Here is a 55712-nt window from a genome sequence, read left to right on the forward strand (position 1 = left end):
GGTGCCGCCACGCCGGCATCGGGCGGCAGGGCCGTCGGTCCGACCGGACGGGCGTTCCAGGGGGCGCGCCGCGCTTCGGCCCGCGCCCGGTCGCGCTGGGCGCCGACGGTGCGCGATTCGCCAGGCACCGGCGCAACGGTTGACCGCAGTCCGGCGGCTTCGGCATCGCTCGGGGGAGCGGAGAGCGGGTTCGGCGCCGCGGGCTCGATAGGGCCGAGGCCCTGCCAGCCGGCGTCGCGACCGGCATCGTCCGTGCTGGTCGGCGGGGTCGCGGTCTGCAGGCGCTGGGCAAAGGCCGGCGAGCCCGTCCCGGCGAGGACAAGCGCCAGGGCGCTGACACCCAAGAGCAGGCGGGCAATGTGACCCAAGACGCGATTCTTCCCCGCGGATTTCCTCAACAAGTCGTAAAGAGCCGTGGTTAACGCGGGGTTGATGGCCCATGGCTCTCCCTCGCAGAGGGTGCGCCCGGCCAAGCATCATGCTAAGGGTCCGGCCTTCCGCCAGCCCCGTCGGCGCCGGTGTCCCGCCGGATGGTCCGGCCATCGAACTGAGCCATGGCCCATCACGCGTCCTCGTCCGAGCCCCGGTCCACCGCCCTCGCCTCGGCGCTCCGCACCCTGTCGGTCGAGGCCTCCGGCCTCGCCGCGCTCGAGGCTGCGCTGTCCAACGGTCTCGGCGAGCCCTTCGCGGCGGCCGTTGCGCTGCTCAAGGACGTCAAGGGCCGGGTGATTGTCACCGGCATGGGCAAGTCCGGCCATGTCGGGCGCAAGATCGCCGCGACGCTGGCCTCGACGGGGACGCCGGCCTTCTTCGTCCATCCCGGCGAGGCAAGCCACGGCGATCTCGGCATGGTGACCGCCGACGATGCCATCCTCGCCCTCTCCTGGTCGGGCGAGACGGTTGAGCTGCGCGATCTCGTCGCCTTTTCCCGCCGCTTCGGTGTCGGTCTCGTGGCCATCACCTCGGCGGGCGAATCGGCGCTCGGCAAGGCCGCCGACGTCGTCCTCGGCCTGCCGCGGGCCGAGGAGGCCTGCCCGAACGGGCTGGCGCCGACGACCTCGACGCTGATGCAACTCGCCATCGGTGATGCGCTGGCCATCGCGCTGCTGGAGGAACGCGGCTTCACCGCCGCGGATTTCCGCACCTTCCACCCCGGCGGCAAGCTCGGCGCCGTTCTCGCCCAGGTCCGCGACGTGATGCATCAGGGCGCATCCCTGCCGCTGAAGCCACTCGGCACGCCGATGAGCGAGGTGCTGATCGAGATGACCGCCAAGGGTTTCGGCTGCTGCGGCATCGTCGATGCGGTCGGCGCGCTGGCCGGAATCGTCACCGACGGCGACCTGCGGCGCCACATGCAATCCGATCTTCTGGCCATGCCGGTCGAGGCGGTGATGACCCGCGCGCCCAAGACCGCCCGGCCCGACCAGTTCGCGAGCGAGATCCTCGACCTCCTCAACCGCACCAAGATCACCGCGCTCTTCGCGGTCGAAGCGGGGCGGCCCGTGGGCATCCTGCACGTCCACGATCTCCTGCGTGCGGGCGTGGCGTGAACGGCCCGGAGGAGGCCCGCAAGCTGCGCATCGGCATGGCGCTGATGACGCTCGGCATGCTGCTGTTCGCCACCAACGATGCCATCGTCAAGGCCTATATGGGATCGCTGACGGTGGCCCAGTCGCTCGGCGTGCGGGGCCTTTTCGCAACCCTCGGTGTCGCCGCCTGGCTCGCCGTGTCGGGATCGCGGTTCTCGCTGCGCGGCTTCTGGCACCCGCTGGTCGTCGGCCGGTCGCTGGCGGAAGGCCTCGCGGTGTTCTTCCTGTTCCAGGCGCTCTGGCGCATGCCGATCGGCGATGTCACGGCGGTGTCCCAGTCGATGCCGATGTTCCTGCTGCCGATCGCCGTGCTGGTGCTCGGCGAGAAGGTCAGCCCGCTCCAGTGGCTGGTGGTGATCTGCGGCTTCGTCGGCATCGTGCTCATCGCCCGCCCCTTCTCCTCGGGCTTCGATCCGGCGATCGGTCTGGTGCTCGCCACCACGGTCTGTTTCGTATTCCGCGACATCACCGTGAAATTCCTGCCCGCCCACATCGCCTCGGGCACGGTGACCTTTTCCACGGTCAGCGTCGTCATGGTCGCTGCCCTCGCCCTGGCCACGGTGCAGGGTCTCGCCCCCATGGGCATCGAGCAGACGCTGATGATCGGCCTCGCCGGACTTCTGCTGGCCGGCGGTCAGGCCGCCATCATCCAGGCCTTCCGGATGGCACCGGTCTCGCAGGTCGGACCGTTCAACTACACCAAGACCGCCTTCGCGCTGGTCATCGGCATGGTGTTCTTCGGCGAGCGGCCCGATGTCGTGACCTTCGCCGGGATCGGGCTCATCGTCGCATCGGGCATCGCCATCGCGGCGGGGCTGGGACGACCGAAGGCTTAGGCCGCACGCTCACCCCGCCAGCAGGCGCAGGGCGACGATGGCGGCGACGCCGGTGGCAATGACCCCGAGCAGCGGCAGGCGAAGCGCGGCGAGGATGGTGACGGCGCCCGCCAGCGTCTCCGGCCAGCCGGTGGCGAAGAGCGTCGGGGCGATGACGGCGGTCAGCACGGCCGGCGGAATGGCGTCGAGGGCGGCCTTGGCGCGGCCGGCCAGTGCCAGGCGCGCGCCGACCAGGAGGCCGGTCAGCCGGCAGGCATAGGTGGCGAGGGCCATGCCGAGAATGGCGAGGAGGGTCGTGACGTCGAGGCTCATGGTGCGGCCTCCGGCGCGGGGACCCAGACCAGAACGGCCATGCCCATGCCGGCAAAGGCGCCGGCGAGCACGTGCCAGGGCGAGCCGAGCGTCCAGTGGGTGAGGGTCGCCGCCGCGGCGCTGGCGACGACCACGGCGATGTGGCGGCGCGTTGTCACGAAGCTCGCGACAAGGCCGATGAAAATGGCGGTGAAGGCGAAATCGGCGCCGAAGCGGCGGGGGTCGCCGATAATGGGACCGAGGATGGCACCTGCCCAGGAGAAGGCCACCCAGTTGAGCCAGAACACCGCCCCGGCGCGGAGGAAATAGGGGAGGGTCAGCCGGCGCATCGCCGCGCGTCGCTCTGCCAGCGCCCAGTTCTCGTCGGCGAGGACATGGAAACCGAGAAGGCGTGCCCAGAGCGGCATGTGGGCGACCTTGGGGGCCAGGGAGGCGGCCATCAGCACGTAGCGCGCATTGATGAGCAGGGTGGACAGGACGATGGCCGCGACAGGCACGGGGCTCGTCCACATCTCGATCGCCGCGAGTTGGGCGCCGCCGGCGAAGACCAGCCCCGATGACAGCGCGACCGCGAAGGGCGAGAGCCCCTTGCTCGCGGCAATGGCGCCATAGAGCAGGGCCAGCGGCATGGCCGCGATCATGGCGGGGGCGAGTTCGGCGATGCCCTCGCGCCATTCGGACAGGGGGCTGGGGGAGGAATCGGGGGGTGAACCGGTCATGGTCTCTGCATGCCAGAGATGAGGGCCGGCTTCTTGAGCGAAATCGCCGTTCTGTCGCGACGTCTAGGCCGCGGCGGCCTCGTCGCGCACGGCCCTACGGTAAGCCCCGGGCGGCACGCCGATCCGGGCCTTGAAGGCGCGGGTGAGATGGGCCTGGTCGGCAAAGCCGGTCGCGACCGCGGTCGTGGCCAGGCCCGCGCCGGCGCGCAGGCGCATCTGCGCGCGCCGCACCCTGACATCGATGAGATAGGCGTGCGGGGTGAGGCCGACCTGGCGACGAAAGGCGCGGATCAGGTGATGGCGGGACCAGCCCACCGCCGCCGCGAGTTCCGCCAGGGACAGGTCCTCCTGATGGCGGGCCTCGATCATCTCGCGGATGCGGTTGACCGGGACGGCCTCCTCGCCCTCCGGCGCAGGCGCCATGCCGGCATGGAGGACGAGGGTCCGCGCATAGGCGCGCAGCAGAAGCTCCTCGCCGGCCAGGCCCTCGCCGCCCGCCTCGAGCGCGTGATGCGCCGCCGCGAAGAGGCGCGCGCCTTCGGGGTCGTGGACGACGGGATCGCGGAAGAACGGTGCCGCGGCCACGGGACGCCGGGTCACGGCCTCCGCGAGGTCGCGGAGGAAGTCCTGCCCCGGATAGGTCATGCGGTAGGAATAGCCTCCCTCGGCTGGCGCACCGTCATGGACGTCCTGCGGCATGACAAAGACGAGATCGCCCGGCCCTGCGTGACCCTTCCTGCCGAGCGCCGAGACCTTCTCCCAGCCACTCTCGATGGTGCCGATGACGTAGGTGTCGTGCATGTGCGGGGCATAGACATGGGTGCGGAAGGTGGCGCTGAGGCAGTCCATGCCGTCGAGCCTGTGGGCCGCGAAGAAACGCGCCGTCTCGCCGGCCGAGAGCGGCCCGAGGCTCATCAGGTCACTGGTGTCGCCGGCAGGGATCATCCGCGACCTCTTACCACGGGGGACCAGGGGTTCTTGAACAAAAGCGGCCTTCCCGGCAGCTTTTGGCTTTCCGTAACGGCCATCCGTCGTCCGGCCGAGCCGGGTATAGCCTTTGGTCCCCTTGATTTCGGCGAAGGTGCGTTCAACTATCCGCTCCACTTCGCTTCGGTTCCCGATCTAACGGGGTCCTGTGGCGATGCAGAGCCCGAAAACGGGCCTTAGAGGGAATCGCGTTGCATCCGACGGGTGCAACGCTGATGGAAACAGGGAGGACGCCGGCCGTGGCTCACCACGCCGACGCGCGCGCCGTCACCGGTGCTCACGACACATTTCCGAAGCTGCTGGAGCTGAATGCTGTCCGCTTCGCTGCGCGACCGGCCATGCGCCACAAGGATCTCGGAATCTGGCGGACCTGGACCTGGGCCGAGGTGGCCCGCGAGGTGCGCGACTTCGCGCTCGGTCTCGGCGAACTCGGTCTGAAACGCGGCGACAAGGTCGCCATCGTCGGGCGCAACAGGCCGAAGCTCTACTGGTCCATGGCCGCCATCCAGTCCTGGGGCGGGGTTCCGGTGCCGGTCTATTCGGATTCGGTCGCCGACGAGATGGCCTATGTGCTCGAACATGCCGAAGCCTCGATGGCCGTGGTCGAGGACCAGGAACAGGTCGACAAGCTGCTTTCGGTGTCCGAGCGGCTGCCGCACCTCGCGCATGTCATCTACGACGAGCCGCGTGGCCTGAGAGACTATGACCATTCGCGCATGCATGCCTTCGAGGAGGTGCAGGAGATCGGTCGCAAGGCCGCCGGCGATCCCGCCAAGGTGAAGGCGCTGGACGAGGCCATCGCGCTGGGCAAGGGCGCTGACCTCGCGATCATGCTGTACACGTCGGGAACGACGGGGCGGCCGAAGGGCGTGATGCTGTCCAATGACAATGTCATCGTCTCGGCGAAGAACGGCGGATTGTTCGACGGGCTCACCGAGACCGAGGAGACCATCGCCTATCTGCCGCTCGCCTGGGTCGGCGACAACATCTTCTCCTATGCCCAGTCCTATGTGCTCGGCTTCTGCGTGAACTGTCCGGAGAGCGCCGAGACCGTGATGGAGGACCGCCGCGAGATCGGCACCTCCTATGCCTTCGCGCCGCCGCGCGTCTACGAGAACCTGCTCACCCAGACCATGGTGCGCATGGAGGATGCCGGCCCCCTGCAGAAGAAGATGTTCGACTATTTCATCGGCGTCGCCAAGGAATGGGGCGAGAAGATCCTCAACAAGGAGCCGGTACCGCTCGGCGCCAGGCTGCAATATGCGGTGGGCGAGATGCTGGTCTACGGCCCGCTGAAGAACCGCTTCGGCCTCACCAATATCCGCGTCGGCTACACGGCGGGCGAGGCGATCGGGCCGGAGATCTTCAAGTTCTTCCGCTCGCTCGGCATCAACCTCAAGCAGCTCTACGGCCAGACGGAAGCCAGCGTCTACATCACTGCCCAGCCCGACGGCGAGATCTATGCCGACACGGTCGGCAAGCCGAATATCGATGTCGAACTGAAGATCGACGACAACGGCGAGGTTCTTTACCGCTCGCCCGGCGTTTTCCTCGGCTATTACAAGGATCCCGAGAAGACGGCCGAGACCAAGACCGCCGACGGCTGGGTGCGCTCCGGTGATGCCGGTTTCTTCGATCCGAAGACCGGCCACCTGAAGATCATCGACCGGGCCAAGGATGTCGGTAAGCTGCGCTCGGGCGCGCTGTTCGCGCCGAAATATATCGAGAACAAGCTCAAATTCTATCCGAACATCAAGGAAGTCGTGGCCTTCGGTCAGGATCGCGATTTCGTCACCTGCTTCCTCAATATCGACCTGACCGCGGTCGGCTCCTGGGCCGAGCGCAACAATGTCTCCTACGGGTCCTACCAGGAGCTCGCCGGGCATCGGGACGTGCTGAAGACGCTGACCGCTCATGTCGACGCGGTGAACCGGTCCCTCGCCGAGGAGCCGCTGATGGGCGGGGCCCAGATCCGGCGCTTCCTCGTCCTGCACAAGGAACTCGATGCCGATGACGGCGAACTGACGCGCACCCAGAAGGTGCGCCGCGGGTTCATCGCCGAGCGCTACATGCCGCTGGTCGAAGCGCTCTATGACGGGTCGAAGCGTGGCCGGATCCGCACCGAGGTGACCTTCGAGGACGGACGCAAGGGCATCATCGAGGGCGATGTGGAGATCATCGACATGACCGTCCATCCGGTCACCGGCAGCGCGTTCAAGGAGGCCGCGGAATGAGAGCGCCGTCTGCCACCGACATCGCCGCAGGCGAGGTCATCCTCGCCGTCGACAACGTCTCGCTCAGCTTCGGCGGCGTGAAGGCGCTGACCGACGTCTCCTTCGACATCAAGAAGGGCGAAGTGCGCGCCATCATCGGCCCCAACGGCGCCGGCAAGACCTCGATGCTCAATTGCATCAACGGCTTCTACCACCCGACCGAAGGCCGGATCACCTTCAAGGGCGAGACCCGTCCGAAGATGCGCCCGCACGAGGCGGCTGCCGGCGGCATCGCCCGCACCTTCCAGAACGTGGCACTGTTCAAGGGCATGTCGACGCTGGACAACATCATGGCCGGCCGCACCCTGAAGATGAACCGCAGCTTCTTCTGGCACATCCTGCGCTACGGCCCGGCCATGGACGAGGAGATTGCCCATCGCCGCTTCGTCGAGGAGATCATCGACTTTCTCGAGATCCAGCACATCCGCAAGACGCCGGTCGGCAAGCTGCCCTATGGCCTGCAGAAGCGTGTCGAGCTCGGCCGGGCGCTGGCCATGGAGCCGGAGGTGCTGCTGCTCGACGAGCCGATGGCCGGCATGAACCTCGAGGAGAAGGAGGACATGTGCCGCTTCATCATCGACGTGTCGAACCAGTACGGGACGACGATCGCCCTGATCGAGCATGACATGGGGGTGGTGATGGACCTGTCGGACCGTGTGGTGGTTCTCGAATACGGCCGCAAGATCGCCGACGGAACGCCGGACGAGGTCAAGCGCGACCAGCGCGTCATCGATGCCTATCTCGGCGTCGGGCATTGAGGAACGGGTCATGACGGATGCCACCCTGACGACACGCAAGCCGTTCCTCGGCGAGAGCCAGCGCAACGGGCTGATCGCCGGAGGCGTGCTCGCCCTGTTCATCGCCGCGCTGGTGGTGGCGACACAGACCGGCACGATCACGCGCAACGACTGGACCTACAAGATCTTCGTCGACCCCTTCGTGTCGATGGTCGACATGCCGGATCTCCTCGTCCAGACGGTCTGGGAGGGCTTCGTCGCCGGCGTGCTTTATTCGCTCATCGCCCTGGGCTTCGTGCTGATCTTCAAGGCCTCTGGGGTCTTCAACTTCGCCCAGGGCATCATGGTGGTCTTCGCTGCCCTGTCGCTGGTCGGCTTCTACGAGTTCCTGACGCTGACGCTCGGCATGCCGGCGGGCTTCGTCGCCGCCATCGTGGCGATGGCCGGCGCGATCGGAATCATGTTCGTCCTCGCCGTCGCGGTGGAGCGCATCGTGCTGCGCCCGCTGGTCAACCAGCCCGACATCATCATGCTGATGGCGACCGTCGGCCTGACCTATTTCCTCATCGGCTTCGGCGAGTATATCTTCGGCGGCAGCCCGAAGGTGATGATCACCTCGCAACTGGGCCTGCCCACCGGCTCGACCATGCTCGATTTCGCCGGCGGGCGCGTCAATATCCAGCACCTCGATCTGGCTGCGGCGATCATCGCCGCGGTGATGATCGCCGTGCTCGGCTTCTTCTTCCAATACACGCGCATCGGGCGGGCGCTGAGGGCCGTCGCCGACAGCCACAAGGCGGCGCTGTCGGTCGGCATCTCGCTCAACCAGATCTGGGTGATCGTCTGGTTCACCGCCGGCATCGTGGCGCTGCTCACCGGCATCATGTGGGGCGCGCGCTCCGACGTGTCCTTCGCGCTGGAGATCATCGCCCTGAAGGCGCTGCCGGTTCTCATCGTCGGCGGCTTCACCTCGATTCCCGGCGCCATTGTCGGCGGCCTGATCATCGGCGTCGGCGAGAAGATCGGCGAGTTCTACTGGGGCCCGCTGCTCGGCGGCGGCATCGAGAGCTGGCTCGCCTATATCATCGCTCTGATGTTCCTCATGTTCAGGCCGCAGGGCCTGTTCGGCGACAAGATCATCGAGCGGATCTGACCGGAGCGTCCCATGTTCTATCGCGAGGCCGGCCAGTACAAGACGACCTACCAGTCCGATATGGCGATCTTCCCGCTGCGGCAGGATCGCATCGGCATCCTCATCATCCTGGCGCTGGCCTATGTGGCGGTGCCGCTGATGGCGAGCGACTTCATCCTCAAGACCATCATGCTGCCGTTCCTGGCACTGGTCCTGGCGGTGATCGGCCTCAACATCCTCACCGGCTATACCGGCCTCATCTCGCTCGGGACGGCCGGTTTCATGGGGGTCGGGGCCTATGCCTGCTACAAGCTGACGACGCTGTTTCCCGAGGTGAACATCCTCGTCTGGATCCTCGTCTCCGGCTTCTTCTCGGCGGGCATCGGGGTGGTTTTCGGACTGCCCAGCCTGCGCATCAAGGGCCTCTATCTCGCCGTTGCGACCCTTGCCGCCCAGTTCTTCCTGCAATGGGCCTTCGTGCGCATTCCCTGGCTCTACAACTACAATCCCTCGGGGGCCATCGAGGTGCCGCTGCGCACCGTGTTCGGCGTGGCGATCACCGGGCCGACCGCCGCCATCGAGGTCAAATATCTGATCGCCCTGACCTTCGTCGTGGTCCTGACCTGGGTCGCCTCGAACATCGTCCATGGCCGCATCGGCCGTTCCTGGATGGCGGTGCGCGACATGGACATCGCCGCCCAGCTCATGGGCATCAAGCTGCTGGAGACCAAGCTCCTCGCCTTCGCAGTGTCGTCGTTCTATTGCGGCGTTTCCGGTGCGCTCTTCGTGTTCATCTATCTCGGCGGGGCCGAGGCCGGCACCGAGTTCGGCATCCGCCTGTCCTTCATCATCCTCTTCGCCGTGATCATCGGCGGGCTCGGTTCGATGATCGGCTCCTTCTTCGGGGCCGGCTTCATCGTCGCCCTGCCGACCATCCTGAAATTCGGCCTGCCTGCCATCGGCATCGCCATCACCGGCGCGATCGCCGAGAAGATCGTCGTCATGGTGATCGGTGCGCTGACCATCTACCTGCTCATCGTCGAACCGCACGGCCTCGCCCGGCTCTGGCAAATCGCCAAGCAGAAGCTCAGGGTCTGGCCGTTCCCATACTGACACCCATCCACAACGATCGGGCGCCATACGCCCGGCAGCCTTCGATAAAAACCGTTCCAGGGGAACGTTCCAAAGGGAGAACGCCATGAAGACCACCAGATTGGCCCTCGGGCTCGGGCTTGGCCTCGTCGCCGGGTTCGCCGCGGTGTCGCCGGTCGGCGCACAGGAATCGATCAATTTCGTGCACAACACCTACCGGACCGGCGCCTTCTCCGGCTCCGGCATTCCGGTGGCCGATGGTGTGCGCGACTATTTCACCATGCTGAACAACCGCGATGGCGGCATCGGCGGCGTGCGCATCAACTTCGAGGAATGCGAGACCCAGTACGATACCCGTCGCTCCGTCGAGTGCTGGGAACAGGCCAAGGCGAAGAACTCGGTCGTCTACGTGCCCTGGTCCACGGGCGCTGCGCTCGCCACCATCCCGCGCGCGCATATCGACAAGATGCCGATCTTCTCGATGGCCTACGGTCTCTCGGCCGCGGCTGTCGGCAGCACCTTCCCCTGGGTGTTCAATCCGCCGCTGACCTATTGGGACGGCGCCTCCGTCTGGATCCAGTACATCGCCCAGCGCGAAGGCGGCCTCGCCAATCTGCGTGGCAAGACGATCGGGCTCATCCTGCTTGACGCGCCTTTCGGTCGCGAGCCGATCCCGGTTCTCGAGGCTCTCGCCCGCGAGCATGGCTTCACCCTCAAGACCTATCCGATCCCGCCGGCCGAGATGCAGAACCAGTCGTCGACATGGCTCGCCATCCGGCGCGACCGCACCGACTGGGTGCTCGTCCAGGGCTGGGGCGCGATGAACCCCACCGCCGTGCGCGAGGCCGGCCGTACCGGCTTCCCGCGTGACAAGGTCATCGGCATCTGGTGGGCCGGTGGCGACGACGACGCCCGTCCGGCGGGCCCCGACGCCCGCGGCTACCTCGCCCTGTCCTGGCACCAGGTGGGAACGAACTTCCCCGTCATCCAGGACATCATCCGCCATGTGGTCGATCGCGGCCAGTCCAACACGGCCCGCGAGAAGATCGGCGAGAACCTCTACAACCGCGGTGTCTACCAGGGCATTCTCATCGCCGAGGCGATCCGCAACGCCCAGCGCCTCACCGGCAAGCGCGTCGTGACGGGCGAGGATGTCCGCCGCGGCTTCGAGGTGCTCAACATCAGCGCGGCCCGCTGGACCGAACTCGGCGCTCCCGACTTCGCGGCGCCGGTGGCGCTGACCTGCGCCGACCATAACGGCCATCACGCGGCCTTCGTGATCCAGTGGGACGGCACCAAGTGGAACCGCGCCTCCGACTGGATCCGCCCGGACCGTGCCCGCATCCGCCCGATGCTGGAAGAGGCGGCGCGCGCCTATGCGACGTCCAATGCCGGCTGGCCGGCGCGCAGCGAGACCTGCGACCAGCCGTCCTGACACCTGACGGCGGGAGCCGCGGTTCGCCGCGGCTCCCGTCACGCTCGCCTGCCAAGACGTCATGCCCGGGCGTGTCCGGGTCATTCACGACTGATCACCGTCCGTCGGATCGTCGTCGCGGCCCGGAACGCCCCCGGGCCTGACGAGCGGCGGGTATGAGGACCTCCATGACCGCCCAGCCCCATGCGACGCCCGCCCCCGCCCAGGACCTGATCCTGAACGTCAGCAATATCGAGGTCATCTACGACCACGTCATCCTCGTGCTGAAGGGTGTCTCGCTGGTGGTGCCGCGCGGCGGCATCGTCGCCATTCTCGGGGCCAACGGCGCCGGCAAGACAACGACATTGAAGGCGATCTCCAACCTGCTCCATGCCGAGCGCGGCGAGGTCACCAAGGGCTCCATCGTCTTCGAGGGCGAGGAGGTGCAGGCGCGCTCGCCGAACGAACTCGTCCGCCGCGGCTGCATCCAGGTGATGGAGGGGCGGCACTGTTTCGGCCACCTGACCATCGAGGAGAACCTCCTCACCGGGGCCTTCACCCGCCGCGACGGCAAGGCCGCCATCCGCGACGACATGGACAAGATCTACGCCTATTTCCCGCGTCTGAAGGAGCGCCGGCATGCGATGTCCGGCTACACGTCGGGCGGCGAGCAGCAGATGTGCGCCATCGGCCGGGCGCTGATGAGCCGGCCGAAGATGGTCCTTCTCGACGAGCCCTCCATGGGGCTGGCGCCGCAGATCGTCGAGCAGATCTTCGAGATCGTCCGCGACATCAACGCGCGCGAGGGCGTCTCCTTCCTCGTCGCCGAGCAGAACACCAACATGGCGCTGCGCTACGCCACCTTCGGCTACATCATGGAGACCGGCCGCATCGTCATGGACGGCGATGCCAAGGCGTTGCGCGAGAACGAGGACGTCAAGGAGTTCTATCTCGGCGTCTCCGAGGGCGACAAGAAGAGCTTCCGCGACGTGAAGAGCTACAAGCGGCGCAAGCGCTGGTTGGCGTGAGACTGGGGCCATGGGTCGCGGCGTGTCTGCCGCCCCTTGCGCTTTGCAACCGGGCATGACGACTTAAGACGCCATGCCCTTTCTCATCCTCCTCGGCGTCGTCGCCCTGCTCGCCCTGATCTTCGGCCCGCAATGGTGGGTGAAGCGGGAAATGCGCCGCCACGGCGTCGCGCGCGAGGATTTTCCCGGCACCGGCGGCGAACTCGCCGTCCACCTCCTGGAACAGGCCGGGCTTGCCGACGTCACGGTCGAACTGACCGATGCGGGTGATCACTACGACCCGATCGACCGGGTGATCCGTCTGTCCCCGGAGGTCCATGACGGCCGCTCGGTGACGGCCGTGGCGGTCGCCGCCCACGAGGTCGGCCATGCCATCCAGCACCGCGACGGCGACCGCCTGTTCCTCTGGCGCATCCGCATGGCCCAGGCGGCGCAGAAGCTGGAGATCGGGGCCGCCATCCTCTTCGCGACGGCGCCGCTTGTGCTCGCCTTCGTCCGGTCGCCGGTCATCGCCGTCGTCCAGGTCGGCGTCGCCATTCTTCTCCTCGGGTCGCGGCTGGCCATCCATCTCGTCACGCTGCCGATGGAATTCGACGCCAGCTTCGGCAAGGCGCTGCCGGTGCTGTCGGGCGGCGGCTACCTGCAGGAGCAGGACGTGCCCGCGGCGCGCTCGGTGCTGAGGGCGGCCGCCTTCACCTATGTCGCCTCGGCCCTCGTCACGCTCCTCGATTTCACCCGCCTCATCCGCGTCTTGCGCTGAGGGCGCGAGGCCGGCATTTAGAGAGCATGAGCCAAGCTGTTCTCGACCGTTGGTATGCCGCCCTGAAGGCGGGCGATGCGAGCGCCCTCGCCGCCGTGACCACCGACGATGTCATGGTGCGCTGGAACGGCCCGCCGGGCATCGTCCCCTGGGCGGGCGTCTGGGAAGGGCGCACCAAGGTGCTGACCTTCTTCAAGCGCGTCGCCGAGCACCTGGAGATCCTGTCGATCGAGACCGTCGCCCGGATCGAGGGGGACGAGGGCGTGGCCATCGTCCTGGCAGGGCACTGGCGGGTGCGCGCCAGCGGCGAGGAACTGAACGTCCGGGCCGTCAACCTCTTCCGCTTCGCAGGCGACCGCGTCGCGGCCTACGAGGTCTATCCCGACAGCTATGCCTTCGCGAAGGCGCTGGCGAAGGCGTGAGGCGGCGAGGAGGCAGGCACCGCGGGAGTAGTGGTTCCAGGGCCCGATTCCAATGCCCCACCCCCACCCTCCCCGCTGCGCGGGGAGGGTGGGGGTGGGGCATTGACTGCCCTGCCGCCCGCACCCACGAAAAAGGCCGGGCGCGAGCCCGGCCTTCCAACAGCGTCACCGATGCTGCGACTCAGTCCTTGGCGCGCTCGGAATAGGAGCCGTCCTCGGTCATGACGACGATGCGGGTGCCGACGCCGATATGGGGCGGAACCAGCGTGCGCACGCCGTTCGACAGGATGGCGGGCTTGTAGGAGGAGGAGGCGGTCTGGCCCTTGGTGACCGGCTCGGTCTCCATCACCTCGAGCGTCACGCGCTGCGGCAGTTCGATGCCGACGGCATTGCCCTCATAGACCGACAGCTTCACTTCCATCTCGCTCTGGAGATAGGCCTTGGCGTCGCCGAGGATGTCGTCGGGAACGGCGATCTGCTCGTAGGTTTCCTTGTTCATGAAGTGGTTGCCGTCGCCATCGGAGTAGAGATAAGTGTGCGGCCTGTCCTCGACATAGGCGCGCTCGACCATCTCGGTGGTGCGCCAGCGCTCGGAGACCTTCACGCCGTCGGAGAGGCGGCGCATGTCGACCTGGGTCACCGGCGTGCCCTTGCCCGGATGAATGTTCTGGGCGGTGACGATCAGGTAGAGCTTGCCGTCGACTTCGAGAATGTTGCCCTTGCGGACGGAGGAGGCGATGACCTTCGGCACGGGTTTGGTCCTTGGGATGGGCGAGGCTCGACCCCGCGTGATCTGTCGGGCCGTCGCATAGACGAAGTCGCGGCAAAGCGCCACCCCCGCGCGCTAGTCGCGGAACCAGACGACCTGCGTGGTGGTGGCGAGGAGCTTGCCCGCCGTCGACCAGATCTCGGCCTGCTGGTCGTGGAACTGGTCACCGAAACGGATGGAATCGGCGCGGGCCAGCACCGGCCTGCTGCCCTGCCCGGCGAGTTCGCCGGCATCGGCATGGAAATAGGATGTCATCGACACGGTGGCGGCGGGCGTGCGCAGGCCGCGGACCTGGAAGACCCTGACGATGAAGATGTCGCAGAGCGAGGCCAGCGCCACATGGTCGAGCGGACGCGGCGGCTGGTCGGCAACCCAGAGCAGCGACTGGGCACTCTGCGGCGTCGCATGGGCCTCATTGCCCATGATCGGCAGGCCCGAGACATAGCGGAACTCGTAGGCGTTCAGCCAGGCGAGCGGCGGCTTGCGGCCGAGAACCGGCACCGCTTCCGGCGGCGGCGCCACCGGCATGGCGGAGGCGTGGTGGCGCCAGGTTTCGCTGCGGCGGGCGAAGACCATGGTGGCGTTGGCGGCGATGGTCTCGCCCTGGACCAGTTCGGCATAGAGATGCTGGACGGAGCGGCCGGAACGGACCTCCTTCACCCGGATTACGAAGGCCCCCTCGGCGATGGGGGCGCAGAAATTCACCGTCTGGGCCACCGGCTCGCCGATGCAGGCGGGATGGTCCATGGCCGCCTTCAGAAGCTGCGCCGCGGTGATGCCGCCGAAAGGGCCGACCATGTTCCAGTAGGCCGGCGACGTCGTGCCGGCGAGCGAACCGTCGGACCCCGCCGTGAAGGTCGTCGCGGCATCGAAGGGGTGGAGGGCGGCGGTATCGGACATGCGGGCTCGCTCGGGTGTGCGAAGGGGGCGGGTTGCCTTGATCGCGGCGGAGCCTATGAGGGGAGGGCCGCGCTCCGCAACGACGTCGAAGGAACGACGACGGGTGGGAGGCGCGCCGGAGAGCCGTCCATGACCCCGTCCCCTTCGCCCTGGTGGGATGCCGACCGCCACGCCGACCGCCGGCCCTTTCTCGTCGCGCGCGGGCGTATCAAGGCGGCGCTGCGCCACTGGTTCGTGGGCCATGACTTCACCGAGGTGGAGGCGGGCATCCTGCAGGTCTCGCCGGGCAATGAGACGCATCTTCATGGCTTCGCCACTGCGGCGGTGACGATCGACGGAAGGCGGGCGCCGCTCTTCCTGCACACCTCGCCGGAATTCGCCGCCAAGAAGCTCATCGCTGCCGGCGAGACGCGGATCGTCGATTTCGCCCGCGTCTTCCGCAACCGCGAGCGCGGGCCGCTGCACCATCCTGAATTCACCATGGTCGAATGGTATCGCGTCGGCGAACCCTACGAGCAGTTGATGGACGACTGTGCCGAACTCCTGAGGCTCGCCTGTGCCGCGGCGGGGCGGGACAGCCTGGTCTGGCGGGACGGGTCCTGCGATCCGGCGCTCGCACCGGAGCGGCTGACGCTGGCGGAGGCCTTCCGCCGCCATGCGGACATGGACCTTCTTGCGACGGTCGGGGCCGCGGGAGAGACCGACCGCCAGGCGCTGGCGGCCGAAGCGCGCCGCGCCGGCGTCAGGGTTTCGGACGACGACGGCTGGGCCGACATCTTCTCCAAGGTGCTGGTGGAGCGCATCGAGCCGCGCCTCGGCTTCGGGCGGGCGACGATCCTGTGCGAATACCCGGTCAGCGAGGCGGCGCTGGCCCGCCCCAAGCCCGGTGATCCGCGTGTCGCCGAGCGGTTCGAGCTCTATGCCTGCGGCGTCGAACTCGCCAATGCCTTCGGCGAGCTGACCGATCCGAAAGAGCAGCGCCGGCGGTTTGAGTCGGCGATGGCGGAGAAGCAGCGCGTCTATGGCGAGACCTATCCCATCGACGAGGACCTGCTCGCCGCCCTCGCCCGGATGCCGCCGACGGCGGGCATCGCGCTGGGCTTCGAGCGGCTGGTGATGCTGGCGAGCGGCGCGCGATCCATCGAGGATGTCGTCTGGACGCCGGTGCCGGACGTCTTCAGATGAGGGGAATGCGCGGCGCCGCCTCGCGCGGGATGACACCGGAGAGCCGCGGGTCATCCATCACCTCGATGGCGCGCTTGTGGGGCGCGAAGCCGCAGCGCCGGTAGAAGGTAAGGGCGCCGGGATGGTCAAGCGTGCAGGTGTGCAGCCAGACACGCCGCGTGTCCGGCTGCCAGGCCTCGGCAAGGGCGGCCGCCATCATACGGGGGCCGAGACCCTGGCCCGTCGCGCCCGGCATCAGTCCGAAAAAGGCAATCTCCACATCCTCGGGGTTTCGCCTGTCGATCTCGACGATGCCGATCTCGCCCGCCGCACCGTCCGCCACGAAGAGCGCATTGCCGGGATGGTGGAGGATGGCACCGAGAGCCGCGTCGTCCATGAGCAGGCGCGATGTCCACAGCCAGTCGAGGCCGATGTCCGCATAGAAGGTGCGGTACCAGGCGAGGTCCGGCCGGGCCACCGGGCGGAGCGGGAGCGGCTCGGCGACAGGAGCGGCGGGCCGTGCGCGCATGTCGAGATAGGTCACCACCGCAGCGATCTTGCCAGCGGGCAATTCCGTATAGCCGTCGAGGTTGAGTTGGGTCATGCGGCTGTCTGCTCCACGGGGCTCGACGGCGCCACGCGCGTCGGTCATGGTCGCGGCCGGACCATAGACCAGAGGGTGTCTGCGATGAAACTCAGTGCACGCAACATGCTGAAGGGAAAAGTCGTCTCCATCACCAGGGGCGCCACCACGGCCCATGTCAGACTCGAGGTCGCCGGCACCATGGTCACCTCGGCCATCACCAATGAAGCGGTTGACGAACTCGGGCTGGTCGTCGGCCAGAGTGCCTATGCCGTGGTGAAGGCCTCCGACGTGATGATTGCGATCGACTGACATGCCGCCGCGGGTGAGCTGGAAAGTCGACAGGCGAATCGTTCTCGGCGGGCTGGGGGCCAGCCTCGCCGCCCCGGCGCTCGGCCGGACGCCCTTCGTGATCGATGGCGCGGGCCGGCAGGTGCCGATCCCGGCCCGCGTCGGCCGGGTCTTTCCCGCGGGGCCGCCGGCGGCAATCATGCTCTACACCCTCGCCCCCGATCTTCTCATCGGCTGGCCGCGGGCGAACCGGCCGGACGAGCGCGAGTTCCTGCTGCCCGACATCGGGTCACGGCCGGAGGTCGGCCGCATCACCGGACGCGGCAACACGGCCAATCTGGAGCTTGTCCTGGCGCTGAGCCCGGACCTGATCCTCGACGTCGGTTCGACCCGGCGCACCTTCGCCGAACTCGCTGACCGGGTGCAGGGCCAGACCGGTATTCCCTATGCGCTGCTCGACGGGCGTTTCGACGCGACCGCCGGCAGCTTCATCACCCTCGGTCAGTTGACCGGTCGGGAGGACAGGGCGCGCCGTCTCGCCGCCTGGTGCGACGAGACGATGAAGACCCTCCTCACCCGGATCGAGACCGTTCCGTCGGAGCGGCGCCCGCGCGTCTATTATGCCCGCGGTCCGCGGGGTCTGGAGACCGGTCTCGCCGGGTCGATCAATGTCGAGACGGTGGAATTCCTCGGCGCGGTCAATGTCGCCCGCGACGGCGTCGGCGGCGGTCTCGCGCAGGTCTCGCTGGAACAGGTGCTCGCCTGGAATCCGGAGGTCATCATCACCATCGACCAGACCTTCGCGGCCAATGTCCGGTCCGATCCCGCCTGGCGCGGCGTCAGGGCCGTCGTCGACGGTCGCGTCCACCTGTCGCCGAAACTGCCGTTCGGGTGGGTCGATTTTCCGCCCTCGGTCAACCGCATGGCCGGGCTCTGGTGGCTCGCCAAGATTCTCTATCCGGCGCTGGTGCCCGAGGACATCCGCTCGCTGACGCGCGATTTCTACACGCTCTTCTACCATGTGACGCCGAGCGACGCGCAAATCGACCGGGTCCTGGCGGGCCGCGACTGACATGCAGCCCCTCAGATTCCTCGGCGGCGGTGCCGTGGCGGCCTCGGTCCTCGTCCTCGGGCTGGTCGTCGCCTTCACCGTCGGCCGCTTCCCGGTGAGCCTTGCCGACATCGTCGTCGCCCTGTGGTCGCGGGCGACGGGTGTGCCCTCGGGGCTGTCGCCCGCAGTGGAGGCGGTCGTCTTCCAGATCCGCGGCCCCAGGGTGCTGGCGGCGCTGGCCTGCGGTGCGGCGCTGGCTGTGGCCGGGGCCGCCTTCCAGGGCCTGTTCCGCAATCCGCTCGTCTCGCCCGATATTCTCGGTGCGTCGTCGGGGGCAGCGCTCGGCGCCGTCCTCGCCATCCTCCTGTCCTTCGGCATTTTCGGCATCCAGGCGGCCGCCTTCGCCGGCGGCCTCGTGGCGGTGGCGGCGGTCTATGCGGTCGGCTCGACGATCCGGTCCGGCGATCCGATCCTGACGCTGGTCCTGACCGGCGTCGTCCTCGGCTCGCTGCTCGGGGCGGGCGTCGGCCTCGTCAAGGTTCTCGCCGATCCCTACAACCAGCTGCCGGCGATGACCTTCTGGCTGCTCGGCTCGCTCTCGGCCACGAGCCCGGCCGATCTGGTGCCGCTGATCGCGCCGGTCGTGCTCGGCGCCCTCGTGCTGATGGCGCTGCGCTGGCGGATGAATGCCCTGTCGCTGCCCGAGGAGGAGGCCCGCGCCCTCGGCCTGCCGACCGGCCTGCTGCGCGTCGTCATCATCGCCGCGGCGACGCTGACCACCGCGGCGAGCGTCGCCGCCGCCGGCATCATCGGCTGGGTCGGCCTCGTTGTGCCGCATCTGGCGCGCTTTCTGGTCGGGCCCGATTTCGGCCGGCTGATCCCCGCTTCGGCCGTGCTCGGCGGCGGCTACCTCCTGCTGATCGACACCCTGGCGCGCACCCTCGGCCCGGTCGAGGTGCCGCTGGGCATCCTCACCGCAGTGATCGGCACCCCCTTCTTCATCTGGCTTCTGGCCTCCTCCCGCGGCGGCTGGTCATGACCCTCGCCGCCGACAACCTCGCCTTCGGCTATCGCGGCCATCCGGTGGGCCGGGGCGTCACGCTGGCGATAGCGGCGGGCGAGGTGCTCGCCCTGCTGGGGCCCAATGGCGGCGGCAAGACGACCCTGCTCAAGACGATGCTCGGCCTGCTGCCGCCGCAGGACGGGACGGTGAGCCTCGACGGACGGCCGCTGGCGGCCCTGACCATCCCCGAGCGGGCGCGGCTCGTCGCCTATGTGCCGCAGAGCCACCAGGGCACATTCGCCTTCACCGCCTTCGACCTGGTGCTGATGGGCCGCACCGCCCATGGCGGACTTTTCGCGCGACCGGGGACGCGGGACCGCGCCGTCGCGGCATCCATGCTGGAGCGGCTCGGCATTGCCCATCTTTCGGACCGGCCGGTGACCATGATCTCCGGCGGCGAGCGCCAGCTCGTCCTGGTGGCACGGGCGCTCGCCCAGGAGCCGCGCTTCATCGTCCTCGACGAGCCGACGGCGAGCCTCGACTTCGGCAACCAGGGCAAGGTGATGCGGCAGATCCGCCAGCTCGCCGCCGACGGCCTCGGTGTGCTCTTCACCACCCACGACCCCAACCAGGCGCTCGGCCATGCCGACCGGGTGGCGCTGCTCCGTGGCGGCGGGGTGATGGCGGAGGGGCCGGTGCGTGAAGTGCTGACGCCGGAGCGGCTCGCCGCACTCTATGGCGCGCCGGTGGAGACGGTGGCGGAGCCCGGAGGGCGGACGGCGTTCCTGCCGGGGTGACTGATCGTTGCCGCTCTCTCCTTGGAGATCGCCCGAACCTCACCCGTCATGCCCGGCCTTGTGCCGGGCATCCACGAATTTTCAAAGGGCGGAGGTCAAGTCGTGGATGCCCGGGATAAACCCGGGCATGACGGATTGCGGGCGCCCTTCGGTCGAAGAGCCTCGGCCGCCCCTCACTTCGCCTTCGGATCCAGCGCGTCGCGCAGGCCGTCGCCGAACAGGTTGAAGCTCAGCACCGTGATGAAGATGGCGATGCCGGGGAAGATCGCCATCCACGGCGCGTTGGACAGGAAGCGCTGGGCGACATTGAGCATCGAGCCCCAGGAGGGGGCGGGCGGCTGCTGGCCGAGGCCGAGGAAGGACAGGGAGGCCTCGGCGATGATCGCGGTGGCGATGGTCAGCGTGCCCTGGACAAGGAGCTGCGGCATGACATTGGGCAGGATGTGCTTCCAGGCGATGCGGAGCCGGGTGTTGCCCACGGCGCGGGCCGCCTCGACATAGTCCTCCGTCTTGATCGACAGCACCTGGCCGCGGGTCAGCCGCACGAAGACCGGCGTCGCGGTGATGCCGATGGCGATCATGGCGTTCTGCAGAGAGGGGCCGAGGAAGGCCGCCAGCGCGATGGCGAGGATCAGGAAGGGGCAGGCCAGCATGGCATCGGTGACGCGCGAGATCAGCGCGTCGGTCCAGCCACCGACATAGCCGGCCAGGAGCCCGAGCGGCACGCCGGCGACGATGGCGATCGCCACGGAGATGACCCCGGCGGAGAGCGAGGCGCGGGTGCCGTAAACCACCCGCGAGAAGATGTCGCGGCCGACCTCGTCGGAGCCGAACCAGTGGGTGAGCGAGGGCGCCTGGCGCACGGCGCGCCAGCTCTGCTGCGTCGGGTCGTGGGTGGCGATGAAGGGGGCGAAGATGGCGAGCAGCGCCAGCAGCACCAGGAGGACGAGCGCCACCATGGCGGTGCGCCGCTTCTTCAGCCGCCGCCAGGCTCTGGCGCCGGGGCTCTCGAAGGTCTCGCGCACGGGAGCGCCGACGCCGGTCGAGGTGAGGGCCATGGCTCAGGTCCTCAGGCGCGGGTTGGCGAGGATATAGCCGATATCGGCCAGAAGGTTCAGCACGATATAGGTGGTGGCGGTCACCAGGACGACGCCCTGCACCACGGCATAGTCGCGGTTGAACACGGCGTCGACGATGAGCTTGCCGAAGCCTGGAATGGAGAAGATCTGCTCAGTGAGCACCGCGCCGGACAGCAGCGTGCCGAATTCCAGCGCGCCGAGGGTGATCACCGGGGTCAAGGCATTGCGCAGTCCGTGCTTGAGGATGACGGTGCGCTCGTCCAGCCCCTTGGCGCGGGCGGTGCGGACATAGTCGCTCTCCATCACCTGGAGCATCGCAGCGCGGGTATGGCGCATGATCACGCCGGCGAAGGAATTGCCGAGCACGAAGGCTGGCATGATCGTCGCCGCCATGGAGGCCCAGAAGTCCTCGAAGGGCGAGACATAGCCCGATGCCGGCAGCCAGCCGAGCTGCACGGAGAACAGGAAGATCAGCATGATGCCGAGCCAGAAGTTCGGCGTGGAGATGCCCCAGAGGGCGACGACGTTCACCACATAATCCCAGGCGGTGTCCTTCTTCACAGCCGAGATGATGCCGGCGGGAATGCCGATGCCGAGGGTGAAGATCATCGCCATGACGGCGAGCTGGATCGTGACGGGCAGTTTCTGGGCGACGAGGGTCGACACCGGCTCGGACAGGCGCATGCTCTCCCCGAGGTCACCCTGGAAGACGCCGCCGATCCAGGCGAGGTACTGGATCGGCAGCGGCTGGTCGAGCCGGTAGCGTTTGCGGATCTGCTCGATCACCTCCGGGTCCTTCTCCTCGCCCGCCATGACGAGCGCAGGATCCCCCGGCAGCAATTGCTGCAGGAGAAAGATCAGCACCGACACGAAGAAGATGGTCGGGATGAGCTGGATGAGCCTTTTGGTGATAAGCGTGAACATGGCGGGCCGTCAGTTGCCGCGGAAGCGCAGGCCGACGACGCGCACCAGGCCGTCAGGGAAGGCGCGGAAGCCTTCGAGGCGGGCCGCATGCACGATGACCACGGGCCGGTGGTAGAGATAGACGATCCCGCCCTCGGCGAGGAGGATCTCGGTCAGCTTCTCGTAGACCGCCTTGCGCTCGGCCGGATCGGTCTTGGTCCGCGCTTCATTGAGGAGCGCGTCGGCCGCCGGGTTGCAATAGCCCGAATAGTTCAGCGGCTGGCGGCAGCCGTGGAACGAGAACAGGTTGCCGTCCGGATCGGTGCGGCCCGACCAGTTGAGCATATAGGCCTGGTAGCGGCCCTGCTCTGCCTCCTGCAGCGAGGTGGCGAACTCGGTGACGCGGATCTTCAGGTCGAAGCCGGCCTCCGCCGTCATGGCCTGCAGCACCTCGGCGATCTGCCGGACCTCCGGGTTGTTCGGCACCATGAAATCGACGGCGAGAGGACCGGTGACGCCGGCCGCCTGCATGAGCTGGCGAGCCCGTGCGATGTCGCGCTGCGGCACGGGGAAGCGGGACTGGTAATAGGGGTTCTGCGGGTTGATCCACTGGTTACCCGGCATGGCAGCACCGTTGAACACGACCTGATTCAGGGCCTCCCGGTCGATGGCCAGCGAGAAGGCCTGGATGATGCGCGGGTCACGGCCGAAGGCCTGCTTGCCGGCATCGGACTTGGCGATGTTCAGCGTCACGCCCTGGTAGCCGAGGTCGACACCGACGGCCATGCGCAACTGGGCATTGGCGCGGATCTGCGGAATGTCGGTGGCGAGGGCCCGCTCGATCAGGTCGAGCTGGCCCGAGCGCAGGTTGGCCAGACGCACGGTGGCATCGGCGATCGGACGGTACTCGATCCGGCCGATCGTGACCTGGTCCTTGTTCCAGTAGTCTGCGAAACGCTCGACGACGATGCGGTCCTGCTGGACGCGCTCGACGAAGCGGTAGGGGCCGGCGCAGACGGGCGTCGAGCCGAAGCGCTCGCCCAGTTCGCGGGCGGCCTTGGGGCTGACGATCATGCCGGCACGATCGGTGAGTTGCGACAGGAGCGGCGAGAAGGGCTGCTTCAGCACCAGACGGACCGTGAGGGGATCGACCACCTCGACCTTGTCGATGGCGGAGAGCTCGGGCCGGCGGAAGGAGCCCTGCATGTTCATGTGGCGATCAAGAGAGAACCTCACGGCCTCGGCGTCCATGGCCTCGCCGTCGTGGAACTTCACGCCCGGGCGGAGCTTGATGGTGACCGTCAGGCCGTCGGCCGAGGTCTCATGCGACAGGGCGAGCTGCGGGACGATGTTCAGCTTGTCGTCGATGTCGAAGAGCTTGTCGCAGATCGAGGCGAAGACGATGCGCCCGACATAGGTCCGGCCGCGGGTCGGGTCGAGGACATCCGGGTCCTCGGCGAGGCCGATGCGCAGCACGGATTGCTGGGCGGCGGCGCCGGTGAGCGAGGCTGCGAGAAGGAAGGCGCTGGCCGTCCAGGTGAGTGTCCGTCGCAAGGTGGTCATGGGTCCTGTCCTCTGTCGGTTCGGCGCCTCTGGCGCTCTTCTGGGGTGGTGGGGTGGTCGGGTCAGCCGCCCGCCTCGCGGGCGAGAGCGGCGTCGATGGCGGCGTTGATGACGTCGCGGTCGATGGTCCCGGTCAGGTCGCGGCGGGTGGCGAGAAGGGCGTTGAAGTGCTTGGCGCGCTGACGCCAGACCTGCTCAAGGCGGTCGAGTTCCGCCAGTGGCTCGGCGTGGTCGTCGACGCGCAGCGACAGAAAGGGATAGTCCTCGGTGGTGTGGATCAGAAGCGCGGCCGACTGCTTGCCGCGCTTGTCGCCGCCGGCGGCCTCGCCCGCCTGCATGGCGGTGATCAGCCGCCGCGGGAAGGGCAGGTTGGCGTGCGCGGCGAAGACCCGCGCCGTCTCGGCGATGACCTCGGGTCCCGCCAGCATGTTGCCGGCGACCGAAAATCCGTCGTGAACCGCGTGGCCGCACCAGCCGATGCAGTCGGCACCCGTATGGGCGGCGAAGCGGCCGGCGCTGTCCATGATGTGGACCTGGCGCTGGCTGGCGCCGCCGTCCGAGGCGATGAGGACGCGCAGCACCTCGGCCGCCGGCAATCCCTCGCGCAGCAGCCTCAGACCCCGCGGGCCATAGGTGAGATTGGCGAGAGCCTGGGTGGCGACCGCGCCGTGATCGGAATCGACATGAGGAACGATGGAGCCGACGGCGAAGGCGCGCGTCGCCACCGCGATGCCCTTGGCGCCGGTAGCCTCGTCCGTGGCGATGATCGACCAGGTCATGGCGCGCTCCTCATGGCGTTGTCCTCATCGTCCGATCGCATAGGCCTGCATGCCGCGCGGATTGGCGGCGGCCTTCAGGCGATGGCCTTCCCGGCGCGCGGCGGTCAGCCGGCCTTCCGACCAGGCGCCGCCGATCTCGACCTCGTGGCCGCGGCGGCGGAGCTCGTCGATGGTCGCCTGCGGGAAGCGGCTCTCGACGACGATGATGCCTGGCCGCGAGGTGCGTGGCCAGAAGGAGCCGGGGAAATGCTCGGTATGCCAGGCGGGGGCGTCGATCGCCTCCTGCAGGTTCATGCCGGCATGGACATGACGCAGGAACATCTGCGGGATCCACTGGTCCTGCTGGTCGCCGCCGGGCGAACCCCAGGCGAGGTAGGGGGCGCCGTCACGATAGGCGAGGGTGGGTGTGAGGGTGGAGCGCGGGCGCCGGCCGGGCTGCAGGGCCGCGGGATGGCTCTCGTCGAGCCAGAACATCTGGGCTCGGGAGCCGAGGCAGAAGCCGAGATCGGGGATGATGGGCGAGGATTGCAGCCAGCCGCCGGAAGGGGTCGAGGAGACCATGTTGCCCCAGCGGTCGATGATGTCGAAATGCACGGTGTCGCCGCGCGTCACCCCGTTGGGATCGGTGTCGATGTCGCCGACGGTCGGTTCGCCGGCGCCCGTGGCCCCCACGGCCACGCGCTTGCCCGAGGCGATGCGGGCATCGACCTTGCCGCCGGCCCCGGCGATCGTGCCCGGCCGCAGCTCCAGCGACGCGGTGTCGCCGATCAGCTTGCGGCGTTCGGCATTGTAGGCGTCGGAGAGCAGGGTCTCGATCGGCACATCGACGAAGGCCGGGTCGCCGTAGAAGGCCTCGCGGTCGGCGAAGGCGAGCTTGGCGGCCTCGGTGATGACATGGACGAAATCCGGGCCGGTCACCGGCATGGCGTCGAGGCCCATGCCCTTCACCAGCGCCAGTTGCTGCAGGCAGGCGAGGCCCTGGCTCCAGGTGCTCGGCTTGAAGACGCGGTAGCGGCCGTAATCGTAATGGATCGGCGCCTCGACCGAGGCCGACCAGGTCGCCATGTCCTGGCCGGTCAGGACGCCGCGATTGTGCTGTCCGGTGACGTCGAAGACCGCCTCGGTGCGGCAGTAGCGGTCGATGGCCTCGGCGACGAAGCCCTGGCTCCAGATGCGGCGGGCGCGGGCGATCTCCTCCTCGCGGGTGCCGCCCTCGCAGTCGCGCAGCACGCGCTCATAGGTCTCGGCGAGCTTGACGTTGGTGAAGAGGTCGCCGGGCTCCGGCACGTGGCCGCCGGGCAGATAGACCGCTGCCGAGGAGGGCCAGTGCTCGCGGAAGAGACCCTCGACGGTGGCGATGGTCTCGGTGATCCGCGAGACCAGGGGATAGCCGTGGCGGGCATAGAAGATGGCCGCCTCCAGCACGTCGCGCGGGCGCATGGTGCCGTAGTCGCGCAGCATCAGCATCCAGGTGTCGAAGGCCCCGGGAATGCAGGTGGCCAGGAGGCCGGTCCCGGGCACGAGGTCGAGGCCGAGGGAGCGGTATTGCGTAATGGTGGCGCCCGCCGGGGCCGGGCCCTGGCCGCAGATGACTTCCACCGCGTCCTTTTTCGCATCATAGAGAATGACCGGCACGTCGCCGCCGGGGCCGTTCAGGTGCGGCTCGACGATCTGCAGCGTGAAGGCCGCGGCGCAGCCGGCATCGAAGGCGTTGCCGCCGCGCTCGAGGATGCCCATGGCCACAGCCGAGGCGATCCAGTGCGTCGTCGTCACGACGCCGAACGTGCCGTCGATCTCGGGCCGGGTGGTAAAGCGCGACATGGTCCAGGGTCATCCTTCCAAGCCCTCGCCGGAACATGGCGCAGGGCTGCCTTCACAAAGGCTTGTATCATAAGCAAGACATGAGCCAAGCCCCGGAACGTGAGCCCCTCAGCCCTTGAATGCCAGTCCGCCGTCGATATCCAGCGTCGCTCCGGAGACATAGCCACAGGCCGGAGAGGCGAGGAACGCCGCCGCATTGGCGATTTCCCGGGGGTCGATGAGGCGGCCGAGCGGCAGGTCGGTGAGCATCTCCTCCCAGCGGCTGTCGTCGCCGAAAGCGTCAATTGCCCTTTGTTTGGACAGCGAGATGATGCGGTCGGTGCGGGTCCCGGCCGGGTTGATGCCGAAGATGCGGACGCCCCATTCCTGCGACTTGCCGCCGGCCGCGCCGGTGAAAGCCATCAGCGCCGCATTGCCGGCGCCGCCGCAGACATAGTTGTAGCGCGGCAGGCGGCCGGCCATGCCGATGATATTGACGATGACGCCGCCACCGCGCGCCTTCATGCCACCGAGGGCCAGTTTGGTCAGATGGATGTAGCCCATCACCTTGAGCGCCCAGGCCTCCTCCCAGGTTTCCATGGAGAGGTCGAGCAGGCCACCGGCGGGGATGGCGCCGGCATTGTTGACGAGGATGTCGGCGTCGGTGTGGTTGGCCCAGAGCGCCTCGCGGTCGGCGGCACGGGAGAGATCGGCGCTGGTGATCTCGACCGGCCCCTGATGCCGGGCCTGGATCTCCGCCGCAGCAACGGCGAGCCGGGCCGGGTCGCGCGCCACCATGACAACCTGCGCGCCCTCGCGCGCGAAGACCTCGGCACAGGCGCGCCCGATCCCCTTCGACGCGCCCGTGACGATGACCTTCTTGCCGGCGAGACCGAGATCCATGGCCGTGCTCCCTATTCGCCCCTAAAGGCGGGCAGGCGCTTGTCGAGGAACGCCTTCTGGCCCTCCTTGTAGTCGGCCGAGGCGAAGCAGCGGGCGACGAGGGCATCGACGGCCTCGGCGTCCTGCTCGGCTTCGGGCCGCGACAGTTCGACCAGCGAGCGCTTGATCGCGGCGAGGGTCAGGGGGGCATTGGCCGCGACCGTGGCGAGATAGGCCTTCACCTCGGCCTCGAAACTGTCGCGCGGCCAGGCGCGGTGGATGACATTGGCGCGCTCGCCGTCGGCAGCATCGAGGATGCGCGCCGAGATGAGGATATCGGCGACGGCGGCCGTGCCGAGCTTCTTCACCATCATTTTGATGCTGGAAAAGCCATAGCCGAGCCCGAGCCGGGCGGCCGGCACACGGAAGCGGGAATCGGCTGTGGCGAAGCGCAGGTCGCAGGTCAGCGCCAGGGCGCAGCCGCCGCCGAAGCAGATGCCGCGGATCACGGCAATCGTCGGCTTGGCGGCATCGTGGATGGCGGCCATGCCGTTGGCCACCGCCTCGTCATAGGCGCGCACGGCCTCCTCGCCGGTGCGCTTGGCGCCGAACTGGGAGATATCCGCGCCGGCGCAGAAAGCCTTGTCGCCGGCGCCGGTGACGACGATGACGCGGACGGAGCGATCCTCCTCCGCCAGTTTCACCAGGCCGGGAACGCTCGCCCACATGTCGAAGGTCATGGCGTTCATCTTGGCGGGCTGGTCGATGGTGAGCGTGGCGATCCCATCCGCCACGGCGTAGCGGACGGAGGGCGTGTGCGGGGCGGGTTCGGTCACGGCATGTCCTTTCAGGCGGAAATCAGATGATTTTGGCGGCGCGCAGGCGCGCCACGTCACCGGTCGAAAAGCCGGCCTCGGCCAGCACCTCGGCGGTATGTTCTCCAGGCTCGGCCACCGGGGTCTCGATGGCCGGAGGGGTGCGCGACATGACGAGGGGCTGGGCGATCAGCCGGATGTCGCCGCGCGCATGATGGTGCACCGGCACGGCCATGCCGATATGGTCGACCTGCGGATCGGTGAAGACCTCGTCCATGGTGTAGATCGGCCCGGCCGGGACACCTTCGCTCTCCAGCCTGTCCAGCCAGTGCGCCGTCGGCCGGGTGCGGAAGAGGTCGCCGAGGAGCCCCATCAGCGCCGGGCGGTTGCGGAAGCGCAGCTTGGCGTCGGCATAGTCGGGATGGCTGGCGAGGTCGTCGCGGCCGACCGCCTTGCAGAAGCTCTTCCACTGGCCCTCGCCGCCGACGCCGACATTGATGTAGCCATCGGATGTCGGCAGCACGCCCATGGGCGTGGAATGGGGATGATCGTTGCCGTTCTGCGGCGGCACCTTGCCGTCGACGGTGTAGACGGCGGCCTGGAAGTCGCACATGGCGATCATCGCCTGCAGCAGCGAGGTCTGCACCCATTGCCCCTCGCCGGACTTCTCGCGCTCGGCGAGGGCGACGAGGATGCCGGTGGCGGCATAGACGCCGGCGGCGGAATCGGCGACCGCGATGCCGGCGCGCATCGGGCCCTGGCCGGCATGGCCGGTGATCGCCATGAGGCCGCCCATCCCCTGGGCGATCTGGTCGAAGCCGGCGCGGGTGCGGTAGGGTCCGGTCTGGCCGAAGCCGGAGACCGAGGCGAGGATGATGCGCGGATTGACCGCCTTCAGGGTCTCGTAGCCTATGCCGAGGCGGTCCTTGACGTCGGGACGGTAGTTCTCGACCACGACGTCGGCGGTCTCGACCAGCTTCAGGAAGACGGCCCGGCCCTCGGCCGTCTTGAGATTGAGGGTCAGCGACCGCTTGTTGCGATGCAGGTTCTGCATGTCGAAGCCATGGCGATCGCCCGACATGTTCTCGTTCGGATCAACCCCGGGCGGCGCCTCCACCTTGATGACGTCCGCCCCGAAATCGGCGAGCACCCGGCAGCAGGTCGGTCCGGCGCGCACCCGGGTGAGGTCGAGGACGCGGATATGGTCGAGCGCGGTCGAGGGGCGCGGTCTGGGCATGGGCTGTCCGGGGGCAGTCGCAAGGGGAGGGCAGACTAGGATTGTTTCCGGGCCTTGCGGAAGGGGACAGCCGGCATGACAGGGCTCCCCTGTCGGGTCGCGGCCAAGGGGGGCGACTCCAACGCTTGATCCAGCGCAGCGACCACTGCGGCGGCCGCATGCATGGATGATGCTTCATCCACGATGGAGCACGCCATGCTCGCCAGGACTCCTGCCCACCTGCGCTTCGACAAGCTGTACGACGCCGCCGCTGCCGTGACCTTCTCCGCCACCATGCCGGCCGTCGCCTCGGCGGTTGGCGCCGAGCTCCGCGATTTCGCCGCGGAACGCCTCAAGGCCCATGCCGAGCGCATCCGCGCCTGGTCGAAGGTCGGCTCACCCCTGGAGTTCATCGAGGTGGAGCTGCACTTCGCCGTCGAGACGATGGGCGTCTATGCCGATGAGGCCATGCATCTGCAGGAGGTCGCGCGCAACGCGGCGGCGGTGGTGGCGCCCGACGGGAAGGGCTGAACCATGGCCCCGTGCCGCATCGCGGTGATCATCGGGCATCCGGACCCCGCGTCCGACAGGCTCTGCCGCACGCTGGCAGCAGCCTATGCGAGCGGGGCGGAGGAGGCCGGCCATGCCGTCCGTACCCTCGACCTCTCGGTGCTGGAGATCCCCTATCTCAGGACACAGGTCGATTTCGAGACCGGGACGGGCAAGGGCGATGTCGCCAGGGCCCAGGAAACCCTGGCCTGGGCCGAGAACTGGGTCATCCTCTACCCGCTCTGGCTTGGTTCGATGCCCGCCCTGCTCAAGGCCTTCTTCGAACAGGTCTGCCGGCCGGGCTTCGCCTTCCGCTACCGGGACAAGGGCTTTCCGGAAAAGCTCATGACCGGGCGGACGGCCCATATCGTCGTCACCATGGGCATGCCGGCCTTGGCCTATCGCTGGTTCTTCTTCGCCCATAGCCTGCGGGCGCTGAAGCGGAACATTCTCGCCTTCATCGGGGTGAAGCCGGTCCGCGAGACGATCATCGGGGGTGTCGGCGGGTTGACGGCCGACAAGGTCGCCGCGCTCATGGCGCAAATGCGCGCGGCCGGTGCCTCTGTCCGCTGAGCGCTCGCCGCGAGGCCGTGCCGCACGTCATGCATGGCCTGCGGTCTGGTCGCGGTGCGCCAAGTATGGTTTTGTGCCGCCCCCGATGCGGACCGGGCGGACCTCTCGTCCGAACCGGTCCTTCGACGTTCGTGCGAGGAGGCTAGGCCCATGACCACCGTGTTCCGCAATTTCATTGCCGGCGAGTTCGTTTCTCCGGCCAAGGCCGCGCCCAACCTCAATCCGTCCAACACCAACGAGGTCGTCGGCGACTATGCGCAAGGCGGTGTCGAGGACCTGAAGGCCGCCGTCGCCGCCGCCAAGGAAGCCTTCCCGGCCTGGAGCCGTTCCAATCCGCAACTGCGCTACGACGTGCTGATGAAGGCCTCGAACGAGGTGATGGCGCGCAAGGAAGAGCTCGGCGCCCTGCTCTCCCGCGAGGAGGGCAAGACCCTGCCGGAGGGCATCGGCGAGGTGACGCGTGCCGGGCAGATCCTTTCCTTCTTCGCCGCCGAGGCGCTGCGCCTCAATGGCGAGCTGGTCAATTCCATCCGCCCCGGCGTCGGCATCGAGATCACCCGCGAGGCGGTCGGCGTCATCGGCCTGATCACGCCCTGGAACTTCCCCATCGCCATTCCCGCCTGGAAGCTCGCCCCGGCGCTGGCATATGGCAACACCGTTGTCATCAAGCCGGCCGACCTGGTTCCCGGCTCGGCCTGGGCGCTGGTCGACATCCTCAACCGTGCCGGCCTGCCGAAGGGTGTGCTCAACATCGTCATGGGCCGCGGCTCAGTGGTCGGCCAGGCCATGCTGGAACATCCCGATGTGGCCGCCATCTCCTTCACCGGCTCTGTTGCCACGGGACGGCGCGTTGCCGCGGCCTGCGTCGCCGCCACGCCGATGAAGAAGGTGCAGCTCGAGATGGGTGGCAAGAACCCGCTCGTTGTGCTCGACGATGCCGATCTGGCGGTGGCGGTGGAATGTGCCGCCAACGGCGCCTTCTTCTCGACCGGCCAGCGTTGCACGGCCTCCTCGCGCCTCATCGTCACCGAAGGAATCCATGACCGCTTCGTCGATGCGATGACCGAGCGGCTGAAGGGCCTCGTGGTGGACGATGCGATGAAGGCTGGCACCCATATCGGCCCGGTCGTCGACGAGAGCCAGCTCGGTCAGGACGAGAAGTATATTGCCATCGGCCGCGACGAGGGCGCCAAGCTCCATTGGGGCGGCGAGCGGCTGAACCGTGAGACTCCCGGCTTCTATCTGCAGCCGGCGCTGTTCACCCACGTCAACAATTCCATGCGCATCGCGCGCGAGGAGATCTTCGGCCCCGTCGCCGCCGTGCTGCGCGTGAAGGACTACGAGGAAGCACTGGCGGTCGCCAACGACACCGAGTTCGGCCTGTCCTCGGGCATCTGCACCACGTCGCTGAAATATGCCTCGCACTTCAAGCGCAATTCGGAGGCCGGCATGGTGATGGTCAACCTGCCGACGGCCGGCGTCGACTATCACGTGCCCTTTGGCGGCCGGAAGGGCTCGAGCTACGGCCCGCGCGAGCAGGGTTCCTATGCCCGCGAGTTCTACACCACGGTGAAGACCGCCTACACGCTGGCGTGAGGCCGTCTCCAGGGATGACGAAAGGCGGGCCCGGCGCCCGCCTTTTTCGTTTCATCCCAGCAACTGGCCGCCATCGACGACGAGAGTCTGTGCCGTCATCCAGCTCGCATAGGGCGAAGCGAGGAACATGACGACGCTGGCGATCTCCTCGGGCGTGCCGAGCCGGTTGAAGGGGATGGCGCCGAGGACCTTGTTGTAGAGCGCCGGGTCGGAGGTGCGGCGCGCCTCCCAGGTGCCGCCGGGAAACTCGATCGAGCCGGGGGCAACGCAGTTGACGCGGATTCCCTTGGGCGCCAGCGCGGCGGCCTGGCTCGTCGTGTACTGGATCACCGCCGCCTTCACCGCCGCATAGGCCGCCGTTCGGATCGACGGGCGATAGCCCGAGATCGAGGCGATGTTGATGATCGAGGCCCCTTTCGCGCCTTCGAGGAAGGTCATCGCCGCATGGCTGGCGCGGACGGTGGCCATGACGTCGACGTTGAGGCCCTTGGCCCAGCCGTCCTCGGTATCGCCGATGCCGAAACCGGAGGCGTTGTTGACGAGCACGTCGATGCCGCCCAGCGCTTTGGCCGCGGCGGGAATAAAGGCCGCGATGGCGGCGCCATCGGCGAGGTCACAGGGCGCGAAGTGGGTGATGGCACCATGCGCGGCCATCTCGGCGGCGGTGGCCTTCAGGCCGTCCTCGCCGCGTGCGCAGATGGACACCCCCGCGCCCGCCGCGGCAAAGCCCAGCGCGATGGACCGGCCGATGCCGCGGCTGCCGCCGCAGACCACCACGCGTTTCCCCTTGAAGTCGAAGGCCATTGCCGTGTCTCCCTGTTGTGGCCTGACTGTGCCACGGCGCCTGCGCCACCGCTCGGCGGCAGCGTGGCGGCAGCCATGCGGCGCCCCTCCTTCGATGGAGGGCTGCGGCACAGGTTCCTGTTGCCTTCCCGGTCCCATGGGGCTTCAATGCGGAGAAGAAACATTCGCTCGGGTATGTTTTCGGGCGAGGATGACAGACGCCCGCGCCTCGCCGGCGCGGCCCGTCCAGGGAGGTCCGCATGGAACTGAGGTTCACCGACGAGGAGATCGCCTTCCGCAAGGAGGTGCGCGCCTTCATCGACGCCAAGCTGCCGAAGGCGCTGCGCGAGAAGCTCGCCGCCGGCCACCATCCCACCCGCGACGACATCGTCTTCTGGCAGAAGACGCTGAACGACAAGGGCTGGGGCGTCGCCCACTGGCCCGTCCCATATGGCGGCACGGGCTGGGACGCGGTGAAGCAGTACATCTTCCTCGAGGAGATGATGATGGCGCCCTCGCCGCCGCCGCTCGCCTTCGGCACCTCGATGGTCGGCCCGGTCATCTACACGTTCGGCTCCGAGGCGCAGAAGAAGCGCTTCCTGCCGCGCATCGCCAGTCTCGACGACTGGTGGTGCCAGGGCTTCTCCGAGCCGGGAGCCGGTTCCGATCTCGCAGGCCTCAAGACCAAGGCGGAGAAGGTCGGCGACCATTGGGTGATCAACGGCCAGAAGACCTGGACGACGCTCGGCCAGTATGCCGACTGGATCTTCGTCCTCGCCCGCACCGATGCCTCCGTGAAGAAGCAGGAGGGCATTTCCTTCATTCTGGTCGACATGAAGTCGCCGGGCATCACGGTGAAGCCGATCCAGACCATCGACGGTGGCCATGAGGTCAACGAGGTCTTCTTCGACGACGTGAAGGTGCCGCTGGAGAACCTCGTCGGCCAGGAAAACAAGGGCTGGGACTACGCGAAGTTCCTGCTCGGCAACGAGCGCACCGGCATCGCCCGGGTCGGCATCTCCAAGCAGCGCATCCGCAAGATCAAGGAGATGGCGGCGATCGAGCAGCGCGCCGGGCGGCCGCTGATCGAGGACCAGCGCTTTCGCGAGAAGATCGCCGAGGTGGAGATCGAGCTGAAGGCGCTGGAGATCACCCAGCTGCGCGTCATCGCCGGCGAGAAGAAGCGCGAGAAGGGCAAGCCCGACCCGGCGTCCTCCGTGCTGAAGATCAAGGGTTCGGAGCTGCAGCAGGCGACGACCGAATTGCTGATGGAGGTGATCGGCCCCCATGCGGCGCCCTTTGCGCCGGAGGAGCCGGGATCGAACGAGCCGCCGATCGGGCCGGAATGGGCCCAGACCATCGCACCGACCTATTTCAACGTGCGCAAGGTGTCGATCTATGGCGGCTCCAACGAGATCCAGAAGAACATCATCGCCAAGGCGGTGCTCGGGCTTTGAGCCTCATGGGCTGCCCCAGGTTGGCCCCCACTCCGTCATGGCCGGGCTTGTCCCGGCCATCCACGACTTTGAACACAACCGCCGCTGAATGAAGTCGTCATGCCCGGCACAAGGCCGGGCATGACGACCTTGAAGCTTCAGCTCGCGCGGAACCGCACCGACAGGCTCCTCCCATGGATTTCGATCTCTCCGAAGAACAGCAGCTCCTGAAGGACTCGGTGGAGGGCTTCCTGTCCGACACCTATGATTTCGAGAGCCGCAAGAAGATCGCGGCCCTGCCGGGCGGCTGGAGCCCGGAGGTCTGGGCCAAGTTCGCCGAGCTCGGCCTCCTCGGCCTGCCCTTCGCCGAGGACGACGGCGGTTTCGGCGGTGGCGCGGTGGAGACCATGCTGCTCGCCGAGAGCTTCGGCAAACATCTCGTGCTCGAGCCCTATCTCGCCACCGTCATTCTCGGCGGCGGCGTGGTGAAGCGGGCCGGTTCCGCCGCACAGAAGGCCGAGCACATCGCCGCCATCGCCGAGGGGGCGCGGACCTTCGCGCTCGCCACCACCGACCGGCACTCGCGCTACGACATGTTCGACGTCACCACCACGGCGAAGAAGGACGGCGCCTCCTATGTCCTCGACGGCGAGAAGGCGGTCGTGGTCCACGGCGGCACCGCCGACCGGATCATCGTCTCGGCGCGGTCCGCGGGAAGCCGTCGCGACCGTGGCGGCATCGGACTGTTCATCGTGGCGGCGGATGCGGAAGGCCTGATCCGGCGCTCGTCCCCGACCCAGGACGGCACCCACGCCGCCGAGATCACCCTGTCGGGTGTCCGCGTCGATGCGGACGGCATCCTCGGCGATCCGGAGGGCGGGTTGCCGGTGCTGGAAGCGGTGGCCGACGAGGCGATCGCCGCGCTCTGTGCCGAGGCCGTGGGCGCGATGAGCGAGCTCACCGACCTGACCGTCGACTATCTCAAGCAGCGCAAGCAGTTCGGCGTCCCGATCGGCGGCTTCCAGGCGCTGCAGCACCGCGCGGCGGAAATGTTCGTTGCGCTCGAACAGGCCCGCTCCATGGCCATGTTTGCTGCCATGACCGCCAGCACCGAGGACGCGACCGAGCGACGGGCCCTCGCCTCCGCCGCCAAGGTGCAGATCGGCCGCTCGGCGAAGTTCATCGGCCAGCAGGGCATCCAACTGCATGGCGGCATCGGCATGACGATGGAGTACAAGGCCGGGCACTATTTCAAGCGGCTGACGATGATCGACACGCTGTTCGGCGATGCCGATCACCATCTGGCGCAGGTGGCGGATTACGGGCAGCTCGTCTCGACGGCCTGAGGCGATCCACCGTCAAACCTCCTGCGGGCCCGTCGCGAAAAAAAATCGCGGCGTGCCCGAACCTTTTTGGCGGCTGGCGCAACCCATGGAGGACCGGGGCACACGAGCCCCCCAGACCCCGAAGGACCCTCGCCATGAACCGCTTCAAGACCCTCGCCATCGCCGCCCTCGCCGCCGCCACCGTCACGGTTGGTGTCGCCTCCCAGGCCGAAGCCGGCCCGTTCCACCGCCGCCACCTCGGCTGGGGCGTCGGCGCCCTCGCCACCGGCCTCATCGTCGGCGGCGCCCTCGCCTCCTCCCGCGCCCATGCCTACGGCTACGGCTATGCCCGCGACTGCTACCTGACCCGCCGCTGGGTCGACACCCCCTACGGCATGCGGCGCCAGACGGTGCGCATCTGCGAGTGACTGGTCCCCATCATCCTCGCAGCGCCAGCGGAGCCCCGGTCGAAAGGCCGGGGTTTCTGCATGGGACGGGGCGGTCGCCACGATCTGTCAGCAGCCGCCGCGCGTAAGCCTCGCGAGGGTCGACGCAGGACCGCGCCTGCGTCACACTGATCGTCCATCGTTTTCGCCCGTTCCCATGAGTCGTCCCCGCGCGCCGCCGCCGTCGGGGGCCTCATGCTTTTGCCCGGACATCCGCTTTCATGCTGCGCTATTTGGAAACCCGCATCGATCCCGTCGCCCTGCCGCCCGGCGACGGGCCGCCGGCCGGTCTCCTCGCCTTCTTCTGGTACTTCATCCGTCAGGCCCGGTGGCTGTTCGCCGCGCTCGTCGTCGTGGGCATGATCGCCGCCGTGGTCGAGACGGCCATTCCCTATTTCATCGGCCGGATGGTGGCGATCCTCACCGAGACGCCCCGCGAGCAGCTGTTCGCCACGGCCGGGCCGACCTTCGCCGTCATGCTCTTCGTCGTGCCCGTCGTGCGGCCGCTGGTGCTCTTCGTCCAGCGGGCCATTTCCAACCACGGCATTTCCGGCCCGCTCAACACCCTGACGCGCTGGCAGAGCCACCATCACGTTGCGCGTCAGTCGCTGAGCTTCTTCCAGAACGACTTCGCCGGACGCATCGCCAACCACGTCATGCAGGCGGGCGGCGGCGTGCGCGAGACCGCTCTCGCCACCATGCGTTCCGTGCTGCACATCCTGTTCTACGGTGTCGCGGCGACCGGCCTGATGATGGCGCAGGACTGGCGGCTGGCGCTGCCCATCTTCGCCTGGTTCTGCCTCTATGTGATCCTGCTCGCCGCCATGGTTCCGCGGCTGCGGGACAAGGCCCGCACGGCGTCCGCCAAGCGCTCGGCCGTCACCGGCAAGGTCGTCGACAGCTACACCAACATCCAGACGGTGAAACTGTTCGCCCGCACGGCGGAAGAGGATCGCTACATCCGCGATAGCATGGTGGAGATGAACACCGCGTTCCTCGCCCAGCACCGCATCAACACGCTGTTCACGGTGCTGCTCAACGTTCTCAATGCCGTGTTGCTCGCCGCCGTCGGCACGCTTGCGGTGATGCTCTGGCAGGCCGGCCAGGTGGAGATCGGGGCGGTCGCCATGGTCCTGCCGCTCACCATCCAGATCATCAGCATGTCGGGCTGGGTCGCTGCCGAGATCCAGGGCATTTTCGAGAATGTCGGCGTCGTGCAGGAGAGCATGGGCTCGATCGCCCGGCCGCTCGCCATGCAGGACGAGCCGGGGGCGCAGCCCCTCGCCGTCGCCGGCGGCGACATCGTCTTCGATCACGTCAGTTTTGGCTACGGGCGGCCTGACCGGCCGGTCGTCCACGATCTGTCGCTGAGGGTGAAACCCGGCGAGAAGGTCGGTCTCATCGGCCGTTCCGGCGCGGGCAAGTCGACGCTGGTCAACCTCCTGCTGCGCTTCCACGATGTCGAGCGGGGTCAGATCACCATCGACGGACAGGACGTCCGTTCCGTCACCCAGGAGAGCCTGCGACAGGCGATCTCGGTGGTCACGCAGGACACGTCGCTGCTGCACCGGTCGATCCGCGACAACATCATGTATGGCAACCCCGGGGCCGGCGCGGCGGTGATGGAGGCCGCCGCGGCGCGGGCGCATGCCGCCGGGTTCATTCCGGACCTGCGGGACATTGGCGGGGGCACCGGCTACGACGCCCATGTCGGGGAGCGGGGTGTCAAGCTCTCCGGCGGGCAGCGCCAGCGCATCGCCATCGCCCGCGTCATCCTCAAGGATGCGCCGATCCTGATCCTCGACGAGGCGACGGCCGCTCTCGACAGTGAAGTGGAGGCGGCGATCCAGGAGAGCCTTGGCGAGTTGATGACCGGCAAGACGGTGATCGCCATCGCCCACCGCCTGTCGACGCTGAAGATCATGGACAGGCTCGTGGTGCTGGATCAGGGCCGCATCGTCGAGGAGGGCACCCATGACGGGCTGCTGGCGCGCGGCGGCCTCTACGCGCAGCTCTGGGCGCGGCAGTCGGGTGGGTTCCTCGTCGCGCCGCGGCACGCGGCCGAATAGGGCGGGTCGCCCGGGGAAGACGGCGCCCTGCGGCTGCACGCTGCCGCGGCAAAGTGCTGCGCTCACATGGGGCACCGTGCCTGGATCAAGGTCAGATTGCGGCTGCACCGTGGACATCGCGTGAATTCGCGTTGACTTCCGCAGCCGAAAACGCTCCGATCGCCGCTTCGCGCGCCGGAACCATAAACCGGCCCGACCAGAGTGGCTCGCCCAGCACGTTTGCGAGGAGTGATTGCGATGAACGAGACCGAAATCCACGACATGGTCGCCGACGTCAAGGAGGGCAAGCTCTCCCGCCGCGGCTTCATGCAGCGCCTCGCCGCCTTCGGCGTGGCCGCGCCGACCGCCTGGCATATCCTTGACTTCCACGGCGTGGCGCAGGCCCAGTCGCTGACGGCCTACAAGCCGACCAAGGCCGGCGGCGGCGGTCCGCTGAAGATCCTGCTCTGGCAGGCACCGACCCTTCTCAACCCGCATTTCGCCATCGGCACCAAGGACCAGGAAGGCTCCCGCGTCTTCTACGAGCCGCTCGCCGGCTGGGACACCGACGGCAACCTCATTCCCTTCCTCGCCGCCGAGATTCCGAGCCGCGAGAACGGCAGCGTCTCCGCTGACGGCCTCTCGGTCACCTGGAAGCTGAAGCCCAACGTCAAGTGGCACGACGGCAAGCCCTTCACCGCCGACGACTGCCTCTTCACCGCCGCCTATGCCGCCGATCCGGCGACCGCCGCCACCACCATCGGCACCTACAAGGACATCAAGATCGAGAAGATCAACGACCTCACGATCAAGATCACCTTCGCCAAGCCGACGCCGTTCTGGGCTGACGCCTTCGTCGGCGCCGCCGGCATGATCCTTCCCAAGCACATCTTCGAGCCGTTCAAGGGCGCTGCCTCCCGCGACGCGCCGGCCAACCTGAGGCCGGTGGGCACCAGCGCCTACAAGTTCATCGATTTCAAGCCGGGTGACATCCTGCGCGGCGAGCGCAATGCCGACTACCACATCGCCAACCAGCCCCATTTCGACACGATCGAGGTGAAGGGTGGCGGCGATGCCGTTTCGGCGGCCCGCGCCGTCATCCAGACCGGCGAGTTCGATTATGCCTGGAACATGCAGGTGGAGGACGAAATCCTCCTGCGCATGGAGCGCGGTGGCCGCGGCAAGGCCATCCCGGTCTCCAGCGGCAATATCGAGTTCATCATGCTCAACACGACCGATCCGTGGACCGAGGTCGACGGCGAGCGCTCGAGCGTCAAGACCAAGCACCCGACGCTGACCGATCCGGCCGTGCGCGCGGCGATCAACCTGCTGATCGACCGCGACTCCGTGCAGAGGTTCATCTACGGCCGCGGCGGCCGGGCGACGGCGAATTTCGTCAATGCCCCGCCGCGCTACGTGTCGCCGAACATGAAATATGAGTTCAACATCGACAAGGCGAACAAGATCCTTGACGATGCCGGCTGGGTCCGGGGCGCCGATGGCATCCGCGCCAAGGGCGGCAACAAGCTGAAATACGTCTACCAGACGTCGATCAACGCCCCCCGTCAGAAGAACCAGGCGATCGTCAAGCAGGCCGCCCAGCGTGCCGGCATCGACATCGAACTGAAGTCGGTGACGGCTTCGGTGTTCTTCTCCTCGGATGTCGCCAACCCGGACACCTACTCCAAGTTCTACTGTGACATGCAGATGTACACGACGACCATGCTGCAGCCGGACCCCGAGCGGTTCATGCTCCAGCTGGTCTCGTGGGAGATCGCCAACAAGGACAACAAGTGGCAGGGCCGGAACATCTCGCGCTATTCCAGCGCGGAGGCCGACGCCGCTTTCCGGGAAGCGCAGAACTCGCTCGATCCGGCCCGCCGCACGGCGCTCTTCATCCGCATGAACGACATCTTCTGCGGCGAGAACATCATCGTTCCCGTCCTCGCCCGCACCCGCATGGCGGCCTCCAGCAACAATCTGGTGGTCCAGCCCAGCGGCTGGGACCTGGATCTGTGGATGCTCAATGCGTGGTTCCGGCCCTGACGCCATCCGGCGTCAGGTCCCGCTCAAGAGGAACCAGGCACAGCTTTCATGGGTACCTATCTCGTCCGGCGATTGTTGATCGCCCTTCCGAGCCTGCTCGGCATCAGCGTCGTGCTGTTCACGGTGCTGGCCCTGGCTCCCGGCGATCCCTTCGAGGAGATGGCCACCAACCCGAACATCCCTCCCGAGGTGCGTCTCGCACTTCGGGAGAAGTTCGGCATCGATGATCCGGTCTATCTGCGTTATTTCCGCTGGCTGGCGGCGATGATGCAGGGCGACTGGGGCTTTTCCTTCGCCAGTCGCGTCGACGTGGACACGCTGATCCTGCAGCGCCTGCCGGCGACGATCTTCGTTATCGGCTCGTCGCAGATCCTGGCGCTGGCCATCGCGCTGCCCGTGGGCATCTATGCGGCGACGCGGCCTTATTCGATCTTCGACCAGATCGCCAACACCTTCGCCTTCATCGGCTTCTCGCTGCCGACCTTCTTCACCGGCCTCTTGTTCATCCTCGTCTTCTCGATCTGGCTGGACTGGCTGCCCTTCGTCTACCGCTCCGACATTTCGGCGACGGGCTGGCGCTGGTACTGGGAACAGATCCGGCAGGCCATCATGCCCGTCATGGTGCTCGGTCTTTTCCAGGCCGCCTCCTACACCCGCTATGTGCGTTCCGCCGTTCTCGACGTCATCCGTCTCGATTACGTCACCACGGCCCGTGCCAAGGGGCTCGGCGAGAAGACCGTCGTCGTGCGGCATGTGGTGCGCAATGCGCTGATCCCCGTGGTGACGCTCGTCGCGCTGCAGATGCCGACCGTTTTCGGCGGTGCCATCGTCACCGAGCAGATCTTCCGTATCCCGGGGATCGGCTCGCTGCTGATCAGCGCCATTCTCGCCAATGACACACCCGTCATCATGGCGGTGACCTTTGTTTTCGCCTGTCTCGTCGTGACCTTTAACCTGATTGCAGATGTCCTCTATGGCTGGCTCGACCCCCGCATCGCCTTCCGCTGATCCGGCGGTGGCCCCGATCGGAGCCGTCGTCACCGCCGAGCATGTCTCGCCGTGGGTCGACGCCTGGCGCAAGTTCCGCCGCCACAAGCTGGCGGTGGCGAGCAGCGTTGCGTTGCTCAGCATCATCGTTGCCGTCATCATCGGCCCCTGGCTCTGGCCGGTCGCCATCGACGACATCGATTTCACGGCGCGGCTCCAGGGACCTTCGTGGTCCCATCCCTTCGGCACCGACGACCTTGGACAGGACCTGCTCGCGCGGATGATCTATGGCGGGCGCATCTCGCTCGCCGTGGGTCTCGCCGCCATGCTCGTGGCCATCATCGTCGGCGTCATCGTCGGCGCGATCGCGGGCATTTCCCGCGGCTGGGTCGACACGGCGCTGATGTGGGTGACGGACCTGTTCCTGTCGCTGCCGCAGCTGCCGCTGCTGCTGCTGATCATCTATCTGTTCCGCGACTCGCTGAAGAGTGTCTTCGGCGTGGAGATGGGCGTCTTCATCCTGATCGTCATCGTCATCGGCGGCCTCAGATGGATGCCCGTGGCCCGCCTGGTGCGGGCGCAGTTTCTGTCCTTGCGCGAGAAGGAATTCGTTGAAGCCGCCCAGGCCCTGGGCGCCACCAAGACGCGGCAGGTGGTGCGGCACATCCTGCCGAATGCCATGGGGCCGGTGATCGTGGCCGCGACCATCGACGTTGCGGCGGCGATCATCGCGGAATCGACGCTGTCCTTCCTCGGCCTCGGTTTCCCGCCGGATATCCCGACCTGGGGACGGCTGCTGTTCGACGCCAAGGACTTCCTGGACTATGCGCCGCACTGGGCGCTGTTCCCGGGCGCGGCGATCTTCATCACGGTGCTCGCCATCAATTTCATCGGCGACGGCCTGCGCGATACCTTCGATCCGCGACGGGTTCTCTGACCCTCCGGCGCCTGCCGGTCCTGCCGACCGCCGCGTTTCGCCAGAAGCGCGGCGGTCTGCGTTTCAGCCGCCGGGGGCGCCCTGCGTGTTGACGTAGAGCGCATAGAGTGCCCGCCCGGTGGCCATGAACAGGCGGTTGCGGTGTCGACCGCCGAAACAGACATTGGCGCAGCGTTCGGGGAGGGCGATCCGCCCGATGGCCGTGCCGTCGGGGGCGAAGACCATGACCCCGTCGAGGGTGGAAGCGCCCATGCCCCAGCCGCACCACAGATTGCCGTCAATGTCGCAGCGGATGCCATCGGGTGTTCCGCCGGGGCCGGCATCGGCGAAGACGCGCCGGTTGCCGATCGAGCGGCCGTCGGCCGCCACGTCATAGGCGGCGATGAGGCGATGCGGTGCGGCGCGCGACTCGACGAGGTAGAAGGTCTTCTCGTCGGGTGAGAAGCAGAGGCCGTTGGGGCCGGCGACCGCCTCGGCCACGGCGGTGATCTCGCAGCGCGTCGGGTCGACGCGATAGACGTTCTGCGGCAGTTCCGGCTCGGCGACGGTGCCCTCGTAATGGCTCAGAAGACCGAAGGCCGGATCGGTGAACCAGATCGAACCGTCCGATTTCACCACGACATCGTTGGGCGAGTTGAGGCGCCGGTCGCCGTAATGGCTGGCGATGACCGTGATGGATCCGTCATATTCGGTGCGGATGACGCGACGGCCCCCGTGCTCGCAGGTGATGAGCCGGCCCTGGCGGTCACGGGTATTGCCGTTCGCCTTGTTGCTCGGCGACCGGAACGGCGTGGTGGTGCCGGATTCCTCGTCCCATCGCAGGATGCGATCATTGGGAATGTCGCTGACAAGCAGGCACCGCTGGTCGCCGATCCAAACGGGACCCTCGCCCCAGCGCAGCCCGGTGGCGAGGCGCTCGACCGCTGCATTGAAGAGGCGGTATCTGAGGAAACGTGGATCGAGGATCTCGATCGACGGGTCGGGATAGATCGGGCTCTGTTCCCACATGGCGGCGTCCTTTTCGGCGTTGCTCCCGGGCGCCAGTGTCGAGCGGGGGAGGGGGGCGGCGCAACCCGCGCCGTCGGCGGACCGGGCCCGTTTTGCCGAGGCACTCCCTTGGGCCCTCGGCCGTGCGCGGCGACCCTCCCTGAACGATTGCGACAAGAGCGCGCGGGGGTGGGAACCCCGCCATCCGCCGTTCGACATGACGTGATCGTCAGGTATTTCGATTGACTAGCGCTCGCGTGCCATGCAGCAATGCCGGCCAACGCTCAGGCAAAGAACAGAGTGCATGGTGGGAACGTCCGACGACATCATCCTCCAGACCCATGGTCTGACGAAGGACTTCAAGGGTTTCACGGCGGTCAGCGAGGTCGACCTCGCCGTCAAGCGCGGCACGATCCATGCGCTGATCGGGCCGAACGGGGCCGGCAAGACCACCTGTTTCAACCTGCTGACCAAGTTCCTGATCCCCACCCGCGGGACCATCACCTACAAGGGGCAGGACATCACCCGGGCAAAGCCGGCCGACATTGCCCGCCTCGGTCTGGCGCGGTCATTCCAGATCTCTGCGGTGTTTCCGCATCTGACGGTTCTGGAGAATGTCCGCATCGCCCTGCAGCGCAAGCGCGGCGACAGTTTCGACTTCTGGAACTCCGAGCAGGTGCTCAAGGCCCTTGACGGCGAAGCGGCGCGCCTTGTGGAAGCCGTCGGTCTCGGTGACTTCTCCCGCCATCAGGCGGTGGAACTGTCCTATGGGCGCAAGCGGGCGCTGGAGATCGCCACGACGCTGGCGCTCGACCCGGAAATGATGTTGCTCGATGAGCCGATGGCCGGCATGGGTCACGAGGATGTCGACCGCATCTCCGAACTGATCCGCCGTGTCTCGGCCAACCGCACCATTCTCATGGTGGAGCACAACCTCTCTGTCGTCGCCTCGCTCTCCGACCGCATTACCGTTCTGGCACGCGGCAAGGTCCTCGCCGAGGGTGATTATGCCACCGTCTCGAAGGATCCGCGCGTGATCGAAGCCTATATCGGAGCCGGTCATGGCTGAGGCACTGGACACGACCCGCCCGGTCACGGCCGCCCCGATGCTGGAGGTCCGCGACCTGCACGCCTGGTACGGCGAATCCCACGTCCTGCACGGCGTCAATCTCGAGGTTGCCGAGGGCGAGGTGGTCACCCTTCTCGGCCGCAACGGTGCGGGCAAGACGACGACGCTGAAATCCATCATCGGGATCATGGGCAAGCGCCAGGGCGCCATCCGCTTCAAGGGCGCGGAAACGGTCGCCATGTCCTCGCGCGAGATCGCGCGCCTGGGGATCGGATACGTGCCGGAGGAGCGCGGCATCTTCTCATCGCTCTCGGTGGAGGAGAACCTGCTGCTGCCGCCGCAGGTGCAGCCCGGCGGCATGACGGTCGAGCAGATCTTCGATCTGTTTCCCAACATCAAGGAGCGTCTGCAGAGCCAGGGCACCAAGCTGTCGGGCGGCGAGCAGCAGATGCTCTCCATCGGCCGGATCCTGCGAACCGGAGCGAAGTTCCTGCTGCTGGACGAGCCGACCGAGGGCCTCGCTCCCGTCATCATCGAACAGATCGGCCGCACGATTGCGCGGTTGAAGAGGGAAGGCTTCACGATCATTCTCGTCGAGCAGAACTTCCGCTTCGCCCAGACGGTCGCCGACCGTCATTACCTGGTTGAGCAGGGCCGTGTCGTGGACATGATCCCCAACGCCGAGCTCGACAAGAACATCGACAAGCTGCACGCCCATCTGGGCGTGTGAGCCCGCAACAACAAGAAAAACCGACCCGAACGGACCCCCTTTGGAGGATACGACCATGACGACATTCCGCATGAACCGCCGCTCCGTCCTTGCCGGCGCAGCCGCCACCGCCTTCTCCGCCCGCTCAATGGCGCAGGCGCAGCAGCCCATCACCATCAGGATCGGCGTGCTCAACGACCGCTCCGGTCTCTATGCCGACCTGACCGGCGAGGGATCCGCCATCGCCGCCCGCATGGCGGTGGAGGATTTCGGCGCCGCCGCCAAGGGCCTCAACGTCCAGATCGTTTCGGCCGATCATCAGAACAAGCCCGATATCGGCGCCAACATCGCCCGCCAGTGGTACGACAATGACGCCGTCGACGTCATCGCCGACGTGCCGACCTCCTCGGTGGCGCTCGCCGTCAACCAGATCACCCGCGAGAAGAACAAGATCTTCCTCAATTCGGGGGCCGCGACGTCCGATCTCACGGGCTCCCAGTGCTCGCCCAACACGGTTCACTGGACCTACGACACCTACATGCTGTCGCAGGGCACCGGTGGCGCGATGGTGAAGGCAGGTGGTGACACCTGGTTCTTCCTCACCGCCGACTATGCTTTCGGCCACGCGCTCGAGCGCGACACCTCAGCCGTCGTCCAGCGTCAGGGCGGCCGGGTTATCGGTTCGGTCCGCACCCCCTTCCCGGGCACCGACTTCTCCTCCTTCCTGCTGCAGGCCCAGGCGTCGCGCGCCAAGGTGATCGGCCTCGCCAATGCTGGCGGCGACACGGTCAACTCCATCAAGCAGGCGGCCGAATTCGGCATCACGGCGGGCGGCCAGAAGCTCGCCGGCCTGCTCGTCTTCGTTAACGACGTTCATGCCCTCGGCCTGCAGACCGCCCAGGGCCTGGTGCTGACCGAGACCTTCTACTGGGATCTCAACGACAGCACCCGGGCCTGGTCCCGCCGCTTCGCCCCGCAGCGCGCCGGCAACATGCCGAGCATGGTGCAGGCCGGCGTCTATGGCTCCGTGCTGCACTACCTGAAGGCCGTCGCCGCGACCAAGTCGAAGGATGCCGCGCAGGCCATGGCCTGGATGAAGGCCAACCAGACGGACGATCCGCTGTTCGGCAAGGGCACGATCCGCGCCGACGGTCGCAAGATGCACCCCGCCTATCTGTTCGAGGTGAAGAAGCCGTCGGAATCCAAGGGTCCGTGGGACTATTACAAGCTGCTGGCGACCCTGCCCGCCGAAGAGGCGTTCCGGCCGCTCAGCGCCAACGCCTGCCCGCTGGTTCGCGCCTGATCCAACCCGCATCCGGGGCGCCGCGCGTCGGCGCCCCGCCTTCCCTTGGGATCTGCAGTCCATGTTCGAGCTCTTAGGCATTCCGCCCCAGGCCCTCTTCGGACAGCTCCTTCTGGGGCTGATCAACGGCTCGTTCTATGCGATCCTCAGCCTCGGCCTCGCCGTCATCTTCGGCCTGTTGAACATCATCAACTTCACCCATGGCGCGCAGTATATGATGGGCGCCTTCATTTCGTGGATGCTGCTCAACTGGCTGGGCATCGGCTACTGGCCCTCGCTCCTGCTCGCCCCCGTGGTGGCGGGCGTTTCCGGCGTGATCATCGAGCGATTGTTACTGCAACGACTTTATCACCTCGACCATCTCTACGGCCTGCTGCTGACCTTCGGCCTCGCCCTCATCATCCAGGGCCTGTTCCGCAACTATTTCGGCTCGTCGGGTCTGCCCTACCAGATTCCGGCGGAACTGCGCGGCGGCCAGAATCTCGGCTTCATGTTCCTGCCCAACTACCGCGCCTGGGTGGTTGTCGCCTCCCTTGTCGTCTGCCTCGCCACCTGGTTCGTCATCGAGAAGACGCGCCTTGGCGCCTATCTGCGGGCGGCCACTGAGAACCCGACCCTGACCCAGGCCTTCGGTATCAATGTGCCGCTGCTGATCACGCTGACCTACGGGTTCGGCGTCGGCCTCGCCGCCTTCGCCGGCGTCCTCGCCGCGCCGATCTATTCGGTCAACCCGAACATGGGTGCCGATCTCATCATCGTGGTGTTCGCCGTGGTGGTCATCGGCGGCATGGGCTCGATCCTCGGCGCCATCGTCACCGGCTTCGGGCTCGGCATCATCGAGGGGCTGACCAAAGTCTTCTATCCGGAAGCCTCGGCCACCGTCATCTTCATCATCATGGCCATCGTGTTGCTTGTGAAGCCCGCCGGCCTCTTCGGGAGGACCGCCTGATGGCCGACGTCACCATCACTGCTCCTGCCACCGACGCCGCCGAGCAGGCCGATCATTCGGCGCTCCATCGCACGCTGTTCATCGCCATGGCGGCTCTGCTGGTCGTGCTGCCCTTCATTCCGGTGGTCGGCTATCCGTTCTTCCTGATGAAGGTGCTGTGCTTCGCGCTGTTCGCCTGCGCCTTCAACCTGATGCTCGGCTATGGCGGGCTCTTGTCGTTCGGGCATGCGGCCTATTTCGGCTTCGCGTCCTATGCCGCTGCCTATACGGCGAAACACTGGGGCCTCACGCCGGAAGTGTCGATCCTGCTTGGTACGGCCTCGGGTGCCGTTCTGGGCCTCGCCTTCGGGGCCCTCGCCATCCGGCGCCAGGGCATCTATTTCGCCATGATCACACTTGCCCTGGCGCAGATGGTCTATTTCTTCTCGCTGCAGGCGCCGGGTTTCACCGGCGGTGAGGACGGCATCCAGGCCGTGCCGCGCAATGCGCTGTTCGGCGTCGTGCCGCTTGGCAACGATACCATCACCTACTATCTCGTCGCGGCCATCTTCTTCGTCGGCGTGCTGCTGATCTACAGGATCATCCACTCGCCCTTCGGCCAGGTCCTGAAGGCTATCCGCGACAACGAGGCGCGGGCGGTGTCGCTCGGGTACCGTGTCAATCAGTACAAGCTGGCCGTCTTCGTCCTCTCCGCCTCGCTGGCCGGGCTCGCGGGCGCGACAAAGGCGATCGCCATGCAACTCGCGTCGCTCACCGACGTCCACTGGAGCATGTCCGGCGAGGTCGTGCTGATGACTCTGGTCGGCGGCATGGGAACGGTCTTCGGTCCGATCGTCGGCGCGGCCGTCATCATCTCCATGCAGAACTTCCTTGCCGGCCTCGGCGCCTGGGTCACCGTCGTGCAGGGTGTCATCTTCGTCATCTGCGTTCTGGTCTTCCGCGAGGGCATCGTCGGCGTCATCGGCAAGTGGCTGAAGAAGCCGCTCTGAACCAGCCTGCTTCCCCGCGCTTTGCCGGCGCGGAGAGCGCTGCCTTTGAACACCGTTAAGCCAAGTGCCACGCCCTGCCTCCCCAGGGCCGCCATTGTGCCGCTTTTTGTGACATGATGGCGGCGTCGGGTCCGTTCCCGATCGGCCCGACCCGAGGCTCTGGGAGACGATCATGCACGCGATCAAGCGCGCCCTGCTTGCGGGGACGATCCTTCCCATGCTCGCCGTCATGCCGGGCTTCACCCAGGGCCTTCGCATCGAAGGCGCCATCATTCTCGCCCAGGCCCAGGATCAGGATCCGCGCCAGCGCCGTCCTGGCCAGCCGCAACAGGGCCGCCCCAATATGCAGCCGCCGCGTCAGCCGGCGGCCCCGATTCAGCAGCCGCTGCGCCAGCCCGCCCAGTCCGCTCCGCTTCGCCAGGCCCCTGCGATCCAGCAGCAGCCGCGCCAACCCGCACAATTCGCTCCCCAGCGCCAGGCCCCGCCGATCCAGCAGCGCTCGCCCGTTCAGGCCAGCCCGCCGCAACAGCCGCGTGCCCCGGTCCAGGCTATTCCGCCGCAGCAACCCCGCGTCGCGGCTCCTGCTGCCGTCCAGCAGCGGCCGCCGGTCGGCATCCCTCCGACGACCCGATCGGGACAGACCCAGCAGCCTACGGTCCGCGGCACGTCCCCCGCCGTCGGCGGCCGCCCCACAGTGCCGCCGCCGGGTTTCATCCCGCCTCAAGACGGCCGCGGGGCCGTGCCGCCAGCCGCAACTGGCCAGCGAAATGTGCCGCTGCTGGTGCCACCGCCGGCCGCCGGTGTCTCTTCGCGGCCTGCCGGCTCTCCCGGGGCGATCCGGCCGGCGGATGGCCGTCCGCCGTTCAGCGGCAATCCGCAGGGCCAGACGGTCCAGCCGCCGGTATCCGGCCAGCGCGCTCCCGGAGCTCCCGGAACATTGCCCGGCGTGGCACGGCCTCCCGGCACGCCGCCGGCCATTGGCCAGCGGGCCCCCGGTACGCCGCCCACCGGTCAACCCAGCGCGGGCCAGCCGCCTGTCGTTGGTCAGCCGGGCATCCGCCAGCCTCTCGTCCCCGGCCAGCCCGGCACGGGTCAGCCGCAGGTTCCAGGCCAGCCGGGCCTGGCCCAGCCGGGTCCGGGCCTGCCGCCGACACCCGGACAGCCGGGTTTCGGTCAACGCGGGCCGGGATTGCCCGGACAGGTGCCCGGCGCTGCCGGCCCCGGTGGCCTTGCCGGCGGCCAGCCGCCGCCGAGCGGGCCCCCGGATCGCCGTCAGGGATCACGTATCGGTCCCGCCGGGGCTGCGGCCATCGGGCTCGGTGTCGGTCTGATTGGCGGATTCATGCTCAATCAGGGCGCGCGTGCCGACGATGTCAGCGACGTGCGTTCGCGCCGTCGCGAGTTCACGGAGGACGGCGTCACCGTCATTCACGAGCCCGGCCGGACCATCGTGCGCGACGGCGAGGGTATCTTCATCCGCCACGACGAGACGGCGCGCTTCCGCGACCTGGGGGGTGATTTCCGCACCGAGCGTCGCGGCGATGAGATGATCTCCATCTATGAGCGCCCTGGCGGCATGCGCGTCATCACCGTGACCGACGAGAACGGCCAGTTGCTGCGCCGCATCCGCCGCTACCCGGACGGCCGCGAGGTCATCCTGATCGACAATTCGTTCCGGCCACGGGCCCGTACCTTCGAGGAGCAGATCATCGTTTTGCCGCCACCGGAATATTCCATGCCGCGTGAGCGCTATCTGGTCGATGCCGGCGGGGCGCCGCCGGAAATGATCTACGAAGCCCTGACCGCGCCTCCGGTGCAGCGACTGCCGCGGCGCTACACGCTGGACGAGGTGCGCCACAGCCCGACGGTGCGCGCCTATACCCGCAGCGTCGACGTTAACACGATCAATTTCGACGCGGGTTCATGGCAGGTGAAGCCGGATCAGATTGCGCGCCTCGACACGATCGCGGCGGCTCTCGGCCGGGCCATCACGGCCAATCCGAACGAGGTTTTCCTGATCGAGGGCCATACGGACGCCGTCGGTAACGACACGGACAACCTGTCGCTGTCGGATCGCCGCGCCCAGTCGATCGCAGCGGTGCTGACGCAGAGCTACAACATCCCGCCGGAGAACCTGACGACGCAGGGCTATGGCGAGCAATTCCCCCGGGTGCAGACCCAGGGACCGTCGCGGGAGAACCGCCGCGTGACGTTGCGGCGGGTGACGGACCTGCTCAACCAGCAGAACAGCCAGACGCCGCCCCAATAGGGTGTTCCGCGCCGGGGCAAGGCGAGCGGGCGCCTTGGGGCGCCCGTTTCGCGTTCAGGGCCGGTGGAGATGCAGGCCGACGAGCGTCTCCTGCACCTGAAAGCCGAGACGGGCGTAGAGATTGGCAATGCCGACATTGGCGGCGGATATGACCGTGTCGACGCGGCGGATGCCGGCCTGTTTCAGGTGCAGGAGGATTGCTGTCCAGAAGGGCAGAGCGAGGACCGCCTGGTCCGGCCGTGTGCCGCCGAGGACGAGGTCAGCGGTACCATCCGCCGTGGTGAAGGCCATGAAGGCCGCGGGGCACGGCGGGGGACCCGTCACCAGGACCTGCGCCCGGCCGGCGAGCAGCCCTTCCATCCACTCGGCCTGACGGCGCGGGTTCACGGCGGGCGGAATGGCCGGATCCTCGGCGAAACGGCCGAAATGGAAGGTCTCCGCGGCTTGCGTCACGAGGGCCGGGTGGTCCGCTGCGGCGGCTTCCCGCAGTGTCAGCGCAGGCGCGGCGGTGGCCTCGAAGCGCGCGAGATTGGGATAGCGCAGCCGCTGGACGGTCTCGACATAGCGGAACCCGGCAGCCTGCAGCCGGGCGACGGCACTCCGCCGTCCGGCCGGAAGGCGGAGCGTGACGAGGGCCGCTGCCTGGTTGTTGCAGAGCGCCTCCAGTGCGGCGAAGAGATCGTCGTCGCCGCCCGTCCCGTCTTCGCAGGCCAGCGCGATGGCGGTGATGTCCAGCGTGGGGCGGCCGAGGGCGCGCGCGTCCCAAGGGGTAGCCCGCAGGACGATATGGCCGCCGTCGGCGCCGTGGACCTCCAGGGCCATGGTCAGAACGGCGTGCGCCGGAAGGCTGCGGGCAGATCGAGGACGATATCGTCGGGACCGAGGAGATCCTCCGGGACCGGCTGCATCAGGGCGAAGGCCTTCGGCGCCGGAGATGCGGCGCGCGGGTCGCGGCGGCGGATGATGGCGGCGCGAATGGCGGGAGTCAGGCTCTCGAGGGTATCGTCGGCGATCATGTCGTCGAGCACGACGAGGTGGCGCGCCTGGGCGCGCGCTTCGGCGACAAGCGTCTCGATGGCGCAGAGGCCGGAGACGACGGTGCGCATGTCCGGATGGACGCCGTCCCAGCCATAGGCCCGCAGCCGCCTGTCGAGGTGATAGGCGTGGCTCCAGTTGCCGGCGTTAACGTGGAGGTTGATGGCCACCTGCATGCGCTTCAGCGTGAAGTCCTGGAAGCGCCGAAGCAGGGGCGCCGCCTGTTCCGGATCGGCCAGCGGGGCGGGATCGATGAAGGAGGCGAAGAACTCGATGCCGCCGCGGAAGCGGTCCCAGCCGTCCATGGTCTCGCTGTTGCCCGAATGGTTGACCCCGCCCTTGGAGATGGCGGTGACGCGGGCGAAGGGCTGCGGCGCGAAGAGCACCGAGCCGACGGTGAGGGCGCGGGCGAGATGGGCGAAATAGTGGAAGACGAAGCCCGTTACCGGCTCGATCACATCATGCACCATGTCGGTGCGGATGATGAACCATTCGGGAAAGATGTGGTGGCCGAGCATGTAGTCGAGGCAGGCGGCATGGTCGCCGCGGCGGAACAGCCGCTCCCCGGTGATGCGATAGAAGGTGCCCATCTCGGCGTTATCGCGCGTCTCGTCGATGAGCATCCAGGGCGCCTGGACCATGACGAGGTCGGGATCGGCGGTGAGCCGACCGAGATAGTCCATGACGACGTCCGGGACGAGAAGGTCGTCGTCGCCGACCCAGATGGCGAACTGGCCGCGGGCCTGCCGCCAGGAATAGAGAAAATTGCCGTAGGCGCCGATATTCTCGCTCTGTCTGACCGAGCGGATGCGCGGGTCGGCGGCGGCCCAGCGCGCCACGATCGCCGCCGTGCCATCGGTCGAGCAATTGTCGGAGACGAGGATCTCGAAGTCGACGCCGCGGGCGGTGAAGGCGTCGATATGGTGGGTGAAGAAGCGGTCCAGATATTGCGCGCGGTTGTAGGTGGGCAGCGCGATGGTGACGAGCGGCCGCGCGGCGGGGGCGGGGGCCGCCCGCGACAGGTCTTGAGCGGCGCTGGCGGCCATGGGACGGCTCCGATGGGTCAGGCGGCGCGGCGGGCGTGCCGCTGGAGGATGGATTTCAGCGCAAGCGACACCCGGGCTGCCACGGCCCGTGTGACATTGTAGCCGCTCGGCAGATTGATGCCGGTCGGCGAAATCGCATAGGCAACGGGGTTGCGGGCGGAGGCGCCGGCGGCAGAGGGCTGGTTGCGGAAGGCGGGCTGCCAGCTGAGCGGATAGAAGAAGGGGCGCGTGTCGATGCCCTCGGCGCCGAGTTCGGCGGCGACCTGCTGCTTGAGCAGACCGAGTTTCGGATCGAGGACAGCGGTGACCATCCAGTAGCTGTTGAACACCTGGGCCGGTTCGGCATTGAGGGTGAGCCCCGGGGTGCCCTCAAGGGCCTCGGCATAGAAGCGGAAGATGTCGCGCTTCATGGCGATGAGCTCGTCGAGGCGCTCCATCTGGGCGATGCCCATGGCGGCTTGCATCGCCGACATCCGGTACTTGAAGCCGACTTCCTCGGTGATCAGGGCGCGCGACGTCGGGTGGCGGCCCTGGTCGCGCAGGATGTTGACCCGTTCGGCGAGCGCATCGTCGTCGGTGACGAGCATCCCGCCCTCGCCGGTCGTGACCGTCTTGGAACCGTGAAAGGAGAAGACCGAGGCTTGGCCGAAGGAACCCGCCGGCCTGTCGCGGAAGCGCGAGCCGATGGCCTCGGCCGCATCCTCGATGAGAATGATGCCGGCATCGCGGGCGATGGCCTCCAGGCGCGCCCAATCGGGCATGCCGCCATAGAGGTCGACGACGATGGCGGCCTTGGTCCGCGGCGTGATGGCGGCGGCGAGGCTCGCTGGCGACAGGCACCAGGAGACCGGGTCGATGTCGGCGAAGACGGGCGTGGCGCCAACCTGCACGACCGGCGAGGCGGTGGCGACCCAGGTGCATTCCGGAACGATCACCTCGTCGCCGGGGCCTATCCCGAGGCCGGCCAGTGTCAGGTGGATCGCCGAGGTGCAATGGGCAAGCGAGATGGCGTGTTTCCGCCCGGTCTGTTCGGCGACCATGGCCTCGAAGCGCAGGTTATACTTGGCGTGGTTCTCGAACCAGGCATGGCGGGCGGCTTCCGCCGTCAGCTCCACCTCGCGCTGGCTGATGGAAGGGCCGGCCACCGGCACACGCTCGCGCTTCACCGTCAGCGGCGTTGTCTCGCGCTCGCCGCGCCAGGTCAGGTTCGCTGCAAGGGCGCCCTTGTCCATGAGGTGTTTCAGTCGGGCAAGGCGCACATAGCGCGGGCCCGTCAGATCCTCGGCCGCGGTGCGACCGGCCATGGCGGCGACCAGTTCCTTGGCGCCGGAGGCGGCGGTGTGGAGGAAGCGGAAGTCCGGGAAGGCGGCGGCGAACTTGCCGAAGTCGACCCGGTAGGAGCGGGGATCGATGGTGTTGCCCGCGGCAAAGGTGACCTTGGCGCCCGGCACCGCCTCGGCGACGATCGCGGCGATATCGCGGACGAGATGGTTCTCCTCGTTCTGGCCGATATTGAAGGCCTGGCCACGGATCTTGTCGGGGTCTGCGGCGAGGATGGCGGCCGCGGCGCGGGCGAGGTCACGGACATGGAGGAGCGGGCGCCAGGCGAGGCCGCTCGACAGCAGCTTCACCTCGCCGGTCGATAGCGCCGAGACGACGAGGTTGTTCAGCACGAGATCGGTGCGCACCCGCGGCGACAGGCCGTAGCAGGTGGCGTTGCGCATGAAGGTGGGCGCAAAGGTGGCGTCGGCGAGGGGCAGGAGGCCGCTCTCGCTCTCCACCTTGCTTGCCGCATAGGCCGTCAGCGGATTGACCGGGGCGGTCTCGTCGAGCAGGAGGTCCGGATTGCCGGCGCCGTAGATGGAGCAGGAGGACGCGAAGATGAAGCGCGCCACGCCGGCGGCCTTGGCAGCCCGCGCCAGGGCGATGGTCGCGTCGCGGTTGATGGCGGCGGTCAGTTCCGGGGCAAGGTCGCCCATCGGATCATTGGAGAGGGCGGCGAGATGCAGGACAGCGTCGAAACCGGCGAGATCCTCCGCCGTGACATCGCGCATGTCACGGGCGAGGCTGAGACCGGGCTCCACGGGTTCCATGCCCTCGGTGTGGCACGGCGCGAAGAAGCCGGTATCCATCCCGACGACCTCGTGACCGGCTTCCGCCAGGACCGTGGTGGCGACCGAACCGACATATCCGGCATGGCCGGTGACCAGAACTTTCATGATGCCCTCACGCCGCCGCAACCGCTCGGACCGGCTCGTCGGTCCAGGTTTTCCAGGGCGCCTTGCCGCTGTCCCACAGGCCTTGCAGCAGCCTGAGTTCGCGCAGCGTGTCGACGCATTGCCAGAACCCCTCGTGACGATAGGCGCCGAGCTTTCCTTCACGGGCGAGACGCTCGTAGAGCGCGACCTCCAGCGACCCCTCGTCGCCATCCAGCGCGAGATAATCGAAGACGCCCGGCTCGAAGACGGCGAAGCCGCCGTTGATCCAGCCCTCGCCGATCTGCGGCTTCTCGACGAAGCCGGCGACATCATCCCCCTCGAAGCGCAGGCCGCCGAAGCGGGCCGGGGGATGAACGGCGGTGATGGTGGCGAGATGGCCCTGGGCGCGATGCTGGTCGATGACCGCCTGCATCGGCACGTCGCAGACGCCGTCGCCATAGGTCACCAGGAAGGGCGCGCCCTCGAGATGCGGCTTCAGGCGCAGGATGCGGCCACCCGTATTGGTATCGAGGCCGGTATTGACGATGCGCACGCGCCAATTGTCGAAGGCCGGTCCGGAGCGGGTGACACGGCCGCGGCGGGTGTCGACGGTCAGGTCGCCCGCCATGCGCACCTCGTCGAGGAAGAAGCGCTTGATGACATCGGCCTTGTAGCCGCCGGCGATGATGAAATCGTCGAAACCCTGCGCCGCGTAATGGCGCATGATGTGCCAGAGGATGGGGCGGCCGCCGACATCGACCATCGGCTTCGGCTTCACGTCGGTCTCTTCCGAGATCCGCGTGCCGCGCCCGCCGGCGAGAATCACAACCCGCATTGCCTGCCCCTAAACCATATGGCCCGGAGGATGGGCGGACATGGTAAATGACTGGTAAATGCAGTGGGTCGTCGTGGCCCTCAGGGCTGAGCGGGGGCGCTGTCGGCGGCGGCGAGCGCGAGGGCCATCAGCGCCTGCTCACGCTCCACCAGCAGCCGGGCATGGTCGAGGGCGAGAGCAAAATCCTCCTCCAGCAGCGCGAACTGCATGCCGAGGACGAGTGGCCGGGCGCTCGGCATGGCTTCGAGGATCAGGGCGATCCGTGCGGCGAGATCGGCATGGCTGATAGCGTCGAAGCCCTTGAGCAGGATCTCCTGCACCAGAAAGGCGATGCTCTTGCCGATCGTGTCGACCTCCTCGATCCGCAGCAGCAGGCCCAGTTCGCGGGCGGCCGGAGCATCGGGAAGGGCGCGGGCCACGGGGAGGCCGGACAAGTCGGACATGAATCACCTGAAGTCTCGCCAGAGCACTGTCAGTAAATTGTCAAGATTAACAAATCATAAACAAAATAGAATTCGCGTTATGTTTACCATTAATTCCGGCTCATCAATTCTCCCGGAAGAAAAAAGTCTTTTTTAATTGGCGTAATGGACAGTCACCGTGCCTTCGAGAATTGAAGGGCCTCCCAGAAAGCGGAGGCGTCATCGTCCACCCCTCAGAAGCAGGGGTCCCTAGGAAAGGGTTCTACCATGTCTGACATC

Annotated in this window: 53 protein-coding genes and 1 pseudogene (1 of these 54 running past the window's edge); 32 read left to right on the top strand and 22 right to left on the bottom strand. The window is 67.6% G+C overall.

Features of this window, described 5'->3' with window-relative positions; translation table 11 throughout:
* A pseudogene (locus tag Q0C57_RS08035) lies at nt 1–368 on the bottom strand (hypothetical protein); the annotation flags it as partial.
* 186 nt (nt 369–554) lie between these two features.
* Here Q0C57_RS08035 and Q0C57_RS08040 point away from each other — a divergent pair.
* Nucleotides 555–1550, top strand: a complete 996-nt coding sequence (locus Q0C57_RS08040) for a KpsF/GutQ family sugar-phosphate isomerase (RefSeq protein ID WP_296574682.1) — start codon at nt 555–557, stop codon at nt 1548–1550.
* A complete protein-coding gene (locus Q0C57_RS08045; RefSeq protein WP_296574685.1) occupies nt 1547–2425 on the top strand; it encodes a DMT family transporter in 879 nt (292 codons plus the stop codon). The genes Q0C57_RS08040 and Q0C57_RS08045 overlap by 4 nt, the downstream gene beginning before the upstream one ends.
* Before the next feature lie 9 nt (nt 2426–2434).
* Here Q0C57_RS08045 and Q0C57_RS08050 read toward each other — a convergent pair whose 3' ends face one another.
* The 3 genes from Q0C57_RS08050 to Q0C57_RS08060 form a co-directional block, all read right to left on the bottom strand.
* Entirely contained in the window at nt 2435–2737 is a 303-nt protein-coding gene (locus Q0C57_RS08050; RefSeq protein ID WP_296574688.1) for an AzlD domain-containing protein, read from the bottom strand.
* The gene (locus Q0C57_RS08055; protein WP_296574692.1) at nt 2734–3456 is read right to left on the bottom strand and encodes an AzlC family ABC transporter permease; all 723 of its coding nucleotides are present in this window, start codon (nt 3454–3456) and stop codon (nt 2734–2736) included. Before Q0C57_RS08055 ends, Q0C57_RS08050 begins: the two co-directional genes overlap by 4 nt.
* 63 nt (nt 3457–3519) lie before the next feature.
* Nucleotides 3520–4401: an AraC family transcriptional regulator gene (locus tag Q0C57_RS08060; protein ID WP_296574696.1), complete on the bottom strand. Its 882-nt coding sequence runs from the start codon at nt 4399–4401 to the stop codon at nt 3520–3522.
* Between the two features lie 281 nt (nt 4402–4682).
* Here Q0C57_RS08060 and Q0C57_RS08065 point away from each other — a divergent pair, with 281 nt between their 5' ends.
* The 8 genes from Q0C57_RS08065 to Q0C57_RS08100 all read left to right on the top strand — a co-directional run bounded on the left by Q0C57_RS08065 (nt 4683) and on the right by Q0C57_RS08100 (nt 13301).
* On the top strand, nt 4683–6677 hold the full coding sequence (locus tag Q0C57_RS08065; protein WP_296574699.1) for an AMP-binding protein: 1995 nt from the start codon (nt 4683–4685) through the stop codon (nt 6675–6677).
* Nucleotides 6674–7474, top strand: coding sequence for an ABC transporter ATP-binding protein (locus Q0C57_RS08070; RefSeq protein WP_296574701.1), 801 nt, complete (start codon nt 6674–6676; stop codon nt 7472–7474). Before Q0C57_RS08065 ends, Q0C57_RS08070 begins: the two co-directional genes overlap by 4 nt.
* Before the next feature lie 187 nt (nt 7475–7661).
* Nucleotides 7662–8606, top strand: coding sequence for a branched-chain amino acid ABC transporter permease (locus Q0C57_RS08075; protein ID WP_296575004.1), 945 nt, complete (start codon nt 7662–7664; stop codon nt 8604–8606).
* 12 nt (nt 8607–8618) lie between these two features.
* Nucleotides 8619–9698, top strand: a complete 1080-nt coding sequence (locus Q0C57_RS08080; RefSeq protein WP_296574706.1) for a branched-chain amino acid ABC transporter permease — start codon at nt 8619–8621, stop codon at nt 9696–9698.
* An 85-nt stretch (nt 9699–9783) separates the two neighbouring features.
* Nucleotides 9784–11112, top strand: a complete 1329-nt coding sequence (locus Q0C57_RS08085; protein ID WP_296574708.1) for an ABC transporter substrate-binding protein — start codon at nt 9784–9786, stop codon at nt 11110–11112.
* A gap of 167 nt (nt 11113–11279) precedes the next feature.
* Nucleotides 11280–12119: an ABC transporter ATP-binding protein gene (locus Q0C57_RS08090; protein ID WP_296574710.1), complete on the top strand. Its 840-nt coding sequence runs from the start codon at nt 11280–11282 to the stop codon at nt 12117–12119.
* Nucleotides 12120–12192: 73 nt separating this feature from the next.
* Nucleotides 12193–12879 (top strand): zinc metallopeptidase, encoded by a 687-nt coding sequence (locus Q0C57_RS08095; RefSeq protein ID WP_296574713.1) that lies wholly within the window; start codon nt 12193–12195, stop codon nt 12877–12879.
* A gap of 26 nt (nt 12880–12905) precedes the next feature.
* A complete protein-coding gene (locus tag Q0C57_RS08100; RefSeq protein ID WP_296574716.1) occupies nt 12906–13301 on the top strand; it encodes a nuclear transport factor 2 family protein in 396 nt (131 codons plus the stop codon).
* 181 nt (nt 13302–13482) lie between these two features.
* On the opposite strand, the gene efp is transcribed toward Q0C57_RS08100, so the two are convergent.
* Nucleotides 13483–14052 carry an elongation factor P gene (gene efp, locus Q0C57_RS08105; protein ID WP_296574719.1) on the bottom strand — a complete coding sequence of 190 codons (570 nt, stop codon included), beginning with the start codon at nt 14050–14052 and terminating at the stop codon, nt 13483–13485.
* A gap of 93 nt (nt 14053–14145) precedes the next feature.
* Nucleotides 14146–14970, bottom strand: a complete 825-nt coding sequence (locus Q0C57_RS08110) for a thioesterase family protein (RefSeq protein ID WP_296574722.1) — start codon at nt 14968–14970, stop codon at nt 14146–14148.
* 129 nt (nt 14971–15099) lie between these two features.
* On the opposite strand from Q0C57_RS08110, the gene epmA reads away from it, so the two are divergent.
* Nucleotides 15100–16155, top strand: coding sequence for an EF-P lysine aminoacylase EpmA (gene epmA / locus Q0C57_RS08115; RefSeq protein ID WP_296574724.1), 1056 nt, complete (start codon nt 15100–15102; stop codon nt 16153–16155).
* On the opposite strand, the gene Q0C57_RS08120 is transcribed toward epmA, so the two are convergent.
* Nucleotides 16148–16738 (bottom strand): N-acetyltransferase, encoded by a 591-nt coding sequence (locus tag Q0C57_RS08120; protein ID WP_296574727.1) that lies wholly within the window; start codon nt 16736–16738, stop codon nt 16148–16150. The two genes, epmA and Q0C57_RS08120, sit on opposite strands and share 8 nt — an antisense overlap.
* An 84-nt stretch (nt 16739–16822) precedes the next feature.
* Between Q0C57_RS08120 and Q0C57_RS08125 the strand changes: the two genes are divergently transcribed.
* From Q0C57_RS08125 to Q0C57_RS08140, 4 genes are read left to right on the top strand one after another with little or no spacing between them, the layout of a single operon-like run.
* Nucleotides 16823–17029 (top strand): TOBE domain-containing protein, encoded by a 207-nt coding sequence (locus Q0C57_RS08125; protein WP_296574730.1) that lies wholly within the window; start codon nt 16823–16825, stop codon nt 17027–17029.
* Between the two features lies 1 nt (nt 17030).
* Entirely contained in the window at nt 17031–18080 is a 1050-nt protein-coding gene (locus tag Q0C57_RS08130) for an iron ABC transporter substrate-binding protein (RefSeq protein ID WP_296574732.1), read from the top strand.
* Between the two features lies 1 nt (nt 18081).
* The gene (locus tag Q0C57_RS08135) at nt 18082–19098 is read left to right on the top strand and encodes an iron ABC transporter permease (RefSeq protein ID WP_296574735.1); all 1017 of its coding nucleotides are present in this window, start codon (nt 18082–18084) and stop codon (nt 19096–19098) included.
* On the top strand, nt 19095–19859 hold the full coding sequence (locus tag Q0C57_RS08140; protein WP_296574738.1) for an ABC transporter ATP-binding protein: 765 nt from the start codon (nt 19095–19097) through the stop codon (nt 19857–19859). Before Q0C57_RS08135 ends, Q0C57_RS08140 begins: the two co-directional genes overlap by 4 nt.
* A 173-nt stretch (nt 19860–20032) precedes the next feature.
* Here the strand turns inward: Q0C57_RS08140 and Q0C57_RS08145 are convergent, their stop codons facing one another.
* The 8 genes from Q0C57_RS08145 to Q0C57_RS08180 form a co-directional block, all read right to left on the bottom strand.
* Complete coding sequence (locus Q0C57_RS08145) at nt 20033–20917, bottom strand: ABC transporter permease (protein ID WP_296574741.1); 885 nt, start codon at nt 20915–20917, stop codon at nt 20033–20035.
* Nucleotides 20918–20920: 3 nt separating this feature from the next.
* Nucleotides 20921–21862 carry an ABC transporter permease gene (locus tag Q0C57_RS08150; RefSeq protein ID WP_296574744.1) on the bottom strand — a complete coding sequence of 314 codons (942 nt, stop codon included), beginning with the start codon at nt 21860–21862 and terminating at the stop codon, nt 20921–20923.
* A gap of 9 nt (nt 21863–21871) precedes the next feature.
* Nucleotides 21872–23404: an ABC transporter substrate-binding protein gene (locus Q0C57_RS08155; RefSeq protein ID WP_296574747.1), complete on the bottom strand. Its 1533-nt coding sequence runs from the start codon at nt 23402–23404 to the stop codon at nt 21872–21874.
* A gap of 62 nt (nt 23405–23466) precedes the next feature.
* The gene (locus Q0C57_RS08160; protein ID WP_296574752.1) at nt 23467–24183 is read right to left on the bottom strand and encodes a DUF1028 domain-containing protein; all 717 of its coding nucleotides are present in this window, start codon (nt 24181–24183) and stop codon (nt 23467–23469) included.
* Between the two features lie 24 nt (nt 24184–24207).
* Nucleotides 24208–26004: a gamma-glutamyltransferase family protein gene (locus Q0C57_RS08165; protein ID WP_296574755.1), complete on the bottom strand. Its 1797-nt coding sequence runs from the start codon at nt 26002–26004 to the stop codon at nt 24208–24210.
* Between the two features lie 108 nt (nt 26005–26112).
* A complete protein-coding gene (locus tag Q0C57_RS08170) occupies nt 26113–26886 on the bottom strand; it encodes a short-chain dehydrogenase/reductase (RefSeq protein ID WP_296574758.1) in 774 nt (257 codons plus the stop codon).
* Nucleotides 26887–26897: 11 nt separating this feature from the next.
* Nucleotides 26898–27701, bottom strand: coding sequence for an enoyl-CoA hydratase (locus Q0C57_RS08175; RefSeq protein ID WP_296574761.1), 804 nt, complete (start codon nt 27699–27701; stop codon nt 26898–26900).
* Between the two features lie 22 nt (nt 27702–27723).
* The gene (locus tag Q0C57_RS08180; RefSeq protein ID WP_296574764.1) at nt 27724–28917 is read right to left on the bottom strand and encodes a CoA transferase; all 1194 of its coding nucleotides are present in this window, start codon (nt 28915–28917) and stop codon (nt 27724–27726) included.
* A 195-nt stretch (nt 28918–29112) separates the two neighbouring features.
* Here Q0C57_RS08180 and Q0C57_RS08185 point away from each other — a divergent pair, with 195 nt between their 5' ends.
* The 3 genes from Q0C57_RS08185 (at nt 29113) to Q0C57_RS08195 (ending at nt 31614) form a co-directional block, all read left to right on the top strand.
* Nucleotides 29113–29427: a hypothetical protein gene (locus tag Q0C57_RS08185; RefSeq protein WP_296574767.1), complete on the top strand. Its 315-nt coding sequence runs from the start codon at nt 29113–29115 to the stop codon at nt 29425–29427.
* A gap of 3 nt (nt 29428–29430) precedes the next feature.
* Entirely contained in the window at nt 29431–30018 is a 588-nt protein-coding gene (locus Q0C57_RS08190; protein ID WP_296574772.1) for an NAD(P)H-dependent oxidoreductase, read from the top strand.
* Between the two features lie 150 nt (nt 30019–30168).
* Complete coding sequence (locus Q0C57_RS08195) at nt 30169–31614, top strand: aldehyde dehydrogenase family protein (protein ID WP_296574774.1); 1446 nt, start codon at nt 30169–30171, stop codon at nt 31612–31614.
* Between the two features lie 51 nt (nt 31615–31665).
* On the opposite strand, the gene Q0C57_RS08200 is transcribed toward Q0C57_RS08195, so the two are convergent.
* Nucleotides 31666–32418, bottom strand: a complete 753-nt coding sequence (locus tag Q0C57_RS08200) for an SDR family oxidoreductase (protein ID WP_296574776.1) — start codon at nt 32416–32418, stop codon at nt 31666–31668.
* A 239-nt stretch (nt 32419–32657) separates the two neighbouring features.
* On the opposite strand from Q0C57_RS08200, the gene pimC reads away from it, so the two are divergent.
* The 7 genes from pimC (at nt 32658) to Q0C57_RS08235 (ending at nt 41622) form a co-directional block, all read left to right on the top strand.
* Nucleotides 32658–33854 carry a pimeloyl-CoA dehydrogenase large subunit gene (gene pimC / locus Q0C57_RS08205; RefSeq protein ID WP_296574778.1) on the top strand — a complete coding sequence of 399 codons (1197 nt, stop codon included), beginning with the start codon at nt 32658–32660 and terminating at the stop codon, nt 33852–33854.
* 173 nt (nt 33855–34027) lie between these two features.
* Nucleotides 34028–35179 carry an acyl-CoA dehydrogenase family protein gene (locus Q0C57_RS08210; protein ID WP_296574780.1) on the top strand — a complete coding sequence of 384 codons (1152 nt, stop codon included), beginning with the start codon at nt 34028–34030 and terminating at the stop codon, nt 35177–35179.
* Between the two features lie 134 nt (nt 35180–35313).
* Nucleotides 35314–35586: a hypothetical protein gene (locus Q0C57_RS08215; protein WP_296572122.1), complete on the top strand. Its 273-nt coding sequence runs from the start codon at nt 35314–35316 to the stop codon at nt 35584–35586.
* A gap of 239 nt (nt 35587–35825) precedes the next feature.
* A complete protein-coding gene (locus Q0C57_RS08220) occupies nt 35826–37673 on the top strand; it encodes an ABC transporter ATP-binding protein (protein ID WP_296574783.1) in 1848 nt (615 codons plus the stop codon).
* 237 nt (nt 37674–37910) lie between these two features.
* Nucleotides 37911–39698: a peptide ABC transporter substrate-binding protein gene (locus tag Q0C57_RS08225; protein ID WP_296574786.1), complete on the top strand. Its 1788-nt coding sequence runs from the start codon at nt 37911–37913 to the stop codon at nt 39696–39698.
* 48 nt (nt 39699–39746) lie between these two features.
* Complete coding sequence (locus Q0C57_RS08230; RefSeq protein WP_296574789.1) at nt 39747–40706, top strand: ABC transporter permease; 960 nt, start codon at nt 39747–39749, stop codon at nt 40704–40706.
* A complete protein-coding gene (locus tag Q0C57_RS08235; RefSeq protein WP_296574792.1) occupies nt 40672–41622 on the top strand; it encodes an ABC transporter permease in 951 nt (316 codons plus the stop codon). Before Q0C57_RS08230 ends, Q0C57_RS08235 begins: the two co-directional genes overlap by 35 nt.
* A gap of 63 nt (nt 41623–41685) precedes the next feature.
* On the opposite strand, the gene Q0C57_RS08240 is transcribed toward Q0C57_RS08235, so the two are convergent.
* A complete protein-coding gene (locus tag Q0C57_RS08240) occupies nt 41686–42630 on the bottom strand; it encodes an SMP-30/gluconolactonase/LRE family protein (protein ID WP_296574795.1) in 945 nt (314 codons plus the stop codon).
* A gap of 283 nt (nt 42631–42913) precedes the next feature.
* Here Q0C57_RS08240 and Q0C57_RS08245 point away from each other — a divergent pair, with 283 nt between their 5' ends.
* The 6 genes from Q0C57_RS08245 to Q0C57_RS08270 all read left to right on the top strand — a co-directional run bounded on the left by Q0C57_RS08245 (nt 42914) and on the right by Q0C57_RS08270 (nt 49897).
* Nucleotides 42914–43678, top strand: coding sequence for an ABC transporter ATP-binding protein (locus tag Q0C57_RS08245; protein ID WP_296574798.1), 765 nt, complete (start codon nt 42914–42916; stop codon nt 43676–43678).
* Nucleotides 43671–44408, top strand: a complete 738-nt coding sequence (locus tag Q0C57_RS08250; protein WP_296574800.1) for an ABC transporter ATP-binding protein — start codon at nt 43671–43673, stop codon at nt 44406–44408. The genes Q0C57_RS08245 and Q0C57_RS08250 overlap by 8 nt, the downstream gene beginning before the upstream one ends.
* A 127-nt stretch (nt 44409–44535) precedes the next feature.
* The gene (locus Q0C57_RS08255) at nt 44536–45690 is read left to right on the top strand and encodes an ABC transporter substrate-binding protein (RefSeq protein ID WP_296575007.1); all 1155 of its coding nucleotides are present in this window, start codon (nt 44536–44538) and stop codon (nt 45688–45690) included.
* Between the two features lie 61 nt (nt 45691–45751).
* Nucleotides 45752–46639: a branched-chain amino acid ABC transporter permease gene (locus Q0C57_RS08260; RefSeq protein ID WP_296574802.1), complete on the top strand. Its 888-nt coding sequence runs from the start codon at nt 45752–45754 to the stop codon at nt 46637–46639.
* The gene (locus tag Q0C57_RS08265; RefSeq protein WP_296574805.1) at nt 46639–47628 is read left to right on the top strand and encodes a branched-chain amino acid ABC transporter permease; all 990 of its coding nucleotides are present in this window, start codon (nt 46639–46641) and stop codon (nt 47626–47628) included. Before Q0C57_RS08260 ends, Q0C57_RS08265 begins: the two co-directional genes overlap by 1 nt.
* Before the next feature lie 172 nt (nt 47629–47800).
* Nucleotides 47801–49897, top strand: a complete 2097-nt coding sequence (locus Q0C57_RS08270; protein ID WP_296574809.1) for an OmpA family protein — start codon at nt 47801–47803, stop codon at nt 49895–49897.
* Between the two features lie 54 nt (nt 49898–49951).
* Here the strand turns inward: Q0C57_RS08270 and Q0C57_RS08275 are convergent, their stop codons facing one another.
* The 5 genes from Q0C57_RS08275 to Q0C57_RS08295 all read right to left on the bottom strand — a co-directional run bounded on the left by Q0C57_RS08275 (nt 49952) and on the right by Q0C57_RS08295 (nt 55454).
* Nucleotides 49952–50719 carry a hypothetical protein gene (locus Q0C57_RS08275; RefSeq protein ID WP_296574811.1) on the bottom strand — a complete coding sequence of 256 codons (768 nt, stop codon included), beginning with the start codon at nt 50717–50719 and terminating at the stop codon, nt 49952–49954.
* A gap of 2 nt (nt 50720–50721) precedes the next feature.
* A complete protein-coding gene (locus Q0C57_RS08280) occupies nt 50722–51978 on the bottom strand; it encodes a glycosyltransferase (protein ID WP_296574813.1) in 1257 nt (418 codons plus the stop codon).
* Nucleotides 51979–51995: 17 nt separating this feature from the next.
* Nucleotides 51996–54197 (bottom strand): bifunctional SDR family oxidoreductase/aminotransferase class I/II-fold pyridoxal phosphate-dependent enzyme, encoded by a 2202-nt coding sequence (locus tag Q0C57_RS08285; RefSeq protein ID WP_296574816.1) that lies wholly within the window; start codon nt 54195–54197, stop codon nt 51996–51998.
* Nucleotides 54198–54204: 7 nt separating this feature from the next.
* On the bottom strand, nt 54205–55011 hold the full coding sequence (gene rfbF / locus Q0C57_RS08290; protein ID WP_296574818.1) for a glucose-1-phosphate cytidylyltransferase: 807 nt from the start codon (nt 55009–55011) through the stop codon (nt 54205–54207).
* Between the two features lie 80 nt (nt 55012–55091).
* On the bottom strand, nt 55092–55454 hold the full coding sequence (locus Q0C57_RS08295) for a flagellar biosynthesis repressor FlbT (protein WP_296574820.1): 363 nt from the start codon (nt 55452–55454) through the stop codon (nt 55092–55094).
* A gap of 246 nt (nt 55455–55700) precedes the next feature.
* On the opposite strand from Q0C57_RS08295, the gene Q0C57_RS08300 reads away from it, so the two are divergent.
* Nucleotides 55701–55712: the 5' end (the start) of a flagellin gene (locus tag Q0C57_RS08300; protein WP_296574825.1), read on the top strand. 1092 nt of this gene lie beyond the right edge of the window; only the first 12 of its 1104 coding nucleotides appear in the window; its start codon is at nt 55701–55703; its stop codon lies beyond the right edge, outside the window.

It is taken from the genome of Phreatobacter sp. (assembly GCF_022843985.1).
GTDB lineage: Bacteria > Pseudomonadota > Alphaproteobacteria > Rhizobiales > Phreatobacteraceae > Phreatobacter.

What these genes read in the sequence shown, in the direction of transcription:
- Q0C57_RS08040 (WP_296574682.1), top strand. Translation starts at nt 555, where the DNA reads ATGGCCCATCACGCGTCCTCGTCCGAGCCCCGGTCCACCGCCCTCGCC.
- Q0C57_RS08050 (WP_296574688.1), bottom strand. Translation starts at nt 2,737, where the DNA reads ATGAGCCTCGACGTCACGACCCTCCTCGCCATTCTCGGCATGGCCCTC.
- Q0C57_RS08055 (WP_296574692.1), bottom strand. Translation starts at nt 3,456, where the DNA reads ATGACCGGTTCACCCCCCGATTCCTCCCCCAGCCCCCTGTCCGAATGG.
- Q0C57_RS08060 (WP_296574696.1), bottom strand. Translation starts at nt 4,401, where the DNA reads ATGATCCCTGCCGGCGACACCAGTGACCTGATGAGCCTCGGGCCGCTC.
- Q0C57_RS08070 (WP_296574701.1), top strand. Translation starts at nt 6,674, where the DNA reads ATGAGAGCGCCGTCTGCCACCGACATCGCCGCAGGCGAGGTCATCCTC.
- Q0C57_RS08075 (WP_296575004.1), top strand. Translation starts at nt 7,662, where the DNA reads ATGGTCGACATGCCGGATCTCCTCGTCCAGACGGTCTGGGAGGGCTTC.
- Q0C57_RS08080 (WP_296574706.1), top strand. Translation starts at nt 8,619, where the DNA reads ATGTTCTATCGCGAGGCCGGCCAGTACAAGACGACCTACCAGTCCGAT.
- Q0C57_RS08085 (WP_296574708.1), top strand. Translation starts at nt 9,784, where the DNA reads ATGAAGACCACCAGATTGGCCCTCGGGCTCGGGCTTGGCCTCGTCGCC.
- Q0C57_RS08090 (WP_296574710.1), top strand. Translation starts at nt 11,280, where the DNA reads ATGACCGCCCAGCCCCATGCGACGCCCGCCCCCGCCCAGGACCTGATC.
- Q0C57_RS08095 (WP_296574713.1), top strand. Translation starts at nt 12,193, where the DNA reads ATGCCCTTTCTCATCCTCCTCGGCGTCGTCGCCCTGCTCGCCCTGATC.
- Q0C57_RS08100 (WP_296574716.1), top strand. Translation starts at nt 12,906, where the DNA reads ATGAGCCAAGCTGTTCTCGACCGTTGGTATGCCGCCCTGAAGGCGGGC.
- Q0C57_RS08110 (WP_296574722.1), bottom strand. Translation starts at nt 14,970, where the DNA reads ATGTCCGATACCGCCGCCCTCCACCCCTTCGATGCCGCGACGACCTTC.
- epmA (WP_296574724.1), top strand. Translation starts at nt 15,100, where the DNA reads ATGACCCCGTCCCCTTCGCCCTGGTGGGATGCCGACCGCCACGCCGAC.
- Q0C57_RS08120 (WP_296574727.1), bottom strand. Translation starts at nt 16,738, where the DNA reads ATGACCCAACTCAACCTCGACGGCTATACGGAATTGCCCGCTGGCAAG.
- Q0C57_RS08125 (WP_296574730.1), top strand. Translation starts at nt 16,823, where the DNA reads ATGAAACTCAGTGCACGCAACATGCTGAAGGGAAAAGTCGTCTCCATC.
- Q0C57_RS08130 (WP_296574732.1), top strand. Translation starts at nt 17,031, where the DNA reads ATGCCGCCGCGGGTGAGCTGGAAAGTCGACAGGCGAATCGTTCTCGGC.
- Q0C57_RS08135 (WP_296574735.1), top strand. Translation starts at nt 18,082, where the DNA reads ATGCAGCCCCTCAGATTCCTCGGCGGCGGTGCCGTGGCGGCCTCGGTC.
- Q0C57_RS08140 (WP_296574738.1), top strand. Translation starts at nt 19,095, where the DNA reads ATGACCCTCGCCGCCGACAACCTCGCCTTCGGCTATCGCGGCCATCCG.
- Q0C57_RS08145 (WP_296574741.1), bottom strand. Translation starts at nt 20,917, where the DNA reads ATGGCCCTCACCTCGACCGGCGTCGGCGCTCCCGTGCGCGAGACCTTC.
- Q0C57_RS08150 (WP_296574744.1), bottom strand. Translation starts at nt 21,862, where the DNA reads ATGTTCACGCTTATCACCAAAAGGCTCATCCAGCTCATCCCGACCATC.
- Q0C57_RS08155 (WP_296574747.1), bottom strand. Translation starts at nt 23,404, where the DNA reads ATGACCACCTTGCGACGGACACTCACCTGGACGGCCAGCGCCTTCCTT.
- Q0C57_RS08160 (WP_296574752.1), bottom strand. Translation starts at nt 24,183, where the DNA reads ATGACCTGGTCGATCATCGCCACGGACGAGGCTACCGGCGCCAAGGGC.
- Q0C57_RS08165 (WP_296574755.1), bottom strand. Translation starts at nt 26,004, where the DNA reads ATGTCGCGCTTTACCACCCGGCCCGAGATCGACGGCACGTTCGGCGTC.
- Q0C57_RS08170 (WP_296574758.1), bottom strand. Translation starts at nt 26,886, where the DNA reads ATGGATCTCGGTCTCGCCGGCAAGAAGGTCATCGTCACGGGCGCGTCG.
- Q0C57_RS08180 (WP_296574764.1), bottom strand. Translation starts at nt 28,917, where the DNA reads ATGCCCAGACCGCGCCCCTCGACCGCGCTCGACCATATCCGCGTCCTC.
- Q0C57_RS08185 (WP_296574767.1), top strand. Translation starts at nt 29,113, where the DNA reads ATGCTCGCCAGGACTCCTGCCCACCTGCGCTTCGACAAGCTGTACGAC.
- Q0C57_RS08190 (WP_296574772.1), top strand. Translation starts at nt 29,431, where the DNA reads ATGGCCCCGTGCCGCATCGCGGTGATCATCGGGCATCCGGACCCCGCG.
- Q0C57_RS08195 (WP_296574774.1), top strand. Translation starts at nt 30,169, where the DNA reads ATGACCACCGTGTTCCGCAATTTCATTGCCGGCGAGTTCGTTTCTCCG.
- Q0C57_RS08200 (WP_296574776.1), bottom strand. Translation starts at nt 32,418, where the DNA reads ATGGCCTTCGACTTCAAGGGGAAACGCGTGGTGGTCTGCGGCGGCAGC.
- pimC (WP_296574778.1), top strand. Translation starts at nt 32,658, where the DNA reads ATGGAACTGAGGTTCACCGACGAGGAGATCGCCTTCCGCAAGGAGGTG.
- Q0C57_RS08210 (WP_296574780.1), top strand. Translation starts at nt 34,028, where the DNA reads ATGGATTTCGATCTCTCCGAAGAACAGCAGCTCCTGAAGGACTCGGTG.
- Q0C57_RS08215 (WP_296572122.1), top strand. Translation starts at nt 35,314, where the DNA reads ATGAACCGCTTCAAGACCCTCGCCATCGCCGCCCTCGCCGCCGCCACC.
- Q0C57_RS08220 (WP_296574783.1), top strand. Translation starts at nt 35,826, where the DNA reads ATGCTGCGCTATTTGGAAACCCGCATCGATCCCGTCGCCCTGCCGCCC.
- Q0C57_RS08225 (WP_296574786.1), top strand. Translation starts at nt 37,911, where the DNA reads ATGAACGAGACCGAAATCCACGACATGGTCGCCGACGTCAAGGAGGGC.
- Q0C57_RS08230 (WP_296574789.1), top strand. Translation starts at nt 39,747, where the DNA reads ATGGGTACCTATCTCGTCCGGCGATTGTTGATCGCCCTTCCGAGCCTG.
- Q0C57_RS08235 (WP_296574792.1), top strand. Translation starts at nt 40,672, where the DNA reads ATGGCTGGCTCGACCCCCGCATCGCCTTCCGCTGATCCGGCGGTGGCC.
- Q0C57_RS08240 (WP_296574795.1), bottom strand. Translation starts at nt 42,630, where the DNA reads ATGTGGGAACAGAGCCCGATCTATCCCGACCCGTCGATCGAGATCCTC.
- Q0C57_RS08245 (WP_296574798.1), top strand. Translation starts at nt 42,914, where the DNA reads ATGGTGGGAACGTCCGACGACATCATCCTCCAGACCCATGGTCTGACG.
- Q0C57_RS08250 (WP_296574800.1), top strand. Translation starts at nt 43,671, where the DNA reads ATGGCTGAGGCACTGGACACGACCCGCCCGGTCACGGCCGCCCCGATG.
- Q0C57_RS08255 (WP_296575007.1), top strand. Translation starts at nt 44,536, where the DNA reads ATGGCGCAGGCGCAGCAGCCCATCACCATCAGGATCGGCGTGCTCAAC.
- Q0C57_RS08260 (WP_296574802.1), top strand. Translation starts at nt 45,752, where the DNA reads ATGTTCGAGCTCTTAGGCATTCCGCCCCAGGCCCTCTTCGGACAGCTC.
- Q0C57_RS08265 (WP_296574805.1), top strand. Translation starts at nt 46,639, where the DNA reads ATGGCCGACGTCACCATCACTGCTCCTGCCACCGACGCCGCCGAGCAG.
- Q0C57_RS08270 (WP_296574809.1), top strand. Translation starts at nt 47,801, where the DNA reads ATGCACGCGATCAAGCGCGCCCTGCTTGCGGGGACGATCCTTCCCATG.
- Q0C57_RS08275 (WP_296574811.1), bottom strand. Translation starts at nt 50,719, where the DNA reads ATGGCCCTGGAGGTCCACGGCGCCGACGGCGGCCATATCGTCCTGCGG.
- Q0C57_RS08280 (WP_296574813.1), bottom strand. Translation starts at nt 51,978, where the DNA reads ATGGCCGCCAGCGCCGCTCAAGACCTGTCGCGGGCGGCCCCCGCCCCC.
- Q0C57_RS08285 (WP_296574816.1), bottom strand. Translation starts at nt 54,197, where the DNA reads ATGAAAGTTCTGGTCACCGGCCATGCCGGATATGTCGGTTCGGTCGCC.
- rfbF (WP_296574818.1), bottom strand. Translation starts at nt 55,011, where the DNA reads ATGCGGGTTGTGATTCTCGCCGGCGGGCGCGGCACGCGGATCTCGGAA.
- Q0C57_RS08295 (WP_296574820.1), bottom strand. Translation starts at nt 55,454, where the DNA reads ATGTCCGACTTGTCCGGCCTCCCCGTGGCCCGCGCCCTTCCCGATGCT.